The sequence below is a fragment of the Mycobacterium scrofulaceum genome, assembly GCF_001667885.1.
GTDB classification, from domain to species: Bacteria; Actinomycetota; Actinomycetes; order Mycobacteriales; family Mycobacteriaceae; genus Mycobacterium; species Mycobacterium scrofulaceum_C.
This window is the reverse complement of record NZ_LZJW01000151.1, coordinates 1-57,671: the sequence shown is the minus strand read 5'-3', so window position 1 is coordinate 57,671 and position 57,671 is coordinate 1. Positions and strand designations below refer to the sequence as shown.

Genomic DNA, 57,671 nt, shown 5'->3' with positions numbered 1-57,671 from the left:
GCCACGCTGCGGCGCCTCAGCTCCCTGGTGCGCCCCGGCGGCGTGATCGCGTTCGCCGAAATCGACATCACCCGAGCGCGCACCGTCCCGGACCTGCCGCTGTTCAGTCAGGTCATTTCGGGCATCGTCCGCGCCTTCGAGGCCATGGGCCTGTCCGCGCGGTTCGGCACCACGCTGCACACGGTATTCGCCGACGCCCGCCTGGGGCCGCCACGGTTGGCCATCGGCGCACCAATCGGTACCGCCGCCGATGACGACATCCTCGCCTATGGCGCGGAGGTCTGGCGGCTCGTCTCGCCCATCGCAGAACAAGGGGGCTTCGGCCTGGACGATCTCGATGACCTCGACGACTTCGTGCCGCAATTCCGCCGGGAGGCGGTCGCGGCCGACGCCCTGATCACCATGCCCTCGCTGATCACCGCCTGGGCCGAGGTGCGGCCATGACCGACACGATCACGAACCAGTACTCGACGGGGTTGTCCCGCGACCACATCGAGCGGGCGCTGGTCTCCGCCGGCAAGGACCTCGACCGGCTGGCGCCCAGCGACCTGGGCCTGCTGGAGGACTTCCACACGATGGGCCGCGTGGCGACCGGCCAGCTGGTGGACCTGTTGGGAATCACCGCCGACAGCGCGGTGCTCGATGCGGGGAGCGGGGTCGGCGGCACCGCCCGCTACGTCGCCGACCGCTACGGCTGCCACGTCACCGCGGTGGACCTCACCGACGAATATTGCGAAACGCACCGCTGGCTCAATCGGCTTGTCGGGCTCGATGGCCGAATATCCGTTCACCACTCCGACGTCACCGAACTGCCCTTCGCTGACGGCATTTTCGACGTCGCCATCAGCCAGCACGTCCAGATGAACGTGGCCGACAAGGAGCGCCTCTACTCCGAAGCGCACCGGGTGCTCAAGGGCGGCGGCCGCCTCGCCCTGTGGGACATCACCACCGCCGAAGCGGGTGCGCCCGACTTTCCCCTGCCGTGGGCCGACGCGCCGGCGCGCAGCCATCTGGTGACGCCCGACGGGCTCCGCGCCGTCGCGCAGTCCGCGGGGTTCACCGTCGAGCGCTGGAACGATCTCACCGAGCAGGCGGCCGCGTTCATGCAGGCGATCCTCGCCCAGCCGCCCAATCCGCTGGGCCTGCACGCCTTCGTCACCGACTTCGACCGCAAGGCCGCCAACCTGACCCAGGCCTTGGCTGACGGGAGGCTTCGCGCCATCCAGGCCGTGTGTGTGCGGTGAACCTGGCGGGCCAGGTGGCGCCCGGATTGCTCGGCGTGGTGGAGTGGGTATCGCTTAGCTAGTCGCCCGAGACCAGGAAGCGAGGTCCGCCCGTGCTGGGTCTGCCCGAGAAGGTGCACGCCTGTCTGTTCGACCTCGACGGGGTGCTCACCGACACCGCGAGCGTGCACACCAAGGCCTGGAAGGCCATGTTCGACGACTACCTGTCGGAGCGGGCCAAGCGCACCGGGGATGAATTCGTCCCCTTCGACGCGGCCGCCGACTACCGCCAATACGTGGACGGCAAGAAGCGCGAGGACGGTGTCCGGTCGTTCCTGCAGAGCCGCGGGATCGAGCTACCCGACGGCAGCCCCGACGACCCGGCGGACGCCGAGACGGTGTACGGCCTGGGCAACCGCAAGAACGACATGTTCCAGAAGGTGCTACGCGAGGACGGCGTCGAGGTGTTCGAGGGCTCGCGGCGATACCTGGAGGCGGCCGCCGCGGCGGGACTGGGAATCGCCGTGGTGTCCTCGAGCGCCAACACCCGCGACGTCCTGGAGATCACCGGACTGGACCGGTTCATCCAGCAGCGGGTCGACGGCGTCACGCTGCGCGACGAACACATCGCCGGCAAGCCCGCGCCGGACTCCTACCTGCGGGGAGCCGAGCTGCTTGGCGTCGACGCCGACGCCGCAGCCGTGTTCGAGGACGCGATCTCCGGCGTGCAGGCCGGCCGCGCCGGTAACTTCGGCTACGTGGTGGGCGTCGACCGGGTTGGCCAGGCCGACGATCTGCGCCGCAACGGCGCCGACGTGGTGGTGACCGACCTCGCCGAGCTGCTGCCGTCATGATCACCGACGAATCGTTCCCGGTCGATCCATGGCACGTCAGCGAAACCCGGCTCGACCTGAACATCCTGGCCCAGTCGGAGTCGCTATTCACCTTGTCCAACGGGCACATCGGGCTGCGCGGCAACCTCGACGAGGGTGAGCCCTACGGCCTGCCCGGCACGTACCTGAACTCCTTCTACGAAATCCGGCCGCTGCCCTACGCGGAGGCCGGCTACGGCTACCCGGAGGCCGGCCAGACGATCGTCGACGTCACCAACGGCAAGATCATCCGCCTGCTGGTCGAGGACGAGCCGTTCGACGTTCGCTATGGCGAATTGATCTCGCACGAGCGGGTTCTCGACATGCGCGCCGGGACGATGACCCGCCGCGCGCACTGGCGCTCCCCCGCGGGCAAGGAGATCAAGCTGGTGTCCACCCGGCTGGTGTCCCTGGCCCAGCGCGGGGTCGCCGCCATCGAATACGTGGTGGAAGCGGTCGGCGACTTCGTCCGCGTGACGGTGCAGTCCGAACTGGTCACCAACGAGGACCAACCCCAGACCTCCGGCGACCCGCGGGTGTCGGCCATCCTGGAGAACCCGCTGGTGGCCGTCGACCACGAAAACACCGACACCGGCGCGCTTCTCATGCACCGCACCCGCAGCAGCGCGCTGATGATGTCGGCCGCGATGGATCATGAGATCGACGTGCCCGGTCGCGTCGAGTTCAGCACCGACGCCCGCGAGGATCTGGCGCGGACCACCGTGATCTGCGGGCTGCGGGCCGGACAGAAGCTGCGCATCGTCAAGTACCTCGCGTACGGGTGGTCGAGCATGCGGTCCCGCCCGGCGCTGCGCGACCAGGCCGCCGCCGCCATCCACAGCGCCCGCTACAGCGGGTGGCAGGGCCTGCTGGATTCGCAGCGCAAGTACCTGGACGACTTCTGGGACTGCGCCGACGTCGAGGTCGAGGGCGACCCCGAATCGCAGCAGGCGGTGCGGTTCGGGCTCTTCCACCTGTTGCAGGCCAGCGCGCGCGCCGAGCGTCGCGCGATCGCGGCGAAGGGGCTCACCGGGACCGGCTACGACGGCCACGCCTTCTGGGACACCGAGGGTTACGTGCTGCCGGTGCTCACCTACACCGCGCCGCATGCGGTCGCCGACGCGCTGCGGTGGCGGGCGTCGACGCTGGACCTCGCCAAGGAGCGGGCGGCCGAACTCGGCCTCGAGGGCGCCAGCTTTCCCTGGCGCACCATCCGGGGCCAGGAATGCTCGGCCTACTGGCCGGCCGGCACCGCCGCCTGGCACATCAACGCCGACATTGCCATGGCCTTCGAGCGCTACCGCATCGTCACCGGCGACGACGAGCTCGAAAAGCATTGCGGCCTCGAGGTTCTCGTGGAGACCGCCCGGCTGTGGGTCTCGCTCGGCCACCACGATCGGCACGGCGTCTGGCACCTCGACGGCGTCACCGGGCCCGACGAATACACCGCGATCGTGCGGGACAACGTCTTCACCAACCTGATGGCCGCGCACAATCTGCGCACCGCCGCCGAGGCCTGCAACCGCCATCCCGAGGCGGCCGAGGCCCTGGGGGTCACCACCGAGGAGACGGCGTCCTGGCGCGACGCGGCCGACGCCGCCAACATCCCCTACGACGCCGGCCTCGGGGTCCATCAGCAGTGCGAAGGGTTCACCACGCTGGCGGAGTGGGACTTCGACGAAAACCACTCCTACCCGTTGCTGTTGCATGACCCGTACGTGCGCCTGTATCCCGCACAGGTGATCAAGCAGGCCGACCTGGTGCTGGCGATGCAGTGGCAGAGCCACGCGTTCACCCCGGAACAGAAGGCCCGCAATGTCGACTACTACGAGCGGCGCATGGTGCGCGACTCGTCGCTGTCCGCCTGCACCCAGGCGGTGATGTGCGCCGAGGTCGGCCACCTGGAATTGGCGCACGACTATGCCTACGAGGCGGGGCTGATCGACCTGCGCGATCTGCACCACAACACCCGTGACGGCCTGCACATGGCCTCGCTGGCCGGCGCCTGGACCGCCCTGGTGGGCGGTTTCGGCGGGCTGCGCGACGATGAGGGCATCCTGTCGCTGGATCCCGCACTGCCCGACGGCATTTCGCGGTTGAGGTTTCGCCTTCGGTGGCGCGATTTCCGGGTCACGGTCGACGTCAACCATTCCGACGTCACCTACACGGTGCGCGATGGGCCGGACGGCCAGCTCACCATCCGGCATGCGGGTGAAGAGGTCACCCTGAGCAGCGATACACCGAAAACCATTGCGGTGCGGCCCCGCAAGCCTCTGCTGCCGCCACCGCAGCAGCCCCCGGGCCGCGAGCCGCTGCATCGCCGGGCGCTGACCCGGAAGAAGTGAGCGTCAGCCGGGATTGAGGATCCGGCCCACCTCGGCCCGCACGGCCTCGCGTATTTCGTCGTCCGTCAGGTTGTCGAGCCCGGTGGCCGTGCGCAGTATCGGCGCGAAGAGCCGCCAGCCGAATTGCAGCGCAAGGGCGTTGGCGACGGCGAGCCGCGCCTCGGTCTCGTTGTCGTGCAGCGGCAGCACCCATTCGAGGAACGCCGAGACGGTGGGAAAGCGCGTCTGCAACTGCCCGGCCGGATACCCGTCGAGCACGGTCCGGGCCATCACGCGCATCTGCCGGTCGAGGGCTCGGTCCAGCACGTCGGCGGGCGGCTCGGCGCTCAGCAGGGCACTCAGGTCGGCGCCCAGGTGATCGAGCACGGCGCCCACCAGTTTGTCCTTGGTGCCGAAATGGCGAAACACCAGTCCGTGGTTGACGTTGGATCGGGCGGCGATGTCGCGGATCGACGTGGCGGCCGGGCCGCGCTCGGCGAATAGGTCGGTGGCGGCCTCCAAGATCGCCGCCGCGACCTCGACACGCCCGGTGGGCACTTTCCCGCGGCCACTTGCGGGCGCTGTAGTCATGTGTCTACACTAGCCGATGTAGTCAGTTGACTACACACCTTTACGCGAGGACTGATGAAAAATGATTGGTCAGATAACCGTCACCAAGCTGGGCAGCCGCATCGGCGCGCGGGTCGACGGGGTGCGCCTCGGGGGCGACCTCGACCCGGCCGCGGTCGACAAGATCCACCAGGCGTTGTTGACCCACAAGGTCATCTTCTTCCGCCACCAGCACCACCTCGATGACGCGCAGCAGCTCGCGTTCGCCGGCCTGCTGGGCACGCCCGTCGGCCACCCGGCCGCCGAGATGCTCGCCGCCAAGAACGCGCCGGTCATCACGCCGATCAACTCCGAGTACGGGAAAGCGAACCGCTGGCACACCGACGTCACGTTCGTCGCCAACTACCCGGCAGCCTCGATCCTGCGCGCCGTCACCCTGCCCCGCTACGGCGGATCGACGCTGTGGACCAACACCGCGGCGGCGTATGAGGACCTGCCCGAGCCGCTCACCTGGCTCGTCGACGACCTGTGGGCCCTGCACACCAACCGCTATGACTACATCACCCCCGAGGCATTGACCGACACCCAGCGCGCGTTCCGGCAGGCCTTCGAGAAGCCGGACTTCCGGACCGAGCACCCGGTGGTGCGGGTGCACCCGGAGACCGGCGAGCGCACCCTGTTGCTCGGTAATTTCGTGCGCGGGTTCGTCGGCCTGGACAGCTACGAATCGAGCGTGCTCTTCGAGATGCTGCAACGGCGAATCACCATGCCGGAGAACACCATTCGGTGGAACTGGGCGCCGGGCGACGTTGCCATCTGGGACAACCGGGCCACCCAGCACCGGGCGGTCGACGACTACGACGACCAGCCCCGGCTGATGCACCGGGTCACGTTGATGGGCGACGTGCCCTTCAACATCCACCGGGAACGCAGCCGGGTGGTCAGCGGCGCCCCGATCGAGGCGATCGCCAGCTAGCCGCTACGCGGCGCTCGCGCTCGTCACGCGTCGGCGGCCGTGCGGACCGGGGTGATCGGCAACCAGCGCAACGCGCCCGGCGCCGTGGCCGGCACCACCGGGTGCTGCGGGGCGATCGGGTCCAGCCGGCGGTAGGCCTGGCCCTGCGGCGGGCGCTGATCGTTCTCGCCCTTGTTCGGCCACAGCGAGGCGGCCCGTTCGGCCTGCGCCGTGATGGACAGCGACGGGTTGACGCCCAGGTTCGCCGAGATCGCCGCACCGTCGACCACGAACAATGTCGGGTAGCCGTAGACCCGGTGGTAGGGATCGATGACCCCGTGCTCGGGGCTGTCGCCGATCGCCGCGCCGCCGAGGAAGTGCGCGGTCAGCGGAATGTTGAACAGCTCGCCCCAGGTGCCGCCCGCCACGCCGTCGACCTTTTCGGCGATGCGCCGGGTGACCTTGTTGCCGACGGGGTTCCAGGCCGGGTTCGGGTCCCCGTGCCCCTGCTTGCTGGTGTACCAGCGGATGCCCAGCTTCCCGCGCTTGGTGTAGGTGGTGATCGAGTTGTCCAGGTGCTGCATGACCAAGGCGATCAGGGTGCGTTCGCTCCACTGATGGACGTTGAGCATCCGCATCATGCGGCGCGGATCCTCGCGGGCCTGGTCCAGCAGCTGCTTCCAGCGCGGCACGTCGGTGCCCTCCGGGCCGGTGCCGTCGGTCATCAGCGTCTGCAGCAGGCCCATCGCGTTGGATCCCTTGCCGTAGCGGCAGGGTTCGACGTGGGTGTCCGACGTCGGGTGGATCGACGACGTGATGGCCACGCCGTGCGTCAGGTCCAGGTTCGGGTCGACCTCGAGCTTGCCCGCGCCGACGATGGACTCGGAGTTGGTGCGGGTCAGCACGCCGAGGCGCTCGGACAACCGCGGCAACTTGCCCCTGTCGCGCATCTTGAACAGCAGATGCTGGGTGCCCCAGGTGCCCGCCGCCAGGATCAGGTGCGTCGCGGTGAAGGTGCGCCGGTCCCGGCGCAGCCAGCTTCCGGTGCGCACGGTGCGGACCTCCCACAGCCCGTCCGGGCGCTGCTGGAAACCCTTGACGGTGGTCATCGGAATGACCTGCGCCCCAGCCGATTCGGCGAGGCCGAGGTAGTTCTTCAGCAGTGTGTTCTTGGCGCCGTAGCGACAGCCCGTCATGCAGCATCCGCACTCCAGGCAGCCGGTGCGCTCCGGTCCCGCGCCACCGAAATACGGGTCCGGCACGGTCTTGCCGGGCGTCTTGGTGCCGTCGGGGCCGAAGAACACCCCCACCGGGGTGGGCACGAAGGTGTCACCGCAGCCCATCTCGTCGGCTACCTCCTTCAGGACGCGGTCGGCGTCGGTGAAGGTCGGGTTCGTCACCACCCCGAGCATCCGTTTGGCCTGCTCGTAGTGCGGCATCAGCTCGTCGCGCCAGTCCGTGATGTGCGACCACTGCCGGTCGGCGAAGAACGGCTCCGGCGGCACATACAGCGTGTTGGCGTAGTTCAACGAGCCGCCGCCCACCCCGGCCCCGGCCAGGATCAGCACGTTCTTCAGGGGATGGATCCGCTGGATGCCGTAGCAACCCAGCCTGGGGGCCCAGAGGAACTTGCGCAGGTCCCATGACGTCTCGGCGAAGTCCTCGTCGGCGAAGCGCCGGCCCGCCTCCAGTACGCCTACGCGGTAGCCCTTTTCGGTCAGCCGCAGCGCGCTGACGCTGCCGCCGAACCCCGAACCGATGATCAGTACGTCGTAATCCGGCTTCATCGCACCAGTATGGCCTTACCGGTTGGTAATAAACCAGCGAGCCTCGGCCTCCAGCTACCTCCACCGACCGCCACGCCGCCGTGACGCTCGCGGAGGAAAACGTCAGCTCCCGACGGTCAGCCCGACCTTCTGGAACTCCTTGAGGTCGCAATAGCCGGCCTTGGCCATCGATCGGCGCAGGCCACCGACCAGGTTCAACGAGCCGAACGGGTCGTCGGACGGGCCGTTGAGCACCCGTTCCAGCGCCGGCCGCTCGCCGAGGGCGATCTGCAGCAACGCCCCGCGCGGCAACGACGGGTGCGCCGCCGCGGCAGGCCAGAACCAGCCCTCGCCCAGGGCCTCGGCGGCCTCGGCGAGCGGCGTGCCGAGCACCACCGCGTCCGCACCACAGGCGATCGCCTTGGCGAGCTCGCCGGAGGTGTGGATGTCACCGTCGGCCAGCACATGCACGTAGCGGCCACCGGTCTCGTCGAGGTATTCGCGCCGCGCGGCGGCGGCGTCGGCGATCGCGGTGGCCATCGGCACGCTGATGCCCAGCACCTCGTCGCTGGTGGTGACGCCGCGGGTGGAGCCGTAGCCGACGATGACGCCGGCGGCCCCGGTGCGCATCAGGTGCAGGGCGGTGCGGTGGTCGAGCACCCCGCCGGCCACCACCGGGATGTCGAGCTCGGAGATGAAGGTCTTCAGGTTCAGCGGCTCGCCGTCGCTGGCCACCCGCTCCGCGGAGACGATCGTGCCCTGGATGACCAGCAGGTCGATGCCGGCCTGCAGCAGCACCGGGGTCAGCGCCTGGGCGTTCTGCGGGCTGACCCGCACCGCCGTGGTCACCCCGGCCTCTCGGATGCGCGCGACCGCGGCGCCCAGCAGGTCGGGGTTCAGCGGCGCGGCGTGCAGTTCCTGCAGCAACCGGATCGACGCCGACGGTTCGGGCTCCTTGGTGGCCGCCTCGACGAGCTGGGCGATCTTGCCCTGCACGTCGGCGTGCCGGCCGATCAGGCCCTCGCCGTTGAGCACGCCCAGCCCGCCGAGGCGGCCGAGCTCGATGGCGAACTCCGGCGACACCAGCGCGTCGGTCGGGTGGGCCACCACCGGGATCTCGAAGCGGTACGCGTCCAGCTGCCAGGTCGTCGACACGTCCTGCGACGACCGGGTGCGCCGCGACGGCACGATGCTGACTTCGCTCAGTTCATAGGTGCGACGGGCGTTACGGCCCATCCCGATTTCCACCATGCCGGGCTCAGCGGGCGAAGTAGTTGGGCGCTTCGACGGTCATGGCGACGTCGTGCGGGTGGCTTTCGCGCAGCCCGGCCGAGGTGATCCGGACGAACTGCGCCTGCTGCAGCGCCTCGATGGTGGGCGAGCCGGTGTAGCCCATCGCGGCGCGCAGGCCGCCGGTGAGCTGGTGGATCACCGAGGACAGCGGGCCGCGGAACGGCACCCGGCCCTCGATTCCCTCCGGCACCAGCTTGTCCTCGCTCAACGCGTCGTCGGCGAAGTAGCGGTCCTTGGAGTACGACTTCCCCCCTCCAGCCCCTCCTCTACCTTGCATGGCGCCCAGCGACCCCATCCCGCGGTAGCTCTTGAACTGCTTGCCGTTGACGAAGATCAGCTCGCCGGGGGCCTCGGCGGTGCCGGCCAGCAGCGACCCCAGCATGGCGGTCGATGCGCCGGCGGCCAGCGCCTTGGCGATGTCGCCGGAATACTGCAGCCCGCCGTCGGCGATCACCGGCACGCCCGCGGGCCCGCAGGCCGCGACCGCCTCTAGGATCGCCGTGATTTGTGGCGCGCCGACCCCGGCGACCACGCGGGTGGTACAGATCGAGCCCGGCCCGACGCCGACCTTGACCGCGTCGGCACCCGCGTCGACCAGCGCCAGGGCCGCGGACCGGGTGGCCACGTTCCCGCCGATCACCTCGACCTTCTCGCCCACCTCCGCCTTGAGCTTGCCGACCATGTCGAGCACCAGCCGGTTGTGCGCGTGGGCGGTGTCGACGATCAGGACGTCCGCCCCGGCGTCGACCAGCATCATCGCGCGCACCCAGGCGTCGCCGCCGACGCCGCCCGCGGCGCCGACCAACAGCCGGCCGTCGCTGTCCTTGGTGGCCAGGGGGTGTTGCTCGGTCTTGACGAAGTCCTTGACGGTGATCAGCCCGGTGAGCCGGCCGTGGCCGTCGACGACGGGCAGTTTCTCGATCTTGTTGCGGCGCAACAGACCCAGCGCGGCGTCGGCGCTCACCCCCTCCTGGGCGGTGATCAGCGGCGCCTTGGTCATCACCTCGGCGACCTTGCGGGTCTGGTCGACCTCGAACCGCATGTCGCGGTTGGTGATGATGCCGACCAGCGACCCAGTGTCGTCGACCACCGGCAGCCCCGAGATCCGGAACCGGGCGCACAGCGCGTCGACCTGGGCCAGGGTGTTGTCCGGGCGGCAGGTCACCGGGTCGGTGACCATGCCCGCCTCCGACCGCTTCACCATCTCGACCTGGCCGGCCTGCTCGGCGACGGGCAGGTTGCGGTGCAACACACCCATGCCGCCGGCCCGGGCCATCGCGATGGCCATCCGCGACTCGGTGACGGTGTCCATGGCCGAGCTGACCAGCGGCACCTTGAGCCGGATCTTCTTGGTGAGCTGGCTGGACGTGTCCGCGGTGGCGGGAACCACATCGGAGGCCGCGGGCAGCAACAGGACGTCGTCAAAGGTGAGCCCGAGCATCGCGACCTTGTGCGGGTTGTCACCCCCGGTGGGCACCGCGTCGTCGACCAGCCCGCCAACGCGCACGTAGGGGCTGCCGACGAGGTCGGAGCTGTCTTCCAGGTGGGACATGCCACGGGTCATCGGCGGGGCCCTCCATACGATGCGGCGTGAGAACACCATCCTATCGGCACGCGCGCCCCTCGAGCCGCTGGCCGGGGCGCGCCGCGGGCGGCAAACGGCGCGGAAACGACGGGCCGCTTCCCTGCTGGCGTTATCCCGGCCGGGCTGCGTAGGCTAGTGTGCGTGCGCGATCACCTCCCACCGGGTTTGCCGCCCGATCCTTTCGCCGACGACCCCTGCGATCCGTCGGCTGCCTTGGAAGCCGTAGAACCGGGGCAACCCCTGGACGCCCAGGAGCGGATGGCGGTCGAGGCGGACCTGGCCGATCTGGCGGTTTATGAGGCCCTGTTGGCGCACAAGGGTATTCGCGGGCTCGTGGTGTGCTGCGACGAATGCCAGCAGGACCACTACCACGACTGGGACATGCTGCGGGCGAACCTGTTGCAGCTGCTGATCGACGGCACGGTACGCCCGCATGAGCCGGCCTACGACCCGGAACCGGACGCCTACGTCACGTGGGATTACTGCCGGGGATACGCCGACGCCTCGCTGAACGAGGCGACCTCCTCTGACGCCGACGGATACCGCCGCTAAGGACTGTTCGGCGTGGCCGCCGACGGGGACGTCTGGCCGTGATGCCGGTGCTTGCTCCACGACTGACTCGGTGACGGCGTCACCGACGGGCTCAGCGAAGCGTCGGACGGCGCCGGGGCCGCCGTCGGGACCGCGGTGGTCGGGGTGGACCAGGCCGACGGTGTGTTCGCCGGGGCGGGCAGCGTCGCATTCGGATTGCGCGATTGCACCTTGGCGTTCAACAGATTCAGTTGATTCGTCAGCTCTTGTTTGCTGGCCGGGTCTTCGATCGACTGGACCAAGCTGCTCACCTCGGTCAGCTGATTGCGGGCCTGGTCCCAGTCGCCCCGGTCGATCGATTCCTGCACCTTGGCCAGATCGGCCCGGGCGGACAGCAACGCCTGATGCTTCTCGTTGACCCGCGGCTGGTCGAAGAACATCGCGTGCAGCCCGTAGAGCGTGGTGCCGGGGCGGGCCTCGACCACCATGGCGCCGAAGCCGCTCAGCACCAACAGCGCCGCGGCGACCGACCCGATCGTCGCGAGGCCGCGGCGGCTGCGGCGGCGGTCGGCCAATCCGGTGCGCAGCGCCGTGACGGCCTCCTCGGCCGACACCAGCGCACTGGCCGGCGGCCAGCGCAGGTTGTCGCGCCAGTCCTCCAGCAGGGTGGCCATCGCGTCCGTGTCGGGGTCGCCGACGTGCACCGGCCGCCGCTCGGCGAGCGCGTCGAGGAGCAGATCGGTGCGGGCGAATTCGTCCAAAGATTCAGGCACAGTCACCTGCCGCGATCATCTCGGATTTGAGGCGGGACAGCGCACGGTGCTGGGCCACCCGGACGGCTCCCGTGGTGCTGCCCACGGCGGACGCGGTCTCCTCGGCGGACAGGCCGACGACGACACGCAAGATCAGGATCTCGCGCTGCTTGGCGGGCAGGATCTCGAGCAGTTCACTCATCCGGCTGACCGAATCGGCCTCGATGGCCCGCTGTTCCGGGCCGGCGTCCGAGGACCAACGCTCCGGGATCACTTCGGTGGGGTAGGACAGGTCGCGGCCGGCGGCGCGGTGGGCGTCGGCGACCTTGTGGGCCGCGATGCCGTACAGGAAAGCGAGAAAGGGGCGTCCCCGGTCCCGGTAACGCGGCAGCGCCGTGATAGTCGCCAAGCACACCTCCTGTGCCACGTCATCCGCTGACAGGCCACCCCGCTCGACTGTCCCGACCCGCGCGCGGCAATATCGCACGACAATCGGACGGATGGTCTCCAGCACCTCCCGTAGTGCGTTACTGTCCCCCGCCACGGCCTTGGCAACCACAGCGTCGAGACGATCCCCTTGAATTGTCATCGACGGCGGTATCTCCAACGTTACGAACCGGACACATCGCGGGCTAACCGGGCTAACTAACGAACTGACAATAACGGGCGCGGGGCCATTTCAAGCGGAACGCCACGTCGCACCGGCGCGCCGCACGTGGCCTGCGGAGACATCGCGAATTTCCCGCAGCTGTTGTGTCGGAAAAGTGACGCTTCCGAGATCAATCAGCAAGCACGCCAACGCCCACCGCAGCGGGACCAGCCCTAACGCCCCGGTCGCGTCCAGCGCCTCGTCGGCCACCGCGCGGGCACGCTCGACCGCCCCGGCGCTGCAGAGGGCGGCCGCCAGCACGACTTGGCTCTTCACCGCGTGCCGCACCGACGGGACGGTCATGGCGCCCGCGAGGTCCACCGCTTCGTTCGCATGGCGGACGGCGATTTCGCCGTCGCCCTGGGCCATCGCCAGCTCGGCGGCCACCCACCCTCGCCGCACCGGCAGCCGGTCGGGAACCGGCCCGGTGCCCAGCACGGAATCCGCGCGCCGCAACAACGTGGCCGCGACGGGAAAACGGCCGACGCCCAGCGCGTCGGCCGCCAGCCCGATGAGGGCGTCGCCGCACGACTCCGACTCCTCGCCCGCCAGCGCCAGGGCGCGACCGTCCCAGCCGCGCGCCAGAGCGTGCCAACCGAGTTGGCGCAGAAAGGATCCCTGCGTGCTGTGGGCCAGGGAGACCAGCCGCCCGGTGGCGGCGCTGCGCCGCAGCTCCGCCAGGTCCCGGTAGGCGCTGCCGTAGTGGCCCTGTCCGCCGGCGGCGACCGCGCGCAGCCACAATTCTTCCGGGGAGACCGCCGTCGGCAGCGGCCACGTACCGGGCCGGTCACCGAACGCGGCGGCCACTAACGTCCGGCCAATCACGAAAGTGTGACGAGTTTCAATCACGGCGATGGTAGTAAACAGTTTGTGCTATTCGCGTTACCGAACTGTTAATCACAACAGGCCCTGTACTTATCGTGGCCGACCCTCCCCCGCCCCGTGAACTGCGGAATCTCGTTTCGGTCAAGTGCCTGGTAGCACGGAGCATGTTTCGCCAATGGTTGACGTATGAACGCAGCGTTAATTCTTTTATAACCATTACATACTTTGCCGGGCTAAGTGGCTATTGACGCAAATTCGCCGTCAGCCCTAACGTCTACCCATGACGGGTAGTCATCGGTGACGCCGCTTCATTTCAGTTGCACAATCGCTTCGCGAACATGACCTTACTGGGCGTGCCGTGCAGAGAGGGAGACACCAATGCCACAGCCGGAGCAGCTACCTGGACCCAACGCCGACATCTGGAACTGGCAACTGCAGGGCTTGTGCCGCGGCGTTGACTCGTCGATGTTCTTCCATCCCGACGGTGAACGCGGCCGCGCCCGCATGCAGCGCGAGCAGCGTGCGAAAGAGATGTGCCGCCAGTGCCCGGTCATCCAGGAGTGCCGTTCGCACGCCCTGGAAGTCGGTGAGCCGTACGGGGTTTGGGGCGGCCTCTCGGAATCCGAGCGCGATCTGCTGCTGAAGGGCGACATCGGCCGCACGCGCGGCATCCGCCGCTCGGCCTAGGTCCCGGCACCGACGGGCTGGCCGCTCCGGCGGCCGGGCCTCGTTTCGATTGCGGCCAATCGGGGTAGGCCCGGCCCATGAACAAGGGCGTATCCTTCGCGGCCGTGGCGCTCGCCGCGACCATCGCACCGTTGGCAGCATGCGCGAACCAGCAGGGTGGCCAATCCGGCACATCGACGTCCTCCAGCGCGCCCCCAGGCACGGAGCGGATGACTACGCAGCTCAAAGGCACCGACGGAAGCCAGGTCGGCACCGCCACCATCGATTTCGCGAATGGATACGCGACCGTGACCGTGGAGGCCGGACCCAACCAGGTGCTGAGCCCGGGTTTCCATGCGCTGATGGTCCACGCGGTGGGCAAATGCGAGGGGGACTTCGAGTCCGCCGGAAGCGTGTACCAGGCACCCAACCACACCGGCTTTCCCGCGAGCGGCGACCTGACCGCGTTGCAGGTCCGCAATGACGGCTCGGCGAAACTGGTCACCACCACCAGCTTGCTCACCGCCTCGGACCTGAGGAACAGCTCGGGCACCGCGCTGATCGTCCACCAGAACGCGGACAATCTGAGCGGCGCTTCGACCGGCGACTCGGGCAAGCGGGTGGCCTGCGGTGTGCTTGCCGCGGCGTCGGCGACGACGACGTCGTCGACCTCGACGACGACCAGCGTCACGACGATCACGACGACGACCGAAGTGCCGCCCCCGTCCACCAGCACGAGCACCGTCACCGTGACCAGCAGCCCGGCGTACACGTCCACGCCGACCACGACCGTGACGACGCCGCCGAGCCTTCCGCCCGGAACCCGCTGACCCGCGTCGGCGCGGATGACGACAACGGCAGACGCGCGCCGTCCCGCGCCCCTAGGGTGCTGACATGCAGACGGTGCTGTTCACGCTCGGGCTGGTTCTCTTCCTGATCGGCCTGCTCACCGGGTTCGCCGTCGCGGCGCTGAAGAACCCGCGCATGGCGCTGTCGAGCCACCTCGAGGCCGTCCTCAACGGAATGTTCCTCGTGCTGATCGGGCTGCTCTGGCCCCACCTTCACCTGACCCACGCCTGGGGGGTAACGGCCGTCGCGCTGATTGTGTACGCCGCCTACGCGAACTGGCTCGCGACCCTGCTCGCGGCGGCGTGGGGCGCCGGGCGCAGGCTCGCGCCGATCGCGGCGGCCGACCACGAGGCCTCGGCGGCCAAGGAGTCAGTCGTCAGCTTCCTGCTGCTGTCACTGGCCGTGGCGGTCGTCGCGGGCGTGATCATCGTCATCGCCGGGCTGTACACGTGAAAGACTAAGGGCGCAAACGCTTGTCGGTGCGACGCCTCAACTGATCTGCTTCATCAGCGCGGCCATGTCGACGAGGTCCCACACCTCCGCGAACTTGCCCTCCTCGATGCGGTACAGGGTGAACTCCGAAATGCTCACCCGTCGACCGGTCGCCTCGATCCCTTGGAACGTTCCCCGGTGGGTGCCGGTGACCTCGAAGTGCACCACGATGTTCTCCGCGTCGACGACGAAGTGCCGTATCTCCCAGTGCCAATCGGGGAACGCGGAGATCAGCGGTGCGAATTGCTCGGTAACCGAGGTCGGGTCCATCGGGACACCGTTGACCTTGATGGTCGGCGTGTAGAACGAGGCCATCGAATCGAAATCATGCTCGTTGCAGTGTGCGAGATAGGACTCGTATAAGGATCGGTAGTCGTCGGGCCGCGTCACCGCATCATGATCCACTGCCGACCGGTTCGGTGTACAGCCAGAACGCGTGGCCCGTTTTACCGGTGGGCGAACTCGGCGAGCTTGGCATCGACCGCCGCGGCATCAGGTTCCGCGTACATCTTCGGGTCGCGCTTTTTGACCCATACGAAGAACGGGCAGTTGGCTGCCGGACCGTCGACCGATCCCAGTTGTGCGATGCGCTTGCCGGTCTTCGCCTCGCGGAGTTCCAAGTCGTACTGCACGGCGTATAAGTCGACGGCGATGTGTTCGCCCGCGTCCGACTTGAGGTCACAGGTGCGTGACTTCGCCTCGGTTCCGGGTTTGCGGGTAAGGCAGCCAACAACATTCGTCGACTGGAAGTCGCCGTCAGTCGCCCGGTAATCGGCACGGGAATCGAGTGTGACTTGTCTCCAGTGCATGGATGCCAGTTCGCGCATCGGGTCCGGCTCGTCATACGGGGCGAACGCAACGATCTTGTAGGGCTTGCCGTACGTGGCGGCGTTGCTGATTGATCCGCGATCGCACACCACATCGAAGTCCGAGAGGGTGGTGGCTTTCTTGATTCCGCCGCGACCGTCGAGACCGTCGCGGGCCACGTCCCGGATCACGAAGAAACCGACCAACGCCGCCGGCACGAGAATGACGATCGCCGCGACCGTAAGCACAACGATCAGCGCGACGTTGGTCTTGCGCGGCGCGGGCGCCGGCGGCGGATACGGAGGGTACGGCGAGGGCCATTGCTGGGGGTACTGCGGCGGTTGCGGTGGCCATTGCTGCGGATAAGTCACGCTCGCGCCCCCCACGTCATGATGCGGCCAGCTTAGCAATCGGCGCGGTCCCACGGGACGTTTGCCCACCGCCGCGCCTCGCACGTGGGGCGGCAAACCGCCCCGCCGAGCGGCCGCGGGACGAGCGGCTTCGAATTCAGCAGAAATGAGATATCGGAACGCCGAGCAGTACTACGGTGCAATTCGGGGCCTGACAGCCAGCCGCAGCTTCAATTCTGGTGGTGAGCACATTGTCATCGAGGGTGCAAACTCAGCGCTATGCCGCGGACACAGCCGCGATTCACACGGCTCGCGAGTATCGCAAGGGACGCGCGGCGGTCGAAGCGAGGAAGCGCTCGCAATGAAAGACCTCCTGACTAAAGCGGTCAAAGTCCTTGTGGCACCAGGGGTTACGCTATTTGCAACCCTCAATGCCCCCACAGCATGGGCCGGGCCGGGCGGCAACATCCCTGGTCCAGGAGTGTGCGACTATCCCGGTGTCGGCGGCAGCACTTTCGAGGCGGGGGCCACGACGTACTATTGCGACTTCCCGATCGAGGAGAACAGCACCCACTGGCACTGCGAATATGGTGGGTGGAACATGGGTGGCCCGGGCGGCAACTCCATCATCGGTGGAACTTTCATGGGTTTCGGGTTGACCATTCCGGCAGGCGATTTCGGAGGCGCATCCGGTGGTTGCTCATGGCGCTGGCCGGATAACACGATCGGCCCGGCACCGAACCCACCGGGCGCGTGGAGAAACTACCTGGTGCCCAAGCCGCCACCGCCCGAACACCGGGCACACCCAGTTGCGGCGGGTGAGCCAGACGCCGGACCGCCGCCAGTCGAGAGTCCTAATGGCGGCGAGGAGCCGCAGACACCGGCCTACACCAACCCGGCGTTCCCGAACCCCGGCAGGACGCAGAACCCGCCGAGTTAATGAATTCAGCCGGGGCGAGGCGAACGAAGGTCGGCGGTGCCGAACCCGAAGACCCGCGTGGCGGCCGACTTGCCCTTCAGGGCGTGTGCTCCACGGTCGGTCAGCCCCGGCGGTCGCGAAGCCAGGGCGTCGACGGTCTGCTCGGTGAGCAGGATCGCATCACCGGTCGTCTTGGTGAGCTGCTCCACGCGGGCGGCGACGTTGACCGTGTCGCCGATCAGAGTGAACTCCAGCTTGCCTCCCCCGCCGATGGTGCCGGCGATCACCACACCGGTGTTGACGCCGATGCCGATTCGCAGCTCGCTCAACCGTTCTGAGACCAGTCGGTGAACCAGGACCGCCGCGCCGACGGCCGCGTCGGCATGGTCGGCAAGGTCGTTGGGGGCGTTGAATACTGCCAGCGCGCCGTCGCCGAGGAACTTGTTCACGTGCCCCCCGGCATCGACGACGGCCGGCACGACGATCTCGAACAACGCGTTGAGGCGCGCGACCGTGTCCTCGGCGGTGTGCGCCTCGGCGAAGGGGGTGAAGTCGCGGATGTCGACAAACATCACCGTCACCTCGCGGCGCTCCCCGGTGAACACATCGTCGCCCTGCTCGAGCAATCGCGCCGCCAAGGATGGGTCGACGTAGGTCGCAAACGCGGCGTGAAGTCGTTGCCGCTCGGCCAAACCCGCCTGCATGCGGTTGAACGACCCCGCCAGCGCGCCTAGGTCGTCGTCTTGAAACACCGGCAGCCGTCGCGAGTAGTCGCCGGCCGCAACACGTTTGGTGCCTTCGGCAAGGTCCCGAATTGGCTGCAGGGACGGCGAGAACACACTGATGACGGTGATCGGGACGGCGAAGCCCACAGTCAGCACGCAGCCGATGCACATCCACAGCAGGGGTGATTGCCGGGACCGATCGAACTCACCCGCCACCATCGCGCCCGCCATCGAGAAACCGAACGCGACCGCGAGGATGGCCAGGTTGGACCACGCGGCGAAGCTGGGCCGCGACCGGGGCAGGGAGTCACCGATGCCGGAGTCGCCTCCGATCGCGGTCCGCACCGGTCGCATCGGCCCTTCCGGCACACTGTGCACGCCGATCAGGTGTGAAACGGCCCCGATAATGGCGCCCAGGACCGCATACTCGGCCAGCCGCGGTCCGGCCGCGCCGACAATGACAGCGACGACGCCCGACAGCACGGCGCCGCACGCGGTGACGACCGCCAACCCTCGGGCGACGGCACGGCGCGACCAGGTGTAGGTCGCCTCTAGTGCCGCCCCGGGATCCACCGCCTCACCCGCTGCCCACCGCTCGACGAGCCGCCATGCGCCCCGGCCGGGCAGCACAATCCCGTACGCCAACACCAACATCGCGACGGCGGTGGCCGCCACCGCTTCGAGATAACGATCCGATTTCTCGAAAGCCACCATGGCACAAGACAAGAAAAGATATATCGGCGACGGCACCAGGACGGAGACGCCACAGACCACCCACGAGTACCGTGCGCCAAACCGATCCCACGCCCACTGCGCGAAGCGATCCATGGCGCGAGATTAGACGCCCATCGCGGCCCAGCGACGAAAACGCCCCGGCCGGATGCCAGGGCGCTTCGGCTTTTAGGGGCACATGAAGCTGATCGGCGGGCAATGCCTGATGGTGATCGCCTCGATCGGCGGGTTGTCGCCGTCCCAGATCGAGGTCGGCCGGCCCTGCATGGTGACATTGCCCATCCCGTACTGGGTCGGGTACCAGGTGTGGCAGACATTCCAGTCCCAGTCGATGTACTGGTTCACGACGTAGGGCATCTGCTTCGGGTCGCCGGGGCACCAGCGGTGCGGTTCCATCGTGTCCGCGTGCGCGGTGCCCACGCCCCACCCGGTCAGCGCGGCACCCCCCGCCAGCAGTGCGGCGGCGATGATTCTCTTCGTCACGTCGGCAAGCAGCATGATGGCCGTCCTCTCTGGCGCATTCGTGGCAACCAGTGCACAAGCCCCACCTGGCTACCGATCCCAACAAACCGAATGCGAGGAATCAATACCTCTAGGCGCACGTCCACACCGGTGTGCTGTCACGCAATTGCTGCGGTTCGACAACGTGGAGATCGCCGTCCCCGGAACCGATGCGTCTGAGCTAGATGAACGCGGGCATCGATTCCCAGCCTCGGACAGCCGACGCCGATGACAGGTGTGCGTTCTGGATGTCGATGTCCCATTCGGGGAAGCGCTTGAGGATTTCCTCGAGCGCGATTCGTGCCTCCAGCCTGGCGAGTGCCGCTCCTAGGCAGAAGTGCGCTCCCACGCTGAATGCCAGGTGCTGACGCGGCTGGCGATGGATGTCGAATCGGTCTCCGTCAGGCGGGAATTGGCGATGATCGCGGCAAGCTGATGCGATCAGCGGCATCATGACGCTGCCTTCGGGCACCGTATGGCCGTACCACTCGGTATCACGGGTGACGTAGCGGGCGAGGTGCGGTACCGGGGATTCGTAGCGCAGCAGTTCCTCGATCGTCTGTGGAATCAACCGATGATCGGCGGCGATTTCGCGACGCTGGTCGGGATGGTCGGCGAGAACTTTTCCGGCCCAGCCGAGGAGCCGGGTGGTGGTCTCGTTGCCTGCGGAGGCGACGAGGCCGATATAGAGCAGGATTTCGTCGCGGGTCAGGGTTCGGCGGACTCCTGTCTCGTCGTCGAATTCGACGTTGAGGAGTTCAGTCGTGATGTCGTCGGAGGGGTGTTCGGCGCGCCAGTCGAGGTAGGCGGCGAACACCTCGTCGTAGTTGTTGATGCCCTCCGAGGCCAGGCTCATGGGTTGGCCGGCCTCGGTGAGCAACGAGGCATTCGAGCGTTCCCGAACACGTTCTTGGTCGCCTTCGGGGATGCCGACCAGCATTCCGATGACTCTCATCGGCATCTGAGCGCCGAGATCGGCGATGAAATCGAAACGTCCGGTGCCGACGACAGGGTCGAGACATTGTGCGCAAAACGCGCGAATCTTGTCCTCGAGCTCGGCGATCTTGCGGGGGGTGAACATCCGCGCGAGCAATTTGCGGTGGATGTCATGGATCGGTGGGTCTTCGAAAACGATGATGCCGGGCGGTATCTCGATGTTGGCCTTGATCACTTCGAGGATCATTCCGCGGGCTGAACTGAACGTGCCGGTGTCGACAAGCGCACGACTCACGTCCTGGAAACGACTGAGCGCATAGAAATCGTATTGCTCGTTGTAGTACAGCGGCGACTCCTCGCGCAGCCGCCGGAACACTGGGTAGGGATCGGCCAGAAGTTCCACATCGTAGGGGTCGTACCGAATGTCGTTGACCTCAGTTACGGTCATGGGCCGCCTCCTGGTGCAGTGGAACCTGCCGCGATTCCTTGATGTATCACAGCAGACCTAGCGGGAGCTGACAAGACAAATCAGAGCAGAATGTCGCGTCATCGTTGACGGTTGCGGATTCGCATGGTGTGGTGAAGAGGAACTCTGGCGCAGCAGTCGCGCACTTGTTCTTGAGATCTCGTACGAACTGACGCGTGTGAACCGGCAAGATATCGTTGACCTCAACCCCAGTTCGCGATACTTCTAGCTACAGATTGTCACGTCATACCGAACAGGAGCACGATGATGGGCCTTACCCGTGCGTAGCCATGGATGGTCGGGCCACACGCCGGCCTCCGATGAGGAGGCCGTCAACCGGATTCTGGACGCGGTTGACTCCTTGGTTGCCGAAGGCGGATCGGCCATCCGCGTCAGCGACGTGGCTCGCGTTCTGGGAGTGAGCCGCCAGACCATCTACCGTTACTTCCCCGGCGCCGAAGCGCTCGTGGTCGGCAGCCAGATGCGTTCGGCCAACGGCTTTCTCGATCGTCTAGCCGATCACCTGCGTGGGTGGACAAATCCGGCCGCCGCCGTCGTCGAGGGCGTGGCATTCGCGGCCGAGGAGTTCGCCGACGACCCGCTGATGGCGCGCGTCCTAGACGCACGGTTACCGGGCGGCACGTCGGCCTCGTTCACCGCCGGTGCGGCATTTGGACTGGGACGAGAAATGTTCCGACGATATGACGTCGACTGGGCCGCCCATGGCTTCGACCACGCTGCGATCGACGACCTCATCGAACTCGCCGTACGCACACTCCAGTCGGTTCTGGTCGATCCTCCCGAGCGGCCACTCGACCCGGCGGCACTCCGGAGTCTCCTGGGCAGATGGCTTGGACCGGCCGTCCTCTACCACCAGCTGACCCGCGACATCGATGCACTAACCGCTCTCACGCATGCTTCCAGCGCCCGCGGATCAGCCAAACTGGCGTGACCAGAGCGCATCCCGCCACCCGGACGTACCAAACGCCGACCCGCTACGCTGCTGCCTGTACGCACCGATGAACGGCTCTCGTTCACCCTGGACCAGTTCGCGTGGTCCGGCCATGTTTGTCCAGATCGGAAACGCAATGCCAACGGCGACCGCGGCCATCACCCACGTGTATCGCGTGGCGTACCGAGCCCATGCCCACTGCAACAAGCGCTCCATGGCGCGAGATTTGACGCAAATCACCTCACGGAAACGCCCCGCCAGATGACCGTATCCGTGGTGCGGGCCGTAAGCCAACCGCGACACTTAAACCACGCACACGACACGCCGAGACTGGTGTGCGTAGGTTAAGTCTCGAGTAGCAAGCTCATCGCCGACGCAAAACGCCCCCGACCATCAGGCCGGGGGCGTTTCGCTTCGCTAACTAGTGGTGATGGTGATGTCCGTGGCCGTGGCCGTGACCGTGGTCATCGTGTTCGTCGGCGGGCTTGTCGACGATGGCCGTCTCCGTGGTGAGCACCATGCGCGCCACCGACGCCGCGTTGACCACCGCCGACCGGGTCACCTTGACTGGGTCGATCACGCCCTCGCCGACCAGGTCCCCGTAGGTGAGCTTGTCCGCGTTGAGCCCGTGCCCGGGCGGCAATTCGCTGACCTTGCTCACCGCCACCGCGCCGTCCAGGCCGGCGTTGGTGGCGATCCAGTACAGCGGCGCCGCCAGCGCCTCGGCGAACACGTCGACGCCCGTGGCCTGATCGCCGGACAGCGATCCGCGCAGCTCCTTCAGCGCGTCGCGCGCCGCGATGAGCGCCGACCCGCCGCCGGCGACGATGCCCTCCTCGACGGCCGCCTTGGCCGCGGCGACGGCATCCTCGACGCTTTCCTTGCGTTCCTTGAGCGCCGTCTCGGTGGCGGCACCCACCTTGATGACCGCCACGCCGCCGGCCAGCTTGGCCAGCCGCTCCTGCAGCTTCTCGCGGTCCCAGTCGGAGTCACTCGCCTCGATCTCGGCGCGCAGTTGCTTGATGCGCGCGTCGACCGCGTCCTTGGAACCGCCGCCGTCGACGATGATGGTGTCGTCCTTGCTGACCACCACGCGACGGGCCGAGCCCAGCACGTCGGTGCCGACCTCACGCAGCAGCAGGCCGGCGTCGGGGTTGATCACTTGCCCGCCGGTGACCACCGCGAGGTCCTCGAGGAAGGCCTTGCGCCGGTCGCCGAAGAACGGCGCCTTGACCGCAACCGCCTTGAGCGTCTTGCGAATCGAGTTGACCACCAGGGTGGCCAGGGCCTCGCCCTCGATGTCCTCGGCGATGATCAGCAGCGGCTTGCCCGACTCGGCGACCTTCTCCAGCATGGGCAGCAGGTCGGGCAGCGAGCTGATCTTCTCCTGGTGCAGCAGGATCAGCGGGTCGTCCAGCACGGCTTCCTGCGCGTCGAAGTCGGTGACGAAATATGCCGACAGGAAACCCTTGTCGAAGCCGACGCCCTCGGTGAACTCCAACTCGGTGTTCAGTGTCGAGGACTCTTCGACGCTGACCACGCCGTCGGTGCCGACCTTGCTCATCGCCTCGCCGACCAGCTCGCCGAGCTGCTCGTCACGCGACGACACCGTCGCCACCTGCGCGATGGCGTCCTTGCCGGACACGGGGGTGGCCGCGGCGAGCAGCGCCTCGGACGCCGCGTCGGCCGCCTTCGAAATTCCGATGCCGAGCTCGATCGGGTTGGCACCGGCCGCAACCAGGCGCAGGCCGCCCTTGACCAGCGCCTGCGCCAGCACGGTCGCGGTGGTGGTGCCGTCGCCCGCCACGTCGTTGGTCTTGGTCGCCACCGACTTGACCAGCTGGGCGCCCAGGTTCTCGAACGGGTCTTCCAGCTCGATCTCACGCGCGACGGTCACGCCGTCGTTGGTGACCGCGGGCCCGCCAAAGGCCTTGGCCAGCACCACATGCCGACCGCGCGGACCCAGGGTCACCCGGACCGCGTCGGCGAGCGCGTTGACACCGGCCTCGATCGCGCGGCGCGCGGTCTCGTCGTATTCAATAACCTTGCTCATCAGGCTCCTCGTTTGAATGGTGGCGACCCGCTTCGCCCGGCTCCGCCGCGCTTGCGATCACCACGACGTTCAAATGGTGGCGACCCGCTTCGTCCGGCTCCGCCGCGCTTGCGATCACCACGACGTTCAAATGGTGCCGCCCCGGAAATCACCCGCGGCCATGCGCGGGGATCGCCGGGGCGGGCCACGGTGCTTACTTCGATACGACGGCCAGCACGTCGCGCGCCGACAGGATCAGGTACTCCTCGCCGTTGTACTTGATCTCGGTGCCGCCGTACTTGCTGTAGATGACGGTGTCGCCTTCTGAGACGTCGAGCGGAATCCGCTTCTCGCCGTCCTCGTCCCAGCGGCCGGGACCGACTGCGACAACGGTGCCTTCCTGCGGCTTCTCCTTGGCGGTGTCAGGAATGACCAGACCGGACGCGGTCGTGGTCTCGGCCTCGTTGGCCTGCACGAGAATCTTGTCCTCGAGTGGCTTGATGTTCACCTTCGCCACGATTGGAGCCTCCACTAGTTAGATCGGGTCCGGGGCGGGGTGCCCCGGAGTTATCAAGGGATTCGGCAGTCGTCCGTGCCCGAGCGCCGTCGTCGCGGGTGCCGGCACAGGGTTTGGCCGATTGCCACCTAGCACTCTATACACGAGAGTGCTAGCACTCAAGGGCGCCCCGCTGCGTACCGGGTATTCGCTGTAAGCGATCACCTCACCTGGGCTTTTATCACCGGCAGGCCCGGGTCGGTGGGCGCGTCCAGCGGTGATTGCGGCGCCCCGGCGGCCACCAGGTGCGCGGCGAAGGAGGCGATCATGGCCCCGTTGTCGGTGCAGAGCCGGGGGCGAGGGATCCGCAGCGTCAGCCCGGCCGCCGCGCACCGCTGCTCTGCCAGCTCTCGCAGCCGCGAGTTGGCGGCCACTCCCCCGGCGATCAGCAGGGTCGAGACGCCGAGCCCCGTCGCCGCGCGCACCGCCTTCATGGTCAGCACGTCGGCGACGGCCTCCTGGAACCCCGCGGCGACGTCCGCGTTCACCGCGTCCGGGTGGCTCTCCAGGTAACGGGCGACGGCCGTCTTGAGCCCCGAGAAGCTGAAGGCATACGGGTCGTCACGCGGTCCCGTCATGCCGCGCGGGAAGGTGACGGCGTCGCGATCGCCGGTGCGAGCCAGGTCGTCGAGCACCTTCCCGCCCGGGTAGCCCAAGCCCAGCAGACGGGCCACCTTGTCGTAGGCCTCGCCGGCGGCGTCGTCGACGGTGCTGCCCAGCTCGACGATCGGTTCGCCGAGGGAACGCACGTGCAGCAGGTGGGTGTGCCCGCCGGACACCAGCAGCGCCACGCACTCGGGCAGCGGGCCGTGCTCGTAGACGTCGGCGGCCAGGTGCCCGCCCAGGTGGTTGACGGCGTAGAACGGCACGCCCCACGCGGCCGAATACGCCTTGGCCGCAGCGACTCCCACGAGCAGCGCGCCGGCCAGGCCGGGCCCGATCGTGGCGGCGACGATGTCGGGTTTCGTCACGCCGGCCGCTTGAAGGGCGCGGCGCATGGCGGGACCGAGCGCCTCCAGGTGGGCCCGCGACGCGATCTCGGGGACCACCCCGCCGAACCGGACGTGCTCGTCGACGCTGGACGCCACCTCGTCGGCCAGCAGCGTCACGGTGCCGTCGGAGTCGAGGCCCGCGATGCCGACTCCCGTTTCGTCGCAAGAGGTTTCGATGGCCAGGATGGTCTTCACGGGCGGGCCTCCCGCCGCATCGTGTAGGCGTCGGCGCCGCTGGCGCGGTAGTAGCGCCGACGCAGGCCGATCTGTTCGAATCCCACGCTGCGGTACAGCCCGATGGCCGCCTCGTTGTCGGTGCGCACCTCGAGGAAGACGACGCCCCCGTCGGCGAAGACCAGGAGCTGCTCGAGCAACCGGCGGCCGATCCCCTGCCCCTGATACGCGGGGTCCACGCCGATGGTGTGGACCTCGTACTCGAACGGCGGGGTCCGGCCCAGCCGCGAGATTCCGGCGTACCCGACCAGGGTGCCGGCGGCGCGCGCGCCCACGTAATGGTTGTGCGGGCTGGCCAGTTCCCGGTTGAAGGCCGCCGCGGGCCACGGGTCGTCGCCGTCGAACAGCTGCCGTTCGAGCTCGGCGCAGCGCGCCGCGTCGGCGGGGGTCAGCGCGCCGAGCGTCACGGGCTCGCGGGTGGCGGTCATTGCCGCGCCGCCATCGGCTTGGCGTCCGGGCGGCGAAGGTACAGCGCCACCAACGGCAGCGGGCGCTGCGACCAGTCGGGCACCGCGGCGACGAGGCCTGCCGGCGTCGGGCAGACCGGTCCGCGATGCGGCAGGCCGAACAGTGACGCGTGCTCCTTGGAGCCGGCCACCGCCTGCGCCGCGCCCGGGTCGACGTCGGCCGGGGCGTTCACCCCCGGCCCTTCCATGCGAAACCCGTCGCGGTAACGGGCCCAATAGATTTCGCGCCGGCGGGCATCGGTGACCACCAGCGTCTCGCCGGTGGTACGCACCCCGATGGCGTCCAGGCTGCACACGCCGCGCACCGGGATGCCCAACGCGTGCCCGTAGGCGGCGGCGGTTGCCATTCCGGCCCGCAGGCCGGTGAACGGCCCTGGGCCGCAGCCCACGACGACGGCCTCGAGGTCGCCCATCGTCAGCCCCGCGTCGGCGAGGGCCGCCACCACGTTCGGGGTGAGCCGCTCGGCGTGCGCGCGGGCGTCGACGGTGACCCGCTCGGCCAGCACGGTCAGGTCGTCGCGCCGCACGATCCCGGCCGTCACGGCCGGAGTCGCGGTGTCGAGGGCCAGAACGATGCTCACGACCGAACCCACTGCCACGACGCGATCCGCACGTCCGATCCGCTGAGGCGTTCCAGACGAATGTCGAGGTGCCGCTCGGCGAGGCGTTCGACGATGCCCTCGCCCCACTCCACGACCACCACCGCGTCGTCGAGATCGGTGTCGAGGTCGAGCGAGTCGAGCTCCCCGAGCAGGTCGGCGCCGTCTTGATCCAAAAGCCGGTACATGTCGACATGAATCATCGTCGGTGCCCCGGGGCGGCGCGGCGGGTGCACCCGTGCCAGCACGTACGACGGCGAGGTGACCGGTCCATCGACGTCCATCGCCGCGGCAATCCCCTTGGCCAGCACGGTCTTTCCCGCACCGAGCGGGCCGGTTAGCACCACGACGTCGCCCGCACGAAGCTGCTCTCCGAGCCGCGACCCCAGGGCGACGGTGTCCTCGACGCGTTCGAGGGTGGCCGTACCCTCCCCTTCGGGCCTACCCACGGCGCCGCAGCCTTTCCCGCATCCACCGGGTCGCCAGGGCGGCCCGGCCCGGGGTGGCCCGCTTGACCAGCCGGATCAGCCCGTCGTTGATCGCCTCGGGCTTGTCCAGCAGCGCGAGATGGCTGGCCCCGCGAACGATGACCAGCTCGGATTGCGGCAGCGAGGCCGCCATTTTCCGCGAGTACTCGTCCGGCGTCAGCAGGTCGTGGTCACCGCAGGCGATCAGCGTGGGGATGCGCAACAGGGTCCACAGGCCGGCGGTCTCGTCGTGGGCTTCGAGGGCGTCCAGGAACTCGACCATGGTCGGGATCGGTGTGCCGTTCATCATTCGCTGCGAGAAGGCGTCCAGGCTGCGGCTGACGTGCAGGTCGCTGTAGGAGGCGGCCCGCAGGACCGGGCCGATCAGCGAGCGCGACACGCTGCGACCGCGGTGCATCAACTTGGGCGCCGATCGCGCGGTGAACCGAAACGCTTCCAGCGCGGGGTTTTTCAGGATCTCCCCCAGCGGGGACCTCGCGACACCTTCGGCCGCTGAGGAAATCAACGCGGCGCCGACGATCCGGCGCCCGTACTGGTCGGGGAATTGGCGGGCGTGCGACAACACCGTCATGCCGCCCATGGAGTGGCCGACCAGCACGATCATCCCGCGCGGGGCCACCACCTTCAGGACGCTTTCCAGGTCCTTGCCGAGTTGGGTCAGCGTGTAGCTCTCGGGCGGGGCTTCGTCGGACTGCCCGTGCCCGCGCTGGTCGTAGAACACCATCCGGACGCCGGGGCCCAGGTGCTCGGGCAGGCGCGTGCGCTGGAAATGAAAGGCGCCCATCCGCAGGCAGAATCCGTGCACGAAGACCATGGTGAGCGGGGCGTCCGCGGGGCCGGCCTCGCGTATCGCCAACGACACCCCGTCCGGGGTGGTGACCACCGAGCGGCGGTCGTCATCGATCCTGCCGAAATCCTCGTCGGCGTAAGGGTCTTCGACGCCACGGGCGCGCTGCACCATCGACCGGCGGGCAGAGGCTCCGACGATCGTGGCGAGGGCCGTCACCCCCGCCCCTCCCGCGAACCAAGCCCTCCCCCGTTGGCGCCTGCGAGTCTTCTCACGGCTCAATGGTTTGCGCCTCGCGGTAGGTCCGGGTGATGCGCCCGCGCGGGCTGGTCACCACTTCGTAGTGGATGGTGCCGAGCAGGTCGGCCCAGTCCTGTGCGGTGGGTTCGCCGCCGGTGCCGGGCCCGAACAGGATCGCCTCGTCACCCTCGGCCACGTCGGTGCGGCCGGGGCCGAGGTCGACGACGAACTGGTCCATGCAGATCCGGCCCACGCCGGGGCGCCGCTTGCCGTTGATCAACACCTCCAATCGTCCGCCCAGCGAACGGAACACGCCGTCCGCGTAGCCGACGGGCAGCAGCGCCAGATTGGTGTCGCGCTCCGCGGTCCAGGTGTGCCCGTACGACACACTCTCACCGGCGCGGATCGACTTGACCAGCGCCACAGGACATTTCACCGTCATCGCCGGGATCAATCCCATGTCGCCGAGCTCGGGCACCGGGCTCAGGCCGTACACCGCGACCCCCGGCCGCACCAGGTCGAAGGCCAGGTCGGGGCGCGACATGGTGGCCGACGAGTTCGCCAGGTGCGCAACCTCGAACCGCACCCCCCGCGCGCCCGCCTGTGCCAGCATCTCGCTGAACCGTTGGGCCTGAAGGTCATTGACGGGGTTGGCCGGTTGATCGGCGAACACCATGTGGGACATCAGCCCGCGCGGCCGGATGGCCTCCTCGGCGACGGCGCGGCCCAGCGCGGCCAGCATCGACGGGTACTGCGACGGGTGCACGCCGTTGCGGTTCAGTCCCGTGTCCACCTTGAGCGTGACCGTCGCGGTCCGGCCGGTGCGTCGCGCGGCGCCCAGCAGCTCGTCGAGCTGGCGCTCCGAGGAGACGGCGATCTCGACGTCGGCCAGCAGCGCGGGCCCGAAGTCGATGCCCGGCGGGTGCAGCCACGCCAGCACCGGCGCGGCGATGCCGTCGGCGCGCAGCGCCAGCGCCTCGGCGACGGTGGCGACACCCAACTCGGCCGCCCCGCCGGCCAGCGCCGCGCGGGCGGCGCGGGTGGCGCCGTGGCCGTAACCGTCGGCCTTGACGACGGCCATCACCTGCGCGCGGCCAGCGTGCTCGCACAGCAACCGCACGTTGTGCTCGATGGCGCCCAGGTCCACCAGGGCCTCGGCCAGGAGGCCCGGCGTCAGGGAAATCGGCGTAACAGGCACGGCCGCCATTGTCCCAGAATCGGCCGCAGCCGCCGCCCGCCCCGGCCCCGGCAACGCCCCAAAAGCCACAACGACCACACCAGTCCCTGGGCGGGAGAACACCCGAAGTGCCCGCCTCCGAGCGACAAGCGACGACGTCAGGTCACTGCCGCGCGGAATCCGCGCCCTGGAAGCCGTTAGGCGTCGTCGGCATGAGCGCGTTTGTCGCTGTGAGGCGGGCAACTGGACATCGCCGCGCGAGCCGGGGCGGAAGTGGCCCATGTGACACAAGGCCCCGGACGGCGGCTGGCTCCCCGAGCGCTCAGTGCGCGAAGTGCTGGGCGTCATAGTGGCCGCCCGGCTTGACCTTGTCCAGCGAGGTGAGGGCCGAGACGGCGTCGTCGTGCAGCGCGCGGGCCAGGTCGGCCGAGAGCCCCTCGCGCACCACGATGCGCAGCACCGAGACGTCGGTGGCGTTGTCCGGCATCGTGTAGGCGGGCACCTGCCAGCCGTAGGTGCGCAGCTCGTGCGAGACGTCGAACTCGGTGTAGCCGCGGTCCCCGGCGAGCCGGAAGGCGACCACCGGGATCGCCGACCCGTCGGAGATCAACTCGCAGTGCTCGCTGACCCGCAGCTGCTCGCCCAGCCACCGCGCCGTCCCGGACAGCGCCTGCATCACCTTGGTGTAGCCGTCGCGGCCGAGCCGCAGGAAGTTGTAGTACTGGCCGACCACCTGGTTGCCGGGCCGGGAGAAGTTCAGCGTGAAGGTGGGCATGTCGCCGCCGAGGTAGTTGACGCGGAACACCAGCTCCTCGGGCAGGTATTCCTTGCTGCGCCACACCACGAATCCCACACCGGGATAGGTCAACCCGTACTTGTGCCCGCTGACGTTGATCGACACCACCCGGGGCAGCCGGAAGTCCCACTTCAGCTCGGGGTGCAGGAAGGGCACCACGAATCCGCCGCTGGCGGCGTCGACGTGCACGGGGACGTCCACCCCGCCGTCGGAGGCCAGCTTGTCCAGCGCGCCGCAGATGTCGGCGACGGGCTCCAGCTCACCGGTGTAGGTGGTCCCCAGGATCGCCACCACGCCGATGGTGTCCTCGTCGACGGCGTCGACGACCTGCTCGGGGGTGATGACGTAGCGGCCCTCCTCCATCGGCAGGTAGCGGGGCTCGACGTCGAAGTAGCGGCAGAACTTCTCCCACACCACCTGCACGTTCGAGCCCATCACCAGGTTGGGGGTGCGGCCCTTCCAGTCCTTGGTCTTGGCGCGCCACCGCCACTTCATCGCCAGCCCGCCGAGCATGACCGCCTCGCTCGAGCCGATCGTGGACACCCCGCACGCGCTATAGGGGTCGGCGTCGTTCAGGCCCTCCGCGTGGAACAGGTCGGCCACCATGCACACACAGCGCTGCTCGATCGCCGCGGTCGCCGGGTATTCGTCCTTGTCGATCATGTTCTTGTCGAAGGTCTCGGCCATCAAGCGACCGGCCTCGGGGTCCATCCAGGTGGTGACGAAGGTCGCCAGGTTCAGCCGGGAACTCCCGTCGAGCATCAGCTCGTCGTGGATGAAGCGGTAGGCGGCCTCGGGATCCATCGATTCGTCGGGCATTCGCAGCGCCGGCACCGGCGCGGTGAACAGGCGGCCGGTGTAGGCCGGGGCGATCGAGTGCGCGGGCAGGGACGGGTGTTGGGGCACGGGAGAATCCTTCCTAAAGAGCGGCCAGCGCCGCCCTGATGTGCGGAACCATGCGGGACGATGACGTCGGCGCGTCACCGGGGCCCGGGTCGGCGGCCGACAACGCCGCCGCCCGCGCGTGGACGAACGCGGCCGCCGCGGCCGCCTCGGCCGCCGGCAGGCCCGCGGCGAGCAGCGCGCCGATCATGCCCGACAGCACGTCCCCGGAACCGGCGGTGGCCGCCCAGGATTGCCCGGCCGGGTTGAGGTACACCGGGCCGCCCGGATCGGCGACGACGGTGACGTTCCCCTTGAGCAGCACCGTGGCGCCGAAGGTGTCGGCCAGCTTCCGGCACGCGCCCACCCGGTCGTCCCCGGGGGGACTACCTGCCAGGCGGGCGAATTCACCGGCGTGCGGGGTCAGCACCGTCGGCGCGGTGCGGTTGGCAACCAACTCGGGGTGCGCGGCCAGGATGGTCAGCCCGTCGGCGTCGACGACCACCGGCAGGTCGGTCTCCAGCGCGAACCACAGCGCGGCGGCCCCGGTGGCTTCAGTCTCCGAGGTGCCTATCCCTGGTCCGACGACCCAGGATTGGACCCGCCCGGCCGACGCGGGCGTGGACGACGCGATCACCTCCGGCCAGCGCGCGAGCACCTCGCGGTGGGCGCTGCCGGCGTAGCGGACCATGCCGGAGGTCGCGGCGACGGCAGCCCCGGTGCACAGCACCGCGGCCCCGGGATACGTCGAGGAACCGGCCATCACACCGGTCACACCTTGGGTGTACTTGTCGTCGTGGGGTCCGGGCACCGGCCAGCGCGCGGCCACGTCGGCCGCCTCGAAGCCCAGCACGTCCGTGTCCGGCAGATCCAGCCCGATGTCGATGAGCTTGACCCGCCCGCAGTCGCCGAGCGCGTGCACGGGCTTGAGGCCGCCGAACGTCACGGTGACCGCGGCGTGCACCGCGGGCCCGGTGATCGCCCCGGTCGCGACGTCGACGCCGCTGGGGATGTCGACCGCGATCACGGGGATCCCGGCATCGTCGACGGCGGCGAACACCTCGGCCGCGGCCGGGCGCAGCGGCCCGGAGCCGGAGATGCCCACCACCCCGTCGATGACGAGATCGGTTGTCGGCGAAACGCTTTCGACGATCCTCCCGCCCGCCTTCTCGAACGCCGCCAATCCCTTGCGGTGGGCGCGTTCCGGGTTGAGCAGCACCGCGTCGGCCGCCGCGCCGCGGCGGCGCACGAAGGTGGCGGCCCACAGCGCGTCACCGCCGTTGTCGCCCGAGCCGACGACCGCGCACACCCGGCGGCCGGCCACCCCGCCGGTGCGACTGCGCAACTCGGCGACGATCTCGGCGGCGAGCCCGAAGGCCGCGCGCCGCATCAGGGCCCCGTCGGGCAGGCTGGCCAGCAGTGGCGCTTCGGCCTGGCGGATCGCGTCTACGGAGTAGTAGTGCCGCACGATAGCCACACTACGGGTCAGCGGTCGCGCCGCTCAGGCCGACGCCTCGGGCGATCGGGACCGTCGCGCCATGGCCCGCAGCCGCGCCGGGCTGAGCTGGCGGGAGTCCTGGTGCCGCGTCATCGGGTAGAAGCAGAGGCCGACGAGGATCGAGGTGAAATGCCCGATTGCGGTGAAATTCAGCTCAATACGGTCCATCGTGATCAACGGGAAACCGAAGATGATGAAGAGCACGCCCAGATAGCCCCAGCGCCACGGTCGCGCGATGTGATAGGCCAGCACGGCCATCACCCCGACCAGAAAGTAGCTCACGCCGATGTCGCGGGCGTGCACCAGCCGTTCCGAGGCATCGTGTTGCTCGATGGCGAAATACAGCAGGCCCTCGCTGAAATAGGTGGACAGGATGTGGGCGCTCAATCCGACTGTGAGCCAGCGCAATTGGCCCAGCCAGTGTTCGGCCGGCGCCAAGAACAACGAGAACAGGATCAGGTACGGGGTCAGGTTGTCGCCGTCGATCCACAGCAGGCTGGAGAACAGCACATCGAGCGGATCGCGCGCCAATCCGTGGATGTTGGTGGAGTGGTGCATCAGCATCGAGTGCAGTTGCCGCTGGGGCAGCCAGTGCTGGATGAGTGTCGTGACGAACAAGACGAGCAACCAGCCGTACGTCAGCGGCGCGCTGCTGACGTAGTGCCAGACCGCCAGTCCCATGCTTCGCAGTCGGGACCGCACCGGTGCTTTCGTCACGTCATTACCTTCGCACGCGCGCGGTTGGGTTGCCGCACCTAAGCGGCGGGCGCGCCGGGCTGCGGGGGGTCGGGGCGCAAATGCCTCCACCAGCAGGCGACGTAGAGCAGCATCGATATCACCAACATGACGAGTACCCACAGCACGATGGTGATGTCGATCCAGCCGCCGAACGGCGGCGAGCCGGGTAGCGCGTTGCGCAACGGGACCACGGCGAAAAGCATTGCCGCGTACCACGTGGTCATCGGCGGCTGAAACCTTCGGCGGTCACGCAACGTCTGGACCGCAACGAACAGGCCGACCGCGGCGATGGCGATGAGCACGCCGCAGATGACGATGCCGAACGCCGCCGCGCTCAGGGCCCGCCGCAGGCTCACCCGGTACGGACCGAGCCCGCCGCCGTTGCTGGCCGTGACCTGCCAGCCCGGAAGGTGGTTGACGAAGGTAACGGGCAAGCGCTCGGGCACGCCGCCCTCGCCGCCATGCAACAGCTCGACCTCGATCGGACCCGACTCGTAGTGATCGAAGGGCCACCGTTCGATCTCCCCGGCGATGGTCACCGGGACGGGAAAGACACCCGGCAGCATGCCCTTGGTCCAGCTCCGCCGGGTCGGCGTCGCGGCGGATCTGACCCACACACTGAGGTCCTCGTTGAGGTGTTGCGTTTGCGGATCCAGCAGGCCCGATCCGGGCGAGATGGCGAGGTTGAGGACGAGGACGCTGTAGTTCGATTGAACGTCTTCAACCGAGAACGTCGCGATGCTGGTGGCGCCCCCGGCCGGGACTTCCGTCCGATGATGCGCCGTGCGGCTGTGGGCGTACAGCGCAACCGACGCGACGTACGCCGCAACGATGGAGACGACGAGACCAACGAGGGCGAACCTCATGCGGGATTCGCCGGCGCCGCAGTCACCTCGGGCCTCAGATGGCGCCACCAGCAGGCGATGTAGAGCAGCATGGACACCACCAAGACGACGAGCACCCACAACACGAGGGTGATGTCGATCCAGCCACCGAACGGCGGCGAGCCGGGCAGCGCGTTGCGCAACGGCACCACCGCGAACAGCATCGCCGCGTACCAAGTCGTCATCGGGGGCTGGAACTTCCGGCGGTTGCGCAACGTCTGAACGGCGACGAAGAGGCCCAGTGCGGCGATGGCGATCAGCACGGCGCAGATGACGATGCCGAACGCCGCGGCGCTGAGCGAGCGGTGCACGCTCACCCGGTAGGGGCCGGACCCGTCGGTGGACACCTGCCAACCCGAAAGGTGGTTGACGAAGGTCACCGGTAGCCGCTCGGCGACGGTTTCGCTGCCGCCGCGCATGAGCTCGATCTCTATCGGCCCCGAACCATAGCGGTCGAAGGGCCAATTCTCGATCTCCCCCGCGATGGTCAGGGGGACGGGGAAGACGCCGGGCAGCATGCCCTTGGTCCAGGTGCGGCGGGTGGGCGTCGCCACGGATCGCACCCGGAGGCCGAGGTCTTGGTTCAGATGCCCGGTTTGCGGGTCGAGCAGGCCCGATCCGGGCGAGATGGACAGGTTGGCCATCAGCACGCTGTAGTTGGACTGGATGTCCTCGACCACCAACGTCGCCGTGCTGCGGTCACCCCCGGCCGCGGTCTGCGGGTGGTGATGGTGCCCCCCACTGTTGGCGTACAGCGCGACCGAGGCGACGTAGGCCCCGACGACGCCCACGATCAACGCTATGACGCCGAACCTCACGCCCGCCCCCCTACTCGATGACGAAATGTGTTGATGCGGCCGGGATATCAGCCCGATGGCGCCGGGACCGGTTCCGGCGGCGGCGCGACAACCGGGGGTTCCGGCCTCAGGTGGCGCCACCAGCAGACGATGTAAAGCAGCATCGCGGTCACCAGCGCGACGATCACCCAGAGCACGATGGTCACGTCGATCCACGCCCCGAAGGGGGGCAGGCCGGGCAGCGCGTTGCGCAAAGGCACCACCGCGAAGAGCATCGCCGCGTACCACGTCGTCATCGGGGGTTGGAACTTGCGCCGGTTGCGCAGCGTCTGGACCGCGACGACGACGGCGAGGCCGGCGATCGCGATGAGCACGCTGCAAATGACGACGCCGAACAACGCGGTGCTCAGCGCGCGCCGCACGTGCATGCGGTATGCCTCTTGGCCGGGGATCTTCGCCATCGTGACCTTGAAGCCCGACAGGTGGTCGATGAGGCGCACCGGGATCAGCAGCGGCGGCTTCGTCGTGTCGCCGCCGGGGAAGAGCTGCACCTCGATCGGCCCCGACGTGTAGCTGTCGAACGGCCAGCGCTCGACGTGACCCGCGATGGTCAGGGGTAGCGGGAAGACGCCGGGCAGCATTCCCGTCGAATAATCGCGCCGACTGGGCTGGGCCGAGGACCGAACGCGCAGCACCAGATCTTCTTTGAGGCGGTGGGTGATCGGGTCGAGCAGTGCCGGCCCCGGCGCGACCGCGACGTTGGCGACGACGGCGCTGTAGTTGGACTGCATCTCCTCCACGGTCAACGTGGCCATGCTCTGAGCGGCCGTCTCCGGATTGTCGTTCAGGGTGCCGGGGGCGGACCCTTCCACGGTGTCCCTGTACAGCCCGACCAACCCGACATACGTCGCGACAACGAGCACGACGAGACCGGCCATGGCGAATCTTCTGACCCCCGAGCGCATGCTGCTCCTACCGTGGAGTGGCTTGTTTCCCAAAGCAATCTAACGGAATCGCCGCGGACTCGCGGTGATACGGGCGAAGCGGCGGAACTGCTCGACCGTGGCGGACGCGACCAGGTTTCGCGGCTGCCGGCCCCGCAGAAATGTTGACGCCGAGCGATTTTCGACCGGGTGGTCGAGCAGCTAGGCCGCGTCGGGCCGCAGATGCCGCCACCAGCAAGAGATATAAAGGCCCATCGATATCCCCAACACGACGATCACCCACACCACGATCGTGATGTCAATCCAGCTTCCGAACGGCGGCGCGTCGGGCAGCGCATTGCGCAGCGGCATCACCGCGAACAGCATCGCCGCATACCAGGTCGTCATCGGCGGCTGGAAGTTACGCCGGTCGCGCGAGGTCTGGACGGCGACGAATGCGCCCAGGCAGGCCAGCCCGATGAGGACACACAGGATCGCGACCCCGAACACCACCGTGCTCGACGTGCGGGACAGGTCCACCCGGAACGGGCCGGTCGGGTCGGCGTCGTTGACGCGGGTGATGTCGACCTTCCAGCCGAGCAGGCGGTCGACCAGGGTCACCGTCGCGGGCACCGGCGTGTTCTCGGGACCGGAGGACAGTTGAGCGATGACGGGCCCCGAATGGTATTCGTCGAACGGCCAATCCGCGACTTCGCCGGTGAGGACCAGCGACACCCGAAACACCGTGGGCAGCGTGCCTTTCGGCCACGTCTGCCTGCTGCTCGTCGCCGTCGACGCGGCGACGATGTGGAGGTCGTCCTTGAGGGTGTGGGTGCGGGGGTCCAGCAGCCCGGGACCGGGCTGCACGGTGATGTTGGCGATCAGGACGCTGTTGTGCGACTGGATCTCTTCGACGTCGTTGGTCAGCTTGGTTCCATCGCCGGCCTGGGTACCTTGCACCACGACATGGGGATGGCCCATGCCGCTGTCGACGTACAGCACGATCGAACCGATGTAGGCGCCGAGCAGGAGCACCGCACCAAAGACGGCCAGCCTCAGGCGGCGGCTATTCCACGGTGACGGACTTGGCGAGGTTGCGGGGTTTGTCAACGTCGTAACCTCGGGCCTGGGCAACCGACGCGGCGAACACCTGAAGCGGGATGGTCGACAGCAGGGGCTGCAAAAGGGTTGATACCGACGGGATTTCGATCAAGTGGTCCGCGTAGGGCCGCACGGTGTCGTCGCCCTCCTCGGCGATCACGATGGTGACCGCGCCGCGGGCCTGGATCTCCCGGATGTTGGACAGCAGCTTGGAGTGCAGCGTGGCCTGTCCTTTGGGCGAGGGCATGACGACGATGACCGGCAGGTCGTCCTCGATCAGCGCGATCGGGCCGTGCTTGAGCTCGCCGGCGGCGAATCCCTCGGCGTGCATGTACGCCAATTCCTTGAGTTTGAGCGCGCCTTCCAGCGCCACCGGGTAGCCGACGTGGCGACCCAAAAACAGCACGGTCGACGACTGGGCGAAGCGATACGCCAGGGCGGCCACCGGTTCGATCATCGCGAGCACCCGCGCGACCAGGTCCGGCATGGCCTCCAGCTCCCGGTACTCCCGCTCGACCTCGTCGGGGTACTTGGTGCCGCGGGCCTGCGCCAGCGCCAGGCCCACCAGGTAGTTGGCGGTGATCTGCGCCAGGAACGTTTTCGTCGAGGCGACGCCGATCTCGGGGCCGGCGCGGGTGTAGAGCACGGCGTCGCATTCGCGGGGGATCTGCGAGCCGTTGGTGTTGCAGATCGCCAGCACCTTGGCCTTCTGCTCCTTGGCGTGCCGGACGGCCTCGAGCGTGTCGGCGGTTTCCCCGGACTGCGAGATGGCGACCACCAGGGTGCTGCGGTCCAGCACCGGGTCCCGGTAGCGGAATTCGCTGGCCAGCTCCACTTCCACGGGCAGCCGGGTCCAGTGCTCGATGGCGTACTTCGCGAGCAGCCCGGAGTGATACGCGGTGCCACACGCCACGACGAAGACCTTGTCGATCTCGCGGAGCTCTTGATCGGAGAGCCGCTGTTCGTCGAGCACGATCCGCCCGTCGATGAAATGCCCGAGCAGGGTGTCGGCGACCGCGCCGGGCTGCTCGGCGATCTCCTTGAGCATGAAGTACTCGTAGCCACCCTTTTCCGCGGCGGCCAGGTCCCAGTCGATGTGGAATTCGCGGTACTCGACGTCGGGGTTCCCGTCGAAGTCGGTGATGCGGTAGCCGTCGGCGGTGATCACCACGGCCTGGTCCTGGCCGAGCTCGATGGCGTTGCGGGTGTGGGGGATGAACGCCGCGACGTCGGAGCCGACGAACATCTCGCCCTCGCCGATCCCGATGACCAGCGGGGTGGAGCGGCGGGCGGCCACGATGGTGCCGGGCTCGTCGGCGTTGGTGAACACGAGGGTGAAGTGGCCCTCCAGCCGGCGCAGGACGGTCAGCACCGAGGCGGCGAAGTCACCGGCGGTCGGCCCGTGCCGGTAGGCCTGCGCCACCAGGTGCACCGCCACCTCGGTGTCGGTGTCGCTGGTGAACTCCACGCCGTAGGCCTCCAGCTCGTGGCGCAGGCTCGGGTAGTTCTCGATGATGCCGTTGTGGACGACGGCGATCTTGCCCGCGGCGTCGCGGTGGGGGTGCGCGTTGCGGTCGGTGGGGCGTCCGTGGGTGGCCCAGCGGGTGTGGCCCAGGCCGGTGGTGCCGCCCAGCGACTCGGGCGGCATCTGCGCGACGGCGTCCTCGAGATTGGCCAGCCGGCCGGCGCGGCGGCACACGGTGAGCGTTCCGGCGCCGTTGACCAGTGCGATGCCCGACGAGTCGTAGCCGCGGTACTCCATCCGGCGCAGCGCATCCATGACGACCTTGCAGGCAGGCTGCCGCCCGACGTAGCCGACGATTCCGCACATTCGAACCAGGGTAGTGCAGGTGGGCCCCCAACCCCGCACTCCGCGGCCGGGGTTAGGCCGCCCACCTGCGCAGAAAGGTCCGTTTTGGCCGACCCCTCGCGGCCCGGGTCACCGGTATTGGGACGGAGCCGGATGGACGTCGTGGGCGAATCCCCCCGGGTTTGCGCCACGGGGCCACTGACCATCGTCTTTACATCGTCTTCATAAACGTTAGAAACGCTTTTCACCTGATGTATTTGTGACGTTTTCGTTTGCGTCATCGCCGTACCAATTTGCCTACTTAGAATTCTGGAATCGGCTACAACCGGCAACCGCCGAAGCCACCAGAAAGGACAGCTCGTTGACGCCCGCCTGATCACCACCGCCTGGGGAACTGTCCGGTTAACCAGTGCATATGCGCAGAGCGCGACCATATATTTGTAGCAATAGTCCCTTTATCCAGACATCAATGACGATAGTGCAGCTACCCAGACTTAGTCGTTTGACAACGTGTCGATAATTTGCCTTCGACATATTATTTTAAACAGCGCGTAAGTCGCCGGATAGCCAACCGTTAGTAACTGTTAATCCGAAATTCCGCACCGCTTCTTTTAGGAGAGAATGATGACCGCTGTTCTGTTCGACGATGTGATGACCGAACTGCCCGCGCCGAGCCTGACCCTCGCGCCCGCACCCGCCCCCAGCCCCGCGCCCCGGCGGCGGCACCGCGAGCCGATCGCCAGCGGCGACCCGATGGTCGACACAGCCGCGAAGTTACTGAGCTTCCCGCTGCGTCACATGTATGCGGCGCTCTGGCGGGTGGGCGTCATCGAGGTCATGGCCTGACCGAGATGCGCTAACGTCGACGCGTGGCCCGCACCCGCAAGCTGTTCGCAGCCCTCAACCGCCGTGGCCCGCATCGGGTTTTGCGTGGTGACCTGGCCTTCGCCGGTTTGCCCGGGGTGGTGTACACCCCTGAGGTGGGGCTGGGACTGCCCGGCGTCGCGTTCGGGCACGACTGGCTGACCAAGGCCGGCCGGTATGCGGGTCTGCTCGAACACCTGGCGTCCTGGGGCATCGTGGCCGGCGCTCCCGACACCGAGCGCGGCCTGGCCCCGTCCGTCCTGAACTTCGCCTTCGACCTCGGCACCGCGCTGGACATCGTGTCGGGTGTGCGGCTCGGGCCGGGCAAGATCAGCGTGAATCCCGCCAAGCTCGGTGTGGTCGGGCACGGTTTCGGTGGCTCGGCGGCGGTGTTCGCCGCGGCCGGCATGCCGAACAAGCTGGCCGCGGCGGCGGCGTTGTTTCCCGCCGTCACCAGTCCCCCGGCCGAGGCGCCGGCGACGTCGCTGAAGCTGCCTGGGTTGATCCTGAGCGCACCGGGCGATCCGACCTCGTTGACCTCGAACGCGCTGTCGCTGTCCCGCGCGTGGGACGGCGCCACGCTGCGCGTGGTCAGCAAGGCGCAGCCCGGCGGGCTGGTAGAGGGCCGGCGGCTGACGAAGGTGTTCGGCCTGGCCAGCCCGCACCGGCGCACGCAGCGGACGGTCCGCGCGCTGCTCACCGGTTACCTGCTCTACACGCTGGGCGGCGACAAAACGTACCGGGACTTCGCCGATGCCGACGTGCAGCTGCCCAAGACGGAGCCGCTGGATCCCGAGGCCGCCGCCGCGCCGCTCGAGGAGAAGATCGTCGCGCTGTTGAAGTGACGCGGTCACGGGGCTAACGTTCCGAGCCGCCGCGGCGCACAGGTGCCGAGCCGCCGCGGCGCATGGGCGCCGTCGTGATATCTGTCGTTGATGCGAATCGGGATCGCTCTGGATTATTCGGGCGGCTTTCATCAGGCCGTCGATCGCGTGGTGGAGCTCGAGAAGGCCGGCATCGACATCGCCGTGGTGGCCGAGGCGTACGCCTTCGACGCGGTGAGCCAGCTCGGGTATCTCGCGGCCAAGACGAGCACCGTCGAGTTGGCCTCGGGCGTGTTTCCCATTTACGTCCGCACCCCCTCGCTGCTGGCGATGACGGCCGCGGGGCTGGACTTCGTGTCCGACGGGCGTTTCCGGCTGGGGATCGGCACGTCCGGACCGCAGGTGATTGAGGGCTTTCACGGCGTCGAGTTTGACGCGCCGCTGGGCCGCACCCGCGAGATCGTGGAGATTTGCCGCAAGGTGTGGCGCCGGGAACGCCTGCAGCACAACGGCAAGCACTACCAGATCCCGCTGCCGCCCGACCGCGGCACAGGGCTGGGCAAGAGCCTGCAGCTCATCAATCACCCTGTGCGCGAACGCATCCCGATCACGATCGCCGCGCTGGGGCCGAAGAACGTCGAGCTGACCGCCGAGATCGCCGAGGGCTGGCAGCCCGTCTTCTACCTGCCGGACAAGGCCGCGTCGGTGTGGGGTGACGCGCTGGCGGCGGGTGCGGCCAAGCGGGATCCCGCGCTGGGCCCGTTGGACGTCATGGTGCACGCGTCGGTGGCCATCGGTGACGACGTCGACGAGCGGCTGGCGTGGGTCAAGCCGCAGCTGGGCCTCTACCTCGGCGGGATGGGTGCCAAGGGCCGCAACTTCTACCACGCCCTGGCGACGCGTTACGGGTTCGGCGAGGTCGCCGACCGCATCCAGGAGCTGTACCTGTCCGGCCGCAAACGCGAGGCCATCGACGCGGTGCCCGACGAGCTGGTGCGAGGGATGTCGCTGGTCGGCCCGCGCGGGTACGTCGCCGAACGCCTGGCCGCGTTCGCCGATGCCGGGGTGACGACCCTGCTGCTCAGCCCCCTGGCCACCGACCGCGCCGAATCCGTGCGCTTCGTCGAGGACGTGCTGTCGCTGCGCCCGGGCTGAGCAATCACTGACCCGCCTGCGGCAGCTGGTCGGCGGCGATCTCGCAGGGCGTCTTGCCGTCGGTGGCCGGCGGCGGCCCACCCGCCGCCGGTGCGCCGATCGGTGGCGGTGCGCCGATCGGCGCGTCGACCGGTGCCGGTGCGTCCGCGGGCACCGGCGTCGAGGCAGGCGCCGGGTCGACGGGTTCAGGCGTGTCGACGGGCTGAGCCGCCGCATCGGGCTTGACCCCTTCGGTGTCCTCGACGTCTTCGGCGTCATGGGGCCCGTCGTCGTCCTTGTCGTCGGGCTTGAACGGCTCCTCGTCGAAGGCGTCGCCCTCGTCGAAGCCGTCTCCGCCGTCGCTCGCCAACCCGTCGCCCGCCGCGCCGATCAGCCCACCGACCGCGTCGACGATCCTGCTGGCCAACCCGAGCAGACCCGCGCCGCCGCCGCTGCCGAGCCCGCCGCCGAGCCCGCCCCCCAGATCGCCCGCCGGCAGGCCGGCCGCGTCACCGGCCGTGGCCCCCCAATCCGGTTGCGGCGCAGCGGGGACCGGAGCCGGCGCGAGCGTGGTCGCCGTCGGCGCCGGATCCGGCACGAGGCTCGGGACGGCGGCCGCGGGCGTCACTGCGACGGGCGGGGCGCTGGGCGGGGCCGCCCGCGGCGGCTGGTAACCGGGGCCTAGATCGCCGGGGGCTTCGAAGCGCACCGTCGGCGCGGCGGCCATCCGATCGGTGACCATGTCGTAGGCGGTGTCGACGCCGTCGCGCGTCGACCGCATCGTCGTCAGCCAGTCGTTGCGAATCTCGTTGTCCACGTACGGCAGGACTTGCTCGCGGACCACCTCCTCGGCGACGGGGTGGTCACCGGGCCCGGTCGTGACCGTGGCGGCCGCGGCCAGCCACGCCGACCGCTGCGCCTGGGTGCCGTCGTCCACGGCGATGGCGGTCGCGACTTTCGAATCGACGAGGTACCACAGGTTGTCGCGCAGTGACTCACACCGTTGGGCGGCCGCGCGCAGCTCGGTGGCGACCTCGCCGGCGGCGTCGCAGTGGCGCTCGACAAACCGCACCGCGGCGTCGCCGGCCGGCCCGGTCCACGCCGCGGCCAGCTCGGCCACCTGGGCGCGCTGCATGCGCAACGCCTCGGCGACCGTCTCGCCCGCCGCCCGCAGCTCCGCGCAGTCGCGGTCGAGGGCGCGCAGGTCGAGTCCGTCTTCGGTGCCGTACCAATCGCGCAGCTGTGCGGGATGCGCCGTCAGGTCGGGATGCTGGTAGCCCAGCGCGTGGCAGGCCCGCACGTAGATCTGTGTGCGCTCGACGGCGGGCAGGCCCTCGGCGAGCCGCCCGGTGACATCCAACCGCTCGGCCACGATCAGGCGATCCGTTGCGCCGCGTACAGCTCCGCGTCGGCGTAGCGGTCGGCGCTGGTGCGCAGGGCCGCGGCGATCTCGGCCGACACCCGCGACCACTGCGCCACTTCGGCGGTCAGCCGCTCCACCTCGACGCGCAGCGCGTCACCGCGCGCGGTGTGTGCCCGCCCGGCGCCGGCGCCGCCGAAAGCCAGCCGGCCCAGCTGATCGCTGAGGGCGCGGTCGAGCAGGTCAGCAGCGGCGCGAAACTGGTCGGCGATGCGGTGCGTCGCCGGCACGTCGATCTCGGTGCGGGCCACGGCGACCGGTCGTGTTCCCCTGTCGTATCTCATGCCTAATCCGACGCCCGGGCGCGCGCCCGGGTTCCGGGGAGATTCAGTGCGCGGAGCTGACCGCCTCGGCGACCCGGTTCGCCACGCGCTGGGCGACGTCCGCCTCGGGCGCTTCCACCATCACCCGGATTACGGGCTCGGTTCCGGAGGGGCGCAACAGGATTCGGCCCGTGTCGCCGAGTTCGGCCTCGGCGTCGCCAACCGCGGTGCGCACGGCTGGCGCGGCGGCGGCGGTGTCCTTGTCGGCCACCCGGACGTTGATCAGCACCTGCGGCAGCGTCTGCATCGGCGCGGCGAGCTCGGTCAGCGACGAGCCGGTCTGCACCATGCGCGTCATCAGCCGCAGCCCGGTGACGATGCCGTCGCCGGTGGAGCCCAGGGCGGGCATCACGATGTGGCCGGACTGCTCGCCGCCCAGGCTGTAGTCGCCGGCCCGCAGCTCCTCGAGGACGTAGCGGTCGCCGACGCCGGTGGTGCGCACGGTGATCCCGGCAGCACGCATGGCCAGGTGCAGCCCGAGGTTGCTCATCACGGTGGCCACCAACGTGTCGGAGGCCAGCTCGCCGGCGTCGCGCATGGCCAGCGCGAGCACGACCATGATCGCGTCGCCGTCGACCAGCTCGCCGTTGGCGTCGATGGCCAGGCAGCGGTCGGCGTCCCCGTCATGGGCCAGGCCCAGGTCGGCGCGGTGGGCGATGACCGCGGCGCGCAGCGAATCCAGATGGGTGGAGCCGCAGTTGTCGTTGATGTTCAGGCCGTTGGGGTCGGCGTTGATCGCGATGACCCGCGCGCCGGCCGCGCGGTAGGCGCGCGGCGCCACCGACGAGGCCGCGCCGTGGGCGCAGTCGACCACCACGGTCAGGCCGTCGAGCCGCAGCGTGCTGGCCTTGCTCAGGTGGCGCAGGTAGCGGTCGTCGGCGTCTTCGGCGTCGATGACGCGGCCGATCCCGGCGCCGATGGGGCGCATCCCGACTTCCGCGGTGACCAGCGCCTCGATCCGGTCCTCGGTGTCGTCGTCGAGCTTGCGGCCACCGGGGCCGAAGATCTTGATGCCGTTGTCGGGCATCGGGTTGTGCGACGCCGAGATCATCACCCCGAAGTCGGCGTCGTACGCGCCGGTCAGGTACGCGACCGCGGGCGTGGGCAGCACCCCGACCCGCAGCGCGTCGACGCCCTGGCTGGTCAGCCCGGCGATCACGGCGGCCTCGAGCATCTCGCCGCTGGCGCGGGGGTCGCGCCCGATCACGGCGACGCGCCGGCCGGGTCCGCCCGCGCTGGCCAGGTGCCGCGCGGCGGCGGCGCCCAGCTCGAGCGCCAGCTCGGCGGTCAACTCCCGGTTGGCGACCCCACGGACACCGTCGGTGCCGAATAGTCGACCCATGCGGACAAACCTCTCACAGTTGACGGTTCAGCACCTAACGTGCCCGTTCTTTTCTGACCGAAACGGGGCTCGTTTGGGCGCAGACACGCCGAAGGAAGCGCGGGACGTCCCAGTTTGAGGCCCCGTTGCGGCCAGAAAGTGATGGTTGATCAGCGCTTGCTGTACTGAGGCGCCTTGCGGGCCTTCTTCAAGCCGTACTTCTTGCGCTCGGTGGCACGCGGGTCGCGGGTGAGGAAGCCGGCCTTCTTCAGCGCCGGCCGGTCCTCGGGCTGCGCCACGATCAGCGCCCGGGCGATGCCCAGCCGCAGCGCACCGGCCTGGCCCGACGGGCCGCCCCCGTGCAGCAGGGCGAAGATGTCGAAGTTCTCCACCCGGTCGACCGTGACCAGCGGAGCCTTGATGAGCTGCTGGTGCACCTTGTTGGGGAAGTAGTCCTCCAGGCTGCGGCCATTGAGGTCGAACTTGCCGGTGCCGGGCACCAGGCGCACCCGCACCACGGCCTCCTTGCGGCGGCCGACGGTCTGGATGGGCCGGTCGAAGACGAAGGACTCGGCGGCCGCGGGGGCGGGCGCCTCGGCCGGGACGTCGGGGGTTTCCGGGGTGGCCGTGGGGTCCAGGGCCTCGGTCGTTTCGGTCACTGGGCCACCTGCTTGATCTCGTACGGAACCGGCTTCTGAGCGGCGTGCGGGTGCTCCGGGCCGGCGTAGACGTGGAGTTTGCGCTGGATCTGACGGCTGAGCTTGTTCTTGGGCAGCATGCCGACGATCGCCTTCTCGACGACGCGGTCGGGGTGCTTCTCCATCAGCTCGCCGGTCGTGCGCGAGTGCAGGCCGCCGGGGTACCCCGAGTGGCGGTAAGCCAGCTTGCTCTGCAGTTTGTCGCCGGACAGGGCGACCTTGTCGGCGTTGATGACGATGACGAAGTCACCGCCATCGACATTGGGGGCGAACGTCGGCTTGTGCTTGCCGCGCAGCAGGGTGGCTGCCGCGACGGCAAGGCGGCCAAGCACCACGTCCGTGGCGTCGATGACGTACCACGACCGCGTGGTGTCACCCGCCTTTGGCGCGTAGGTGGGCACAGCGCTTACCTTTTCTTTCTCGAGGTGGATCCCGGGTCGAGCCGGGTGCCGGTCAGGCGTTAGCGGTTGGGTGGTCTCGGCGACCGACATTGACCCGAGGCCCGGCGTACCGCACGCCAACCGAGCAGCTTACCGACGCGCGTCCCCGCAGGTCAAAATGACTGTGTGGTCCCAGCGGCTCTCCTCCGCCGGGACCACACAGACGACTAGGGCGCGGCTAGCGTCCCCAGGCGCTTGCCGCCCGCCGGTCGGCGTCCGCCACCTCGTCCGCGCCGTCGCGGACCGCGTTGCCCAGATCGACCAGAATCTCGTTGAGAGCGCTAGCGGCCTGGTGCCATTTCTGCTGCTCTAGCTGGTAGGCGGCCGCAGCCTCGCGAGTCCAGAGCTGCTGCAATGGGGCGATCTGGGCCCTCAATTCGTCCAGCGCCGCGTTCAGGCGGGCCGAAGTGGTGTGAATCTCCTGACGCACCGAATACTCGATCTCGCCGAAGTTATATGACAACGCCGATTCCACGGATGATCCCCCGATCACAGGTTTGCGCCGGTGGCGGCGATGTGGGCCGCGTGGCCGTGGCCGGCCTCCTGCAGGGTGGCCGCGTTGCGCCGGATGGTCTCGCCGATCGCGTGCAGGACGTGGTAGAGCCGCAACGACTCGGCATTCCAGCGATCCACCACGTCTCTGAACCGCGCGGCGGCGACCCCTCCCCACACCGACGGGGGCACCGCGCTCATCTGGCCGATGAATGCCTGCAGCATGGCCCGGATCTCCTCATTGCGGGCGTCCGTGGTGCCCGCAACCGACCGCATCAGGTCGAAGTCGGTGCTCAGTGTGTTGGGTGCACTCATACCAAGTTCGACCCGGACAACGCGCATTTGGTTCCACCCAATATTTCCCTGATTCATCCGACCGCGTGGGCCGACCGCACGGCCTGCTCGCAGGGGCCGCGCACGGCCTCTTCCCTGCCGGGCGGGCTCTGGCATCCGAGGCTGATCCGCACCGGGCCGTCCAGCAGCACCGTCCACCGGACGTGATGGGCGGCGCGGACTTCGCGGTAAGTCACCGCCGGCCTGCCTGCGCTGGTGCTGGAGGGATTGAAGTCGACGAACACGCCCGAGGGTTCCACGTCGATTGCGTGCTTCAACCGCTCGGCCGTGCCAGTCAACGTCTCACCGACGACGGGCGACTGCGTGACGTGCAACGCCACCTCGGGATCGGACGGGGAGGTGACCTGCACCCGCGCCGATCCCGGCCCGGCCACCACCCGCTGGGTCGGCCAATCCGCGGGCACCGCCACCGCCACCCGACCTTCCACCAGAAACACGGCGGGCACTGCCCGGACCGTCGGCGCGCTCACCGCGCTGGGCCGATCCGTGTCGATCACGGCCGGGCCAGCCCCGGCCAGCACGATGGCGGCCGCAGCGATGCCAGCGAGTGTCCGCGCGTGGCGTCGGCCACGATCGTCACCCGGCTTGGGTGGTTGGTCGAGATCGGACATCGCCAGCCGGGCCAGCCGACCGAGCCGGGCGTCGTCGATGCGCACCACCTTCCGCTCAGTGCCGCGCGTCGCGTCAACGATCGACGCCGAAAGGGTCGACGCCCCGGTGACGGTGCTCGGCGCGTCGACCAGCAGGACACCCCCGGGGCGGCCTGCGATCGCGGCCATCACCTCGTCGGCTACGGCGCGGGGTTGCGCCCTGCGCGGGACGGCGACGATGTCGGCACCACCCACTACCACCGCCATCCGGTCGACGATCTCCACCACGACCGCCGCTTCCGCGTCGGTGCCGGCGGCCCGCGTCAGCAACCACGACCGGGGCCGGGTCAGCACGTCGTCGGACACCGTGGCGGCCACCTTCTTCACGACCCCGACGCGCGACGATGACCACCAGGACGGATGCACCACGACGATGCCCTTGCACCCCGCACACGCCACGGACCGCAGGGCGTCGGCCCACACCGACGCAACGGCGGTCGGGCGTTCGCCCACCAAGGCAACCCGATCGTCGATCGCACGCAGAGCGGTCCCGATGATGTCGGAGGTCCGCTCGTCGACGACGGTGCTTGTCGGGCAACATAATCGGCGGATCGTGGCGGGACCCGCTTCGATGATGGCGCGGTGTGCGGTCACGGAGCACTCCAGGCCACCTGGACGAGCTGTTCGTCGCTCGCGCGGGTCCGCAGGACTCCGCGCCCGGGTGGCAAACACGCCGGGCGGCGGGAGCCGGAGTCCTCGCCGGGGAATCCGCTCATCATCAGGGTCATGCAGCCGAGGTCACGCAGGCCCGCCAGCAGGGGTTCGAAGAACGCGCGCTCGGCGCCGCCGCTTCGCCGCGCGATGACCAGATGCAAGCCCAATTCCGTTGCATATGGCACGTATTCGGCGATGGGCGCCAGTGGGTTGCCGGAAGGGCCGGAGACCAAGTCGTAATCGTCGACCACGATATAGATGTCGGGCCCAGACCACCATGACCCGGCTCGCAGCTCCGCCTGGCTCGCACCGGGCGGGGGCATTCGCCTGCTCAGCAAGTCAAGCAGATCCGGCAGCATGCCGGCCAGCGCGACCGGCGACATGGCGTACCCACCAAGGTGCTCCGACTCGACAGCGCCGAGCAGGGAGCGCCGAAAGTCGATGATGACGAGATGCGCTTGCCCCGGGGTTTTGGTCCGGACGATCTCGCGGCACAGTGTTCGTAGCGTCGACGTCTTGCCGCACTCCTTGTCGCCGAGCACGAGAAGGTGTGCCACCCGGTCGAACTCGCACGTCACCGGCTGCATTCGCCGCTCGTCAAGCCCGAGGAGGATACGGTCGCCGAGAACGGCACCTGCCGCTTCGACGACGCTGTGACGCTCGATCAGTTCGGGCAGCAACGGTATCGGCGGCGCAACGGATTCAGCCGGGCCGATCTCGGCAATGGGCAGGGCGATCATAGTCTGCGATCCATCGCCGCAAAGGCCCCGACCCGGCCTGCCCTGCGGAACATGTTGCGCCGCTTTACGATCCAGCTCAGAATCGGTCGGGTCACCCAACCTCAGCTCGATGCGCGTGCCGATCTGGTCACGCAGCGCCGGCCTGATCTCTGCCCACCGCGACGCGGACAACACCACGTGCACTCCGAACGAAAGCCCTTGAGAAGCAACGGCCGTGAGCGATGACTCGAGCGCACCGAAGTCCCGGCACAAGCTTGCCCAGCCGTCGACGACGAGGAAGACGTCGCCGAACGGATCGGAGTCCGAAGCCGCGCCCTGCGCCCGCAGCTGACGGTATTCGGCGATCGACCCGACGCCCACATCGCCGAACAGGGTCTCCCGCGCACGGATGATCGACTCGCATTCGGCGACGATCCGCGCGACGAGTCGCGGTTCGGCCCGGCCGGCGACGGCGCCGACGTGCGGGATTGACCGCACCGACGCCAGTGCTCCGCCGCCGAAGTCCAGGCAGTAAACCTGGACCTGCGCCGGCGAGTGCGTGGCCGCAAGCGCGGTGATCAGCGTGCGGATCGCCGTCGACTTGCCGGACTGTGGTGCCCCGACGACCGCCACATTGCCTGCGGCCCCGCGCAAGTCGACGAGCAACGGCGTTCGCCGCTGCTCGAAGGGCCGGTCCACAACACCGACCGGAACCGTCAGGGCACCTCGCGCGTACGCTCCGGCGCGGAGCAGGGTTTGCAGCGCGGGCGCCGGACCCAAGGGTGGGAGCCAGACCTGGTGCGCGGGCGGGCCATGCCCACACAGCCGATCCAAGACCGCTTGCAGGGTCGTCCGCGGGGACGAGTCGCCGGTCTCGGTGGCGCGGGTGATCACGCCGACGCTTCGGCTGCCGAACGTCCGCACGGTCGGATTGGCCACGGACACGGTGGTCGGCGCGCCGGACCGGGCCGGTCCCGAAACGTAAGCGGCGGAGAAGCGAACGAGCTCTCCCGCGCTCGTACGCAGGTAGCCCACTCCCGGGTTGTTGGGCAGCTCGTATGCTTCGGGCGTGCCGAGCGCGGCACGCGATTCCACGGCCGACAGGGTCTTCAAGCAGATCCGATAGGACAGGTGGGCGTCGAGTCCGCGCAGTCGGCCCTCGTCGAGTCGTTGGCTGGCCAGTAGCAGGTGAATGCCCAGCGAGCGGCCGAGCCGCCCGATCGCCACGAACACGTCAGCGAAATCCGGATGCTGGCTGAGTAATTCGGAGAACTCGTCGACGATGATGAACAGGCTCGGCAAGGCGGTCGACGTGGCCCCCGCCCGGCGCGCATGTTCGTACGCCGCGGCGCTGACACAGCCCGACGCCCGCAGCAGCCGTTGCCGGCGATTCATTTCCCCGGCCAGGGCGTCGCGCATCCTGGCGACCAACGGCGCCTCGTCCGCGAGATTCGTGATGACCGCGGCCACGTGCGGGGCGCGGGCGTAATCGAGAAACGTTGCGCCGCCTTTGAAGTCGATGAGCAGCAGATTAAGTACCTCGGGGGAGTTGCGCACAATCAAACCCAGCGCGATCGTACGCAACAACTCCGACTTACCCGATCCGGTGGCCCCGACGCACAGCCCGTGAGGGCCCATGCCGCTTTCCGCGGCCTCTTTGATGTCCAGCTCCACCCGGGCGCCGTCGGCCCGGGTTCCGATCGGAACGCGCAGCCGGTCGCGGTGATCTTGGCCCCGCCACAATACGACCGGGTCGAACCCGTCCACATCACCAATCCCCGCCAGTCCCGGCCAGTCCCATCCGTCGCCGCAACGAGCCGCCGCGCCAATCCGATGCATTGCCAACCGGCGGGCACACACCAGCGCCCCCAGGGCGTCCAGCCGGTCGGGGCGCGCCGGGACCCGGGTTTCACCGGCCACGCTGATCGTCACCGGGGCATCGACGCGACCCCCGCCGATTTCGACGACAGTCGCGGCCGCGAACCCGTCGGTGTCGTGTTCTGAGTCCGCGATCACCACCGCGTGCACCGGCCGCGCGCCGGTGAGCGCGCCTCGCGCCTCGTCCACGCTGTCGTACACCATCCGCACCGGCCCCGCTACATCGGCCGCCGTCGGGTGTTGGTTGTGCGGTAGCCATTTCAGCCACTCCCACTGCCAACGGTTTCGCTCATCGATCACGGCAGCGATCAGCAATTGATCGGGCGGGTGCAGGACGGCGAGCTGGCATATCATCGCGCGCAAGGTTCCGCGGGCGGCGATCTCGTCGCCGCCGATGGTGATGCGGGGGCTTTCGCGCAGCGAGACGGTGATCGGTCCGACGGTCGTGGCATGCGTGCGCAGGAAACGATCCAATGCGGCTGCGGTGACCGGGTCGGCGGCCTCCGGGGGCTGCGGGGCCACCAACCGGGTGGCGAGCGGCTGCGGCCCCGTGCCGACTCGGACGAGGCAGAAGTCCGGGTCAGCGATCCGCCGCTCCCACATCCTGCGACCCCCGATCAATGTCCACAGCGTGTCGGGGTCGGGGTGATCCCACATCAGTGAGTGATGCTGTGTCGCAGCGGTTTCGAGGACAATGCTGCGCAGCCGACTGAGGTACTCGAGGTAGCTGAGACGATCAGCGTCCACCCCGCCACCCCGGCGCCGGCCGCGTCCGGACAGGGCTGTCACCATCGTCGATCCCAGCAGCATGATGGGAAACGTCGCGAACATGGGTGTGCGAGCGCCACCCGGCCCCGACGCCAGTGCCGCCGCCATCACGCCGATTCCGCCGACCGCCAGCACGGCGGACAGCGCCCGGGACAGCAGGCCGCCCGCCGCCGGCGACGGCACGTCAGGCGGTGTGTCGACGACGAGGTCCGCGGTCGGCACCGCCGGCGGCCGCCGCCGCGCCTCGGGTACGAACTCCTGGGCCATCGGGTCCCCTCCCCGATCGACGACCGTAGGCAGCACCGCAGTCGACGACAAGTCGCTTGTGGACAGGCGCGCACCCCGCGACCGTTTGGTGGCTATCTTCTCGGGATTGCTACTGAAGGGGTCACTCTTGCCTGCAACCGATTTGGGTCTGCGCCGGGTGTCAATTCATGCCGGCTCCGCCGTCGCGGACCTGGTTCTTCCGTCCGAAGTTCCCGTCGCGGTCCTGACGCCGACGGTCGTCGACATCCTTCAAGCGCGGCGGGGCGACGATGGTTTGACGGCGAAGCGCTACCACCTATCACTACCCGGATACCCCGCCCTGGACCCGTCGAAGACGTTGGCGCAGAGCGGTATCGACGACGGCGCTGTTCTCTTACTGAGCCAGGGGTCGACGCCCCCGCCGGCTTTTCTTCACTACGACGAGGCGGAGGCCGTCGCTGCGGCGCGGGCGGGTTCCGACACTTCGACGAATCCCGGGTACCGGCGGGCGGCGCGGATCATCGCCGCGGTCGCGGCGAACGCTATGACCGCCATCGGCATGTTGGTGTTGGCCCGAAATGCGCTCAGCGCCACCGCCCGGGATCGCCATGCGACGGTGGCCGTGTTGGTGATCGTGGGCGTGATCGCCCTGCTGGCGGCCGCGTTGACGGACCGACTCCATGGGGATGCGGTCGCCGAACCGGCGCTGAACGCGGTGGGGATCACGTTCGCGGCGATTGCCGGTTTCGTGGCGGTGCCCGGCGGGCCGGGGATTTACAACGTGTTGCTGGCCGCGACAGCGGCGGCGGTCACCTGCGTGTTGGCCATCCGCGCCTCGCGGCGCGCCGCGGTGGCGCTGACCGCCGCGTCATGTGCCGCGACGGTCGGCGCGGTGGCCGCCCTGGTGGGGGCCATCACCGGCGCACCGCCGTACGCGATCGGCGCGGCATCAGCGCTGATATCGCTTGGTCTGCTTGGGGTAGCGGCGCGGGTGTCCATCGTGTTGGCAGGGCTATCTCCCCGCGTACAGCCGATGCCGGGCACGGACGAGCCAGAAGCGAACGGGGCCGGCCTGGCGGCGCGGGCGCTGCGCGCCGACGCCTGGTTGTCCAGCCTGCTGACCGCGTTTGCCTCGTCGGCGGCTGTCGGCGCGGTCGTCACCGTCCTGGCCGGCGCACAGCGCATGTCCTGCATCGCGTTCGGTAGCATCACCGGCGCGTTGCTCCTGCTGCGCGCGCGTTCTACTCACGACGCCAGAGCATTGACGTTCGTGATCGCCGGAATAGCGGTCGTGGGAACGACAGTCGCTGTGGCCGCCTCGAGCACTCCGGGGCGGGGGCCATGGATGGCAGCGGCAACGGCAGCGCTGGCCGCCGGGGTTATGTTTCTGGGCTTCGTCGCGCCCACGTTGTCGACTCCACTCGTGTTGCGCCGAAGCCTCGACGCCCTGGAGTGGCTCGCTCTGGTTGGGACCGTCCCACTGACGTGCTGGCTGTGTGGACTGTATGGCGCCGCCCGCGGATTGCACTTCCGGTGACGGTGCCTCCCATCTCGCGCGTCCTGTTGGTTTGTGCGCTGGTGTCAGCGCTTGGAACACCGACCGCGCAAGCGGTTTCACCGCCGCAGATCGACGACAAGTGGTTACCCAAGCCGGCGCGTCCCGCGCCCGCGTCGCCGACAGTGCAGCGGGAGGTGTGCGCGATCATCGCGACGGGTTCGGCGCCCAGCGGGCCGCCCGACATCCTCGACCTGTCACGAGTCTGGCCGTTGACCCGCGGAGCCGGACAACGGGTGGCGGTCATCGACACGGGCATTTCGCGCCAGCGCCTGCTACCGCATGTGGTGCCGGGCGGCGATTATGTCTCCACCGGCGACGGCACCCAGGATTGTGACGCACATGGCACTCTCGTCGCGGGAATCATTGCGGCGGAGCCGGATTCGGGTGCACCCGGCTTCGGCGGGATGGCACCCGAAGCCACTCTGATCAGCATTCGACAGTCCAGCGCAAAGTTTTCCGCGGCCGGCGATCGGTCCCGTGCCGGTGTCGGCGACGTCGAGACCATGGCGAAAGCCGTCCGCACCGCCGCGGATCTGGGCGCCTCCGTGATCAACATCTCCTCGGTTGCCTGCGTTCCGGCCGCGTCGACGCTCGATGACCGCGCGCTCGGCGCCGCGCTGGCCTACGCCGTGGATGTCAAGAACGTCGTCGTCGTCGCCGCGGCCGGCAATACCGGCGGCGCAGCGCAATGCCCTCCTCAACGCTCGGATGCCACCTGGGAAACCGTCACGGTCGCGGTCAGTCCGGCCTGGTACGACGACTACGTGCTCACCGTCGGTTCGGTGGACAACCACGGGGCACCGTCGGCATTCACCCTTGCCGGGCCCTGGGTCGACGTCGCCGCCCCCGGCGAGGCGGTAACGCCGCTCGGCTCGGAACCGGTGTCCGGCACCAGTTATGCCGCGCCGGTGGTCAGCGGGCTGGCCGCCCTGATCCGCGCCCGGTTCCCCGTGTTGACCGCCCGGCAGGTGATGCAGCGCATCGAGTCGACGGCGCATCACCCACCGGCCGGGTGGGATCCGCTCGTCGGCCACGGCACCATCGACGCCCTGGCGGCGGTCAGCACCGATGCCGCGCCGCCGCAGACCAGTCCTACGCCGGCACCGGCGCCCATCGCCACGCCACCGACGGCCGCGCCACCGAACTCGGCCGCCCGGCGCACCGCCCTGGGCGGGGTCGCGGTCTGCCTCGCCGGCTTGGGGATAGCGCTGGCCATCGGCGTGGCGAGGGGCCGGCTACGGGGCCGGAACGAAGTCGCGGGCGGTTGACGCCTTTTCTCGGCTGAGCTCCGGGCCGGCGGGAAGGGCCTGCAGGATCGGCCACGGCGCCGTGATCGCCGCCGGCAGCCCGAGGGCCCGGGCGGCGTCATCGTCGTGGATCGGAAAGCGCGCTCCGATGTCAGTGACCAGGTATCGCGTCCCGACTTGCACGTAGGCGCTTCGGCCGGGCGGCACGTACACCGCGTCCAGCGCGGGGCCGGGCCCGTCGGCCCGCGACAGGGCCACCGGCGCCTGCCCCGGCGGCATCGGCAACCGGTCGCCGATGAGAAGCGCGACGCCGGCGTGGCCCGATGGGCCCGCCCGCCACGAAACGCACAACGTGCCGTTGTCGCCCGACAGTGCGGGCGCCCGGTCGGGAAATCCGGCCACCGGCAACACGGCGACAATCGGAGCTGCGCGGATCGCGTCGGGCGCCACCGTCACGGCGTTGGCGGTGCCCTGGGAGTTGCTGAACCGCAGCAGATCGGCGGCTACCTGTCCTATCGGCTGTATGCCGGTCGCGAGCACGGCGTAATACTCGTCACCGCCGGCCCTCGTGATGCGCATCACACTGCCCACTGCGAAGCCCGGCAGTCCTGCCGCCTTCTCGCCGGCGCCCGGGATTCGGGGCACGCTGATGGGTGGCGCCTCGGGGATGGCGTTCAGCAACGCCGGCGAAACGGGTCGCGGCGCGTGGCCGTCCAGCCGCAACGCACGTGTCACCGCGGTGTCGGCGAGGTCCACCACCGCCCGCTGCCCGTCATAGAGCAGGTACGCGGGCGAAGCCCGGCCGGCTGCGACCAGGTCAGCCTGGCCGGCACCGAGACGACGGACCGCCGCGTCGTCCGTGCGGCCGACGAGGACCGTCGTCGCGCCGGCGCGGTCCGCATCGCAAATCGTCCAGGCCAACTCGTCCGCCGGCAACGGCTCGCCGATCAGCTGCGGCGCGCCGGGGATGCCCAGCGGCGGCCCGCGTTTGGCGCGTGCCAGGTCCGCCTCGGGCACCGGCTGGGGTTTGGCGGCCGTGCCCGCGATCAACCGCGCCGACGCCAGATTCAGCACCGGGTGCCAGGTGTCGCCCACCCGCACGTACAGCGCGCCGGATTCCCGCCCCATCACCAGCTGGGCGCCATCCAGCGTCACCCGCGGCCGTAGCAAAGCGCCAAGCGCAGCCCCGGCCACGATGACGGCGGCGAGTAGGCACCCTATCGACAGGGCTGCCGTCCGCGCCCGCTGTCGGTCGCTGAGGGTGTGGACGTCACCGCCCAGCAACGCGCACTCGACTCGACGCAGCTGGAATAGGTAGCCGCTGACCCGCAGGCCGGTGGTCGGCGGACGCGGCACTGGCTCCCCTCCCCTGGGCAGTTGATGCGGCCACGGTAAGGCGTCCCGCCGTCGCGCCGCTTAACTCATCCACAGGTCAGCGAACTTTCGAACCGTGCTTAGGGTAGGTAAAGTTACTGCGTGTTTTCCCACCGCTTAGGTCGCTGGGTGGGCCCGGGGGTTTCTGCAGTAGTTACCGCCGCCGGCCTGCTGGTATCCCCCGCTGCGACGCCGACAGCCTCGGCTTTCGACTGCCCGGATGTCGAGGTCATCTTCGCCCGCGGCACCAACGAGCCCCCGGGCTTGGGCCGGGTCGGCGACGCCTTGGTCGACTCGCTGCGCGAGCAGACCCACCTGAACATCCTGCCCTACGGGGTGAACTACGCGGCCAGCAAGCTGCAGCTGCACGGCGGTGACGGCGCGAACGACACTATCGACCGCGTCAAGAAGAGCGTGGAAACCTGCCCCAACACCAAGATCGTGCTGGGCGGCTACTCGCAGGGCGCGTCGGTGATGGACATCGTCGCCGGTGTCCCGATCGGCGGCATCAGCTGGGGCAACAAGCTGCCCGAGCAGTACGCCAACAACATCGCCGCCGTTGTCACCTTCGGTGACGTGGCCGACCGCGCCGGCGGCACGCTGCCCAGCCAGAGCGCGCTGCTCGGCTCCAAGGCGCAGGACTACTGCAACCCCAACGACCCGATCTGCCACGCCGGGCCGGGCAACGAGTGGAGCGGTCACACCGAGGGCTACGTCCCCGTCTACACCACTCAGGCCGCCGCGTTCGTCGCCCAGAAGCTGGCCGGCTTGAGCCCGTCGAGCCCCGCGTTCGGGCCGCCGCTGGGCCCGGTTCCGCCCGGTGCCACGCCCTCACCGGTCTACGGGCAGCAGACCCCGCCCGGATCGCCGCCCTCGATCCACGGCGGCGACGCTCCCGCGCCCGCCGCGCCCACCACGGTGACTCCGCAAGCACCTCTCGTCTGAATCGTTACCGGCGCGAGATCAACGCGCCCCTAACATCGTGGGGTGCGGCTCATTCCATTGACGCTGGGCGCCGGGCTGCTCGCCGGTGCCGCGATAGTGGTTGCTCCCCAACTGCTTCCGCAGGCCTTCGCCTCCTGCCCCGGCGTTGAGGTGGTGTTCGCCCGCGGCACCGACGAGCCGCCCGGCGTCGGCAAGGTCGGCGGCGCCTTCGTCAACGCGCTGCGCCAGCAGACGCCCAAAAGCGTTGGCTCCTACGGGGTGAACTACCCGGCCAACAAGGACTTCCTGGCCGCCGCCGACGGCGCCAACGACGCCAGCAACCACATCCAGCAGATGGCCGGCAACTGTCCCAACACCAAACTGGTGCTCGGCGGGTACTCGCAGGGGGCGGCCGTCATCGACATCGTCACGGCCGCACCGCTACCCGGGCTCGGCTTCCGCCAGCCGCTGCCGGCCGCGGCCGCCGACCACGTGGCCGCGGTCGCGCTGTTCGGCAACCCGTCCGCCCGGGCCGGCCAGCTGATGAGCGCCCTCACGCCGGAATTCGGCGGCAAGACCATCGACCTGTGCAACCCGGGCGACCCGATCTGCTCGAGCGGCACCCGGTGGGCGTCCCACCTGAGCTATGTGCCCGGATTGACCAATCAGGCCGCGACTTTCGTCGCGAAGAAGGTTTAGCGGGTGCGCAGGTCCCGGGTGACCAGGTTGCGCGCCTCGAGCTGATCGTCGGGCGGATAGTCGACGCTCACCAGCGTCAGCCCGTGCGGCGGCGCGGCCGCGAAGTCACTGGATCGGCTTGTGGCGCTGAGCAATTCGCGGCACCACGACACCGGTCGCCGGTGCTCGCCCACGGCCAGCAGCGCCCCGACCAGCGAGCGCACCATCGACCAGCAGAACGCGTCGGCGGTGACGTGCGCGGTGATCAGGTCGCCGTCGCGCAACCAGTCGAGGCGCTGCAGGTCGCGAATGGTGGTGGCATTGGGCCGGTGCCGGCAGAACCCGGCGAAGTCGTGCAGCCCCA

The 57,671-nt window shown here is 69.0% G+C and carries 56 protein-coding genes and 1 pseudogene (1 of these 57 running past the window's edge); 18 read left to right on the top strand and 39 right to left on the bottom strand.

Annotation, left to right across the window (positions count from 1 at the left end):
• From A5681_RS22155 to A5681_RS22140, 4 genes are all read left to right on the top strand, one after another.
• A protein-coding gene (locus A5681_RS22155; RefSeq protein ID WP_067280493.1) for a class I SAM-dependent methyltransferase crosses the window boundary here: on the top strand, positions 1–444 show its 3' portion. The gene continues 375 nt to the left of window position 1, outside the view; the window shows 444 of its 819 coding nt (coding positions 376–819); its start codon lies off the left edge, out of view; it ends in the stop codon at positions 442–444.
• On the top strand, positions 441–1,244 hold the full coding sequence (locus A5681_RS22150; RefSeq protein ID WP_067280491.1) for a class I SAM-dependent methyltransferase: 804 nt from the start codon (positions 441–443) through the stop codon (positions 1,242–1,244). The genes A5681_RS22155 and A5681_RS22150 overlap by 4 nt, the downstream gene beginning before the upstream one ends.
• 92 nt (positions 1,245–1,336) lie before the next feature.
• Complete coding sequence (locus A5681_RS22145) at positions 1,337–2,077, top strand: beta-phosphoglucomutase family hydrolase (RefSeq protein ID WP_067280488.1); 741 nt, start codon at positions 1,337–1,339, stop codon at positions 2,075–2,077.
• Positions 2,074–4,440: a glycoside hydrolase family 65 protein gene (locus A5681_RS22140; protein WP_067280486.1), complete on the top strand. Its 2,367-nt coding sequence runs from the start codon at positions 2,074–2,076 to the stop codon at positions 4,438–4,440. Before A5681_RS22145 ends, A5681_RS22140 begins: the two co-directional genes overlap by 4 nt.
• A gap of 3 nt (positions 4,441–4,443) precedes the next feature.
• Here A5681_RS22140 and A5681_RS22135 read toward each other — a convergent pair whose 3' ends face one another.
• Positions 4,444–5,010 (bottom strand): TetR/AcrR family transcriptional regulator, encoded by a 567-nt coding sequence (locus tag A5681_RS22135; protein WP_067280483.1) that lies wholly within the window; start codon positions 5,008–5,010, stop codon positions 4,444–4,446.
• A 61-nt stretch (positions 5,011–5,071) separates the two neighbouring features.
• Here A5681_RS22135 and A5681_RS22130 point away from each other — a divergent pair, with 61 nt between their 5' ends.
• Entirely contained in the window at positions 5,072–5,965 is an 894-nt protein-coding gene (locus tag A5681_RS22130; RefSeq protein ID WP_067280480.1) for a TauD/TfdA dioxygenase family protein, read from the top strand.
• Positions 5,966–5,988: 23 nt separating this feature from the next.
• Here A5681_RS22130 and A5681_RS22125 read toward each other — a convergent pair whose 3' ends face one another.
• The 3 genes from A5681_RS22125 to guaB form a co-directional block, all read right to left on the bottom strand.
• A complete protein-coding gene (locus tag A5681_RS22125; protein WP_067280477.1) occupies positions 5,989–7,731 on the bottom strand; it encodes a GMC oxidoreductase in 1,743 nt (580 codons plus the stop codon).
• A 102-nt stretch (positions 7,732–7,833) separates the two neighbouring features.
• Positions 7,834–8,961 (bottom strand): GuaB3 family IMP dehydrogenase-related protein, encoded by a 1,128-nt coding sequence (locus A5681_RS22120; protein WP_067280474.1) that lies wholly within the window; start codon positions 8,959–8,961, stop codon positions 7,834–7,836.
• A gap of 7 nt (positions 8,962–8,968) precedes the next feature.
• Positions 8,969–10,567 (bottom strand): IMP dehydrogenase, encoded by a 1,599-nt coding sequence (guaB, locus tag A5681_RS22115; RefSeq protein ID WP_067280472.1) that lies wholly within the window; start codon positions 10,565–10,567, stop codon positions 8,969–8,971.
• A 162-nt stretch (positions 10,568–10,729) separates the two neighbouring features.
• On the opposite strand from guaB, the gene A5681_RS22110 reads away from it, so the two are divergent.
• Positions 10,730–11,140, top strand: coding sequence for a DUF5319 domain-containing protein (locus tag A5681_RS22110; protein WP_067280469.1), 411 nt, complete (start codon positions 10,730–10,732; stop codon positions 11,138–11,140).
• Here the strand turns inward: A5681_RS22110 and A5681_RS22105 are convergent.
• The 3 genes from A5681_RS22105 to A5681_RS22095 form a co-directional block, all read right to left on the bottom strand.
• On the bottom strand, positions 11,137–11,898 hold the full coding sequence (locus tag A5681_RS22105; RefSeq protein WP_197498684.1) for an anti-sigma-D factor RsdA: 762 nt from the start codon (positions 11,896–11,898) through the stop codon (positions 11,137–11,139). The genes A5681_RS22110 and A5681_RS22105 overlap by 4 nt on opposite strands.
• On the bottom strand, positions 11,885–12,460 hold the full coding sequence (locus tag A5681_RS22100; RefSeq protein ID WP_066945594.1) for a sigma-70 family RNA polymerase sigma factor: 576 nt from the start codon (positions 12,458–12,460) through the stop codon (positions 11,885–11,887). The genes A5681_RS22105 and A5681_RS22100 overlap by 14 nt, the downstream gene beginning before the upstream one ends.
• 90 nt (positions 12,461–12,550) lie before the next feature.
• Positions 12,551–13,369, bottom strand: coding sequence for a hypothetical protein (locus tag A5681_RS22095; RefSeq protein ID WP_067280462.1), 819 nt, complete (start codon positions 13,367–13,369; stop codon positions 12,551–12,553).
• A gap of 354 nt (positions 13,370–13,723) precedes the next feature.
• On the opposite strand from A5681_RS22095, the gene A5681_RS22090 reads away from it, so the two are divergent.
• From A5681_RS22090 to A5681_RS22080, 3 genes are all read left to right on the top strand, one after another.
• The gene (locus A5681_RS22090; RefSeq protein ID WP_046184677.1) at positions 13,724–14,032 is read left to right on the top strand and encodes a WhiB family transcriptional regulator; all 309 of its coding nucleotides are present in this window, start codon (positions 13,724–13,726) and stop codon (positions 14,030–14,032) included.
• Positions 14,033–14,109: 77 nt separating this feature from the next.
• Positions 14,110–14,841 (top strand): superoxide dismutase family protein, encoded by a 732-nt coding sequence (locus tag A5681_RS22085; protein WP_067280458.1) that lies wholly within the window; start codon positions 14,110–14,112, stop codon positions 14,839–14,841.
• Positions 14,842–14,905: 64 nt separating this feature from the next.
• Positions 14,906–15,313 (top strand): hydrogenase, encoded by a 408-nt coding sequence (locus A5681_RS22080; protein WP_067280455.1) that lies wholly within the window; start codon positions 14,906–14,908, stop codon positions 15,311–15,313.
• A 36-nt stretch (positions 15,314–15,349) separates the two neighbouring features.
• On the opposite strand, the gene A5681_RS22075 is transcribed toward A5681_RS22080, so the two are convergent.
• Complete coding sequence (locus A5681_RS22075) at positions 15,350–15,742, bottom strand: ester cyclase (RefSeq protein ID WP_197498683.1); 393 nt, start codon at positions 15,740–15,742, stop codon at positions 15,350–15,352.
• Between the two features lie 56 nt (positions 15,743–15,798).
• Positions 15,799–16,599, bottom strand: a complete 801-nt coding sequence (locus A5681_RS22070) for a hypothetical protein (RefSeq protein WP_231996397.1) — start codon at positions 16,597–16,599, stop codon at positions 15,799–15,801.
• 271 nt (positions 16,600–16,870) lie between these two features.
• Between A5681_RS22070 and A5681_RS27245 the strand changes: the two genes are divergently transcribed.
• Complete coding sequence (locus A5681_RS27245) at positions 16,871–17,449, top strand: hypothetical protein (protein WP_156738097.1); 579 nt, start codon at positions 16,871–16,873, stop codon at positions 17,447–17,449.
• A 5-nt stretch (positions 17,450–17,454) separates the two neighbouring features.
• On the opposite strand, the gene A5681_RS22065 is transcribed toward A5681_RS27245, so the two are convergent.
• The 3 genes from A5681_RS22065 to A5681_RS22055 form a co-directional block, all read right to left on the bottom strand.
• Positions 17,455–18,981, bottom strand: coding sequence for an adenylate/guanylate cyclase domain-containing protein (locus A5681_RS22065; protein WP_067280448.1), 1,527 nt, complete (start codon positions 18,979–18,981; stop codon positions 17,455–17,457).
• Between the two features lie 72 nt (positions 18,982–19,053).
• Positions 19,054–19,383, bottom strand: a complete 330-nt coding sequence (locus A5681_RS22060) for a hypothetical protein (protein ID WP_067280445.1) — start codon at positions 19,381–19,383, stop codon at positions 19,054–19,056.
• Positions 19,384–19,567: 184 nt separating this feature from the next.
• The gene (locus A5681_RS22055) at positions 19,568–20,770 is read right to left on the bottom strand and encodes a cytochrome P450 (protein ID WP_067280442.1); all 1,203 of its coding nucleotides are present in this window, start codon (positions 20,768–20,770) and stop codon (positions 19,568–19,570) included.
• 298 nt (positions 20,771–21,068) lie between these two features.
• Here A5681_RS22055 and A5681_RS22050 point away from each other — a divergent pair, with 298 nt between their 5' ends.
• Positions 21,069–21,740: a TetR/AcrR family transcriptional regulator gene (locus A5681_RS22050; protein WP_067280439.1), complete on the top strand. Its 672-nt coding sequence runs from the start codon at positions 21,069–21,071 to the stop codon at positions 21,738–21,740.
• Between the two features lie 421 nt (positions 21,741–22,161).
• Here A5681_RS22050 and groL read toward each other — a convergent pair whose 3' ends face one another.
• The 16 genes from groL to glmS all read right to left on the bottom strand — a co-directional run bounded on the left by groL (position 22,162) and on the right by glmS (position 38,762).
• Positions 22,162–23,793 carry a chaperonin GroEL gene (gene groL / locus A5681_RS22045; RefSeq protein WP_067280437.1) on the bottom strand — a complete coding sequence of 544 codons (1,632 nt, stop codon included), beginning with the start codon at positions 23,791–23,793 and terminating at the stop codon, positions 22,162–22,164.
• 193 nt (positions 23,794–23,986) lie between these two features.
• Positions 23,987–24,289: a co-chaperone GroES gene (gene groES, locus A5681_RS22040; protein ID WP_007167930.1), complete on the bottom strand. Its 303-nt coding sequence runs from the start codon at positions 24,287–24,289 to the stop codon at positions 23,987–23,989.
• Between the two features lie 200 nt (positions 24,290–24,489).
• A complete protein-coding gene (tsaD, locus tag A5681_RS22035) occupies positions 24,490–25,515 on the bottom strand; it encodes a tRNA (adenosine(37)-N6)-threonylcarbamoyltransferase complex transferase subunit TsaD (protein ID WP_067280435.1) in 1,026 nt (341 codons plus the stop codon).
• On the bottom strand, positions 25,512–25,982 hold the full coding sequence (rimI, locus tag A5681_RS22030; RefSeq protein WP_067280432.1) for a ribosomal protein S18-alanine N-acetyltransferase: 471 nt from the start codon (positions 25,980–25,982) through the stop codon (positions 25,512–25,514). Before rimI ends, tsaD begins: the two co-directional genes overlap by 4 nt.
• Positions 25,979–26,602 (bottom strand): tRNA (adenosine(37)-N6)-threonylcarbamoyltransferase complex dimerization subunit type 1 TsaB, encoded by a 624-nt coding sequence (tsaB, locus tag A5681_RS22025; protein ID WP_067280615.1) that lies wholly within the window; start codon positions 26,600–26,602, stop codon positions 25,979–25,981. The genes rimI and tsaB overlap by 4 nt, the downstream gene beginning before the upstream one ends.
• A complete protein-coding gene (gene tsaE, locus A5681_RS22020; RefSeq protein WP_067280429.1) occupies positions 26,599–27,069 on the bottom strand; it encodes a tRNA (adenosine(37)-N6)-threonylcarbamoyltransferase complex ATPase subunit type 1 TsaE in 471 nt (156 codons plus the stop codon). The genes tsaB and tsaE overlap by 4 nt, the downstream gene beginning before the upstream one ends.
• A complete protein-coding gene (locus tag A5681_RS27880) occupies positions 27,062–28,114 on the bottom strand; it encodes an alpha/beta fold hydrolase (protein ID WP_197498682.1) in 1,053 nt (350 codons plus the stop codon). The genes tsaE and A5681_RS27880 overlap by 8 nt, the downstream gene beginning before the upstream one ends.
• Positions 28,115–28,166: 52 nt before the next feature.
• A complete protein-coding gene (gene alr / locus A5681_RS22010; RefSeq protein WP_156738096.1) occupies positions 28,167–29,333 on the bottom strand; it encodes an alanine racemase in 1,167 nt (388 codons plus the stop codon).
• Positions 29,334–29,634: 301 nt separating this feature from the next.
• Positions 29,635–31,014 carry a glutamate decarboxylase gene (locus A5681_RS22005; protein ID WP_067280398.1) on the bottom strand — a complete coding sequence of 460 codons (1,380 nt, stop codon included), beginning with the start codon at positions 31,012–31,014 and terminating at the stop codon, positions 29,635–29,637.
• Positions 31,015–31,027: 13 nt separating this feature from the next.
• Positions 31,028–32,458, bottom strand: coding sequence for a bifunctional ADP-dependent NAD(P)H-hydrate dehydratase/NAD(P)H-hydrate epimerase (locus tag A5681_RS22000; RefSeq protein WP_067280612.1), 1,431 nt, complete (start codon positions 32,456–32,458; stop codon positions 31,028–31,030).
• A 33-nt stretch (positions 32,459–32,491) separates the two neighbouring features.
• A complete protein-coding gene (locus tag A5681_RS21995; protein WP_067280396.1) occupies positions 32,492–33,169 on the bottom strand; it encodes a rhomboid-like protein in 678 nt (225 codons plus the stop codon).
• Positions 33,170–33,243: 74 nt separating this feature from the next.
• Positions 33,244–34,092: a DUF4436 domain-containing protein gene (locus tag A5681_RS21990; RefSeq protein WP_067280393.1), complete on the bottom strand. Its 849-nt coding sequence runs from the start codon at positions 34,090–34,092 to the stop codon at positions 33,244–33,246.
• Positions 34,089–34,928: a DUF4436 domain-containing protein gene (locus tag A5681_RS21985; protein WP_067306461.1), complete on the bottom strand. Its 840-nt coding sequence runs from the start codon at positions 34,926–34,928 to the stop codon at positions 34,089–34,091. The genes A5681_RS21990 and A5681_RS21985 overlap by 4 nt, the downstream gene beginning before the upstream one ends.
• Positions 34,929–34,975: 47 nt before the next feature.
• A complete protein-coding gene (locus A5681_RS21980; RefSeq protein ID WP_067280388.1) occupies positions 34,976–35,872 on the bottom strand; it encodes a DUF4436 domain-containing protein in 897 nt (298 codons plus the stop codon).
• A gap of 180 nt (positions 35,873–36,052) precedes the next feature.
• A complete protein-coding gene (locus A5681_RS21975) occupies positions 36,053–36,889 on the bottom strand; it encodes a DUF4436 domain-containing protein (protein ID WP_067280606.1) in 837 nt (278 codons plus the stop codon).
• Positions 36,890–36,896: 7 nt separating this feature from the next.
• Positions 36,897–38,762 (bottom strand): glutamine--fructose-6-phosphate transaminase (isomerizing), encoded by a 1,866-nt coding sequence (gene glmS / locus A5681_RS21970; RefSeq protein WP_067280368.1) that lies wholly within the window; start codon positions 38,760–38,762, stop codon positions 36,897–36,899.
• Between the two features lie 603 nt (positions 38,763–39,365).
• Between glmS and A5681_RS21965 the strand changes: the two genes are divergently transcribed.
• The 3 genes from A5681_RS21965 to A5681_RS21955 all read left to right on the top strand — a co-directional run bounded on the left by A5681_RS21965 (position 39,366) and on the right by A5681_RS21955 (position 41,584).
• Positions 39,366–39,587, top strand: a complete 222-nt coding sequence (locus A5681_RS21965) for an Rv1535 family protein (RefSeq protein WP_067280603.1) — start codon at positions 39,366–39,368, stop codon at positions 39,585–39,587.
• A gap of 23 nt (positions 39,588–39,610) precedes the next feature.
• Positions 39,611–40,450 (top strand): dienelactone hydrolase family protein, encoded by an 840-nt coding sequence (locus tag A5681_RS21960; protein WP_067280364.1) that lies wholly within the window; start codon positions 39,611–39,613, stop codon positions 40,448–40,450.
• Positions 40,451–40,540: 90 nt separating this feature from the next.
• The gene (locus A5681_RS21955) at positions 40,541–41,584 is read left to right on the top strand and encodes an LLM class F420-dependent oxidoreductase (protein WP_067280361.1); all 1,044 of its coding nucleotides are present in this window, start codon (positions 40,541–40,543) and stop codon (positions 41,582–41,584) included.
• Positions 41,585–41,588: 4 nt separating this feature from the next.
• Here A5681_RS21955 and A5681_RS21950 read toward each other — a convergent pair whose 3' ends face one another.
• The 9 genes from A5681_RS21950 to eccCa all read right to left on the bottom strand — a co-directional run bounded on the left by A5681_RS21950 (position 41,589) and on the right by eccCa (position 51,547).
• Positions 41,589–42,935: a hypothetical protein gene (locus A5681_RS21950; RefSeq protein ID WP_067280356.1), complete on the bottom strand. Its 1,347-nt coding sequence runs from the start codon at positions 42,933–42,935 to the stop codon at positions 41,589–41,591.
• 2 nt (positions 42,936–42,937) lie between these two features.
• Complete coding sequence (locus A5681_RS21945; RefSeq protein ID WP_067280353.1) at positions 42,938–43,267, bottom strand: type VII secretion target; 330 nt, start codon at positions 43,265–43,267, stop codon at positions 42,938–42,940.
• 43 nt (positions 43,268–43,310) lie between these two features.
• Positions 43,311–44,648 (bottom strand): phosphoglucosamine mutase, encoded by a 1,338-nt coding sequence (glmM, locus tag A5681_RS21940; RefSeq protein ID WP_067280348.1) that lies wholly within the window; start codon positions 44,646–44,648, stop codon positions 43,311–43,313.
• Between the two features lie 149 nt (positions 44,649–44,797).
• Positions 44,798–45,286, bottom strand: coding sequence for a 30S ribosomal protein S9 (gene rpsI, locus A5681_RS21935; protein WP_082968489.1), 489 nt, complete (start codon positions 45,284–45,286; stop codon positions 44,798–44,800).
• Positions 45,283–45,726: a 50S ribosomal protein L13 gene (rplM, locus tag A5681_RS21930; protein WP_007172542.1), complete on the bottom strand. Its 444-nt coding sequence runs from the start codon at positions 45,724–45,726 to the stop codon at positions 45,283–45,285. The genes rpsI and rplM overlap by 4 nt, the downstream gene beginning before the upstream one ends.
• Positions 45,727–45,943: 217 nt before the next feature.
• Positions 45,944–46,240 carry a WXG100 family type VII secretion target gene (locus A5681_RS21925; RefSeq protein WP_067280599.1) on the bottom strand — a complete coding sequence of 99 codons (297 nt, stop codon included), beginning with the start codon at positions 46,238–46,240 and terminating at the stop codon, positions 45,944–45,946.
• Positions 46,241–46,254: 14 nt separating this feature from the next.
• A complete protein-coding gene (locus A5681_RS21920; protein WP_067280333.1) occupies positions 46,255–46,572 on the bottom strand; it encodes a WXG100 family type VII secretion target in 318 nt (105 codons plus the stop codon).
• 53 nt (positions 46,573–46,625) lie between these two features.
• Entirely contained in the window at positions 46,626–47,855 is a 1,230-nt protein-coding gene (locus tag A5681_RS21915; RefSeq protein WP_067280329.1) for a type VII secretion-associated protein, read from the bottom strand.
• A complete protein-coding gene (gene eccCa, locus A5681_RS21910; protein ID WP_067280326.1) occupies positions 47,852–51,547 on the bottom strand; it encodes a type VII secretion protein EccCa in 3,696 nt (1,231 codons plus the stop codon). The genes A5681_RS21915 and eccCa overlap by 4 nt, the downstream gene beginning before the upstream one ends.
• 127 nt (positions 51,548–51,674) lie before the next feature.
• Here eccCa and eccD point away from each other — a divergent pair, with 127 nt between their 5' ends.
• Positions 51,675–53,063, top strand: coding sequence for a type VII secretion integral membrane protein EccD (gene eccD / locus A5681_RS27235; protein ID WP_231996395.1), 1,389 nt, complete (start codon positions 51,675–51,677; stop codon positions 53,061–53,063).
• Complete coding sequence (gene mycP / locus A5681_RS21900) at positions 53,060–54,352, top strand: type VII secretion-associated serine protease mycosin (protein WP_067280323.1); 1,293 nt, start codon at positions 53,060–53,062, stop codon at positions 54,350–54,352. The genes eccD and mycP overlap by 4 nt, the downstream gene beginning before the upstream one ends.
• Here mycP and eccB read toward each other — a convergent pair.
• Positions 54,320–55,687: a type VII secretion protein EccB gene (gene eccB / locus A5681_RS21895; RefSeq protein WP_067280320.1), complete on the bottom strand. Its 1,368-nt coding sequence runs from the start codon at positions 55,685–55,687 to the stop codon at positions 54,320–54,322. The two genes, mycP and eccB, sit on opposite strands and share 33 nt — an antisense overlap.
• A gap of 120 nt (positions 55,688–55,807) precedes the next feature.
• Here eccB and A5681_RS21890 point away from each other — a divergent pair, with 120 nt between their 5' ends.
• Positions 55,808–56,650 (top strand): cutinase family protein, encoded by an 843-nt coding sequence (locus A5681_RS21890; RefSeq protein WP_067280316.1) that lies wholly within the window; start codon positions 55,808–55,810, stop codon positions 56,648–56,650.
• A gap of 57 nt (positions 56,651–56,707) precedes the next feature.
• Positions 56,708–57,328 carry a cutinase family protein gene (locus A5681_RS21885; RefSeq protein WP_067280592.1) on the top strand — a complete coding sequence of 207 codons (621 nt, stop codon included), beginning with the start codon at positions 56,708–56,710 and terminating at the stop codon, positions 57,326–57,328.
• Here A5681_RS21885 and A5681_RS21880 read toward each other — a convergent pair.
• A pseudogene (locus A5681_RS21880) lies at positions 57,325–57,671 on the bottom strand (tRNA pseudouridine(38-40) synthase TruA); the annotation flags it as partial. The gene A5681_RS21885 and the pseudogene A5681_RS21880 overlap by 4 nt on opposite strands.

What these genes read in the sequence shown, in the direction of transcription:
- A5681_RS22150 (WP_067280491.1), top strand. Translation starts at nt 441, where the DNA reads ATGACCGACACGATCACGAACCAGTACTCGACGGGGTTGTCCCGCGAC.
- A5681_RS22140 (WP_067280486.1), top strand. Translation starts at nt 2,074, where the DNA reads ATGATCACCGACGAATCGTTCCCGGTCGATCCATGGCACGTCAGCGAA.
- A5681_RS22135 (WP_067280483.1), bottom strand. Translation starts at nt 5,010, where the DNA reads ATGACTACAGCGCCCGCAAGTGGCCGCGGGAAAGTGCCCACCGGGCGT.
- A5681_RS22130 (WP_067280480.1), top strand. Translation starts at nt 5,072, where the DNA reads ATGATTGGTCAGATAACCGTCACCAAGCTGGGCAGCCGCATCGGCGCG.
- A5681_RS22125 (WP_067280477.1), bottom strand. Translation starts at nt 7,731, where the DNA reads ATGAAGCCGGATTACGACGTACTGATCATCGGTTCGGGGTTCGGCGGC.
- A5681_RS22120 (WP_067280474.1), bottom strand. Translation starts at nt 8,961, where the DNA reads ATGGTGGAAATCGGGATGGGCCGTAACGCCCGTCGCACCTATGAACTG.
- guaB (WP_067280472.1), bottom strand. Translation starts at nt 10,567, where the DNA reads ATGACCCGTGGCATGTCCCACCTGGAAGACAGCTCCGACCTCGTCGGC.
- A5681_RS22100 (WP_066945594.1), bottom strand. Translation starts at nt 12,460, where the DNA reads ATGACAATTCAAGGGGATCGTCTCGACGCTGTGGTTGCCAAGGCCGTG.
- A5681_RS22090 (WP_046184677.1), top strand. Translation starts at nt 13,724, where the DNA reads ATGCCACAGCCGGAGCAGCTACCTGGACCCAACGCCGACATCTGGAAC.
- A5681_RS22085 (WP_067280458.1), top strand. Translation starts at nt 14,110, where the DNA reads ATGAACAAGGGCGTATCCTTCGCGGCCGTGGCGCTCGCCGCGACCATC.
- A5681_RS22080 (WP_067280455.1), top strand. Translation starts at nt 14,906, where the DNA reads ATGCAGACGGTGCTGTTCACGCTCGGGCTGGTTCTCTTCCTGATCGGC.
- A5681_RS27245 (WP_156738097.1), top strand. Translation starts at nt 16,871, where the DNA reads ATGAAAGACCTCCTGACTAAAGCGGTCAAAGTCCTTGTGGCACCAGGG.
- A5681_RS22065 (WP_067280448.1), bottom strand. Translation starts at nt 18,981, where the DNA reads ATGGATCGCTTCGCGCAGTGGGCGTGGGATCGGTTTGGCGCACGGTAC.
- A5681_RS22060 (WP_067280445.1), bottom strand. Translation starts at nt 19,383, where the DNA reads ATGCTGCTTGCCGACGTGACGAAGAGAATCATCGCCGCCGCACTGCTG.
- A5681_RS22055 (WP_067280442.1), bottom strand. Translation starts at nt 20,770, where the DNA reads ATGACCGTAACTGAGGTCAACGACATTCGGTACGACCCCTACGATGTG.
- groL (WP_067280437.1), bottom strand. Translation starts at nt 23,793, where the DNA reads ATGAGCAAGGTTATTGAATACGACGAGACCGCGCGCCGCGCGATCGAG.
- rimI (WP_067280432.1), bottom strand. Translation starts at nt 25,982, where the DNA reads ATGACCGCCACCCGCGAGCCCGTGACGCTCGGCGCGCTGACCCCCGCC.
- A5681_RS21995 (WP_067280396.1), bottom strand. Translation starts at nt 33,169, where the DNA reads ATGGGACTGGCGGTCTGGCACTACGTCAGCAGCGCGCCGCTGACGTAC.
- A5681_RS21990 (WP_067280393.1), bottom strand. Translation starts at nt 34,092, where the DNA reads ATGAGGTTCGCCCTCGTTGGTCTCGTCGTCTCCATCGTTGCGGCGTAC.
- A5681_RS21980 (WP_067280388.1), bottom strand. Translation starts at nt 35,872, where the DNA reads ATGCGCTCGGGGGTCAGAAGATTCGCCATGGCCGGTCTCGTCGTGCTC.
- glmS (WP_067280368.1), bottom strand. Translation starts at nt 38,762, where the DNA reads ATGTGCGGAATCGTCGGCTACGTCGGGCGGCAGCCTGCCTGCAAGGTC.
- A5681_RS21965 (WP_067280603.1), top strand. Translation starts at nt 39,366, where the DNA reads ATGACCGCTGTTCTGTTCGACGATGTGATGACCGAACTGCCCGCGCCG.
- A5681_RS21955 (WP_067280361.1), top strand. Translation starts at nt 40,541, where the DNA reads ATGCGAATCGGGATCGCTCTGGATTATTCGGGCGGCTTTCATCAGGCC.
- A5681_RS21945 (WP_067280353.1), bottom strand. Translation starts at nt 43,267, where the DNA reads ATGAGATACGACAGGGGAACACGACCGGTCGCCGTGGCCCGCACCGAG.
- glmM (WP_067280348.1), bottom strand. Translation starts at nt 44,648, where the DNA reads ATGGGTCGACTATTCGGCACCGACGGTGTCCGTGGGGTCGCCAACCGG.
- A5681_RS21920 (WP_067280333.1), bottom strand. Translation starts at nt 46,572, where the DNA reads ATGAGTGCACCCAACACACTGAGCACCGACTTCGACCTGATGCGGTCG.
- eccCa (WP_067280326.1), bottom strand. Translation starts at nt 51,547, where the DNA reads ATGGCCCAGGAGTTCGTACCCGAGGCGCGGCGGCGGCCGCCGGCGGTG.